This window comes from Streptomyces sp. NPDC002004 (assembly GCF_053593975.1).
Map to the genome: position 1 here is coordinate 156,620 of NZ_JBSFDP010000010.1, position 56,519 is coordinate 213,138.

At 70.7% G+C, this 56,519-nt stretch carries 54 protein-coding genes and 1 pseudogene (2 of these 55 running past the window's edge); 36 read left to right on the forward strand and 19 right to left on the reverse strand.

The window, feature by feature from the left end:
• The 21 genes from ACWCP6_RS18040 to ACWCP6_RS18140 all read left to right on the forward strand — a co-directional run.
• On the forward strand, positions 1 to 373 hold the end of the coding sequence (locus ACWCP6_RS18040) for a phage portal protein (RefSeq protein ID WP_450933429.1). The gene continues 857 nt to the left of window position 1, outside the view; the window shows 373 of its 1,230 coding nt (coding positions 858–1,230); its start codon lies beyond the left edge, outside the window; its stop codon occupies positions 371 to 373.
• Complete coding sequence (locus ACWCP6_RS18045; RefSeq protein WP_450933430.1) at positions 373 to 1,080, forward strand: HK97 family phage prohead protease; 708 nt, start codon at positions 373 to 375, stop codon at positions 1,078 to 1,080. The genes ACWCP6_RS18040 and ACWCP6_RS18045 overlap by 1 nt, the downstream gene beginning before the upstream one ends.
• Positions 1,081 to 1,226: 146 nt before the next feature.
• Positions 1,227 to 2,648: a phage major capsid protein gene (locus tag ACWCP6_RS18050; protein WP_450933431.1), complete on the forward strand. Its 1,422-nt coding sequence runs from the start codon at positions 1,227 to 1,229 to the stop codon at positions 2,646 to 2,648.
• Between the two features lie 66 nt (positions 2,649 to 2,714).
• Positions 2,715 to 3,056 (forward strand): hypothetical protein, encoded by a 342-nt coding sequence (locus tag ACWCP6_RS18055; protein ID WP_450933432.1) that lies wholly within the window; start codon positions 2,715 to 2,717, stop codon positions 3,054 to 3,056.
• Between the two features lie 14 nt (positions 3,057 to 3,070).
• The gene (locus tag ACWCP6_RS18060; protein WP_450933433.1) at positions 3,071 to 3,955 is read left to right on the forward strand and encodes a hypothetical protein; all 885 of its coding nucleotides are present in this window, start codon (positions 3,071 to 3,073) and stop codon (positions 3,953 to 3,955) included.
• Entirely contained in the window at positions 3,952 to 4,419 is a 468-nt protein-coding gene (locus ACWCP6_RS18065; protein WP_450933434.1) for a hypothetical protein, read from the forward strand. The genes ACWCP6_RS18060 and ACWCP6_RS18065 overlap by 4 nt, the downstream gene beginning before the upstream one ends.
• Before the next feature lie 10 nt (positions 4,420 to 4,429).
• Positions 4,430 to 4,606 (forward strand): hypothetical protein, encoded by a 177-nt coding sequence (locus tag ACWCP6_RS18070; protein WP_450933435.1) that lies wholly within the window; start codon positions 4,430 to 4,432, stop codon positions 4,604 to 4,606.
• Positions 4,599 to 5,561 carry a phage tail tube protein gene (locus ACWCP6_RS18075; RefSeq protein WP_450933436.1) on the forward strand — a complete coding sequence of 321 codons (963 nt, stop codon included), beginning with the start codon at positions 4,599 to 4,601 and terminating at the stop codon, positions 5,559 to 5,561. Before ACWCP6_RS18070 ends, ACWCP6_RS18075 begins: the two co-directional genes overlap by 8 nt.
• A 15-nt stretch (positions 5,562 to 5,576) precedes the next feature.
• Positions 5,577 to 6,020: a hypothetical protein gene (locus ACWCP6_RS18080; protein WP_450933437.1), complete on the forward strand. Its 444-nt coding sequence runs from the start codon at positions 5,577 to 5,579 to the stop codon at positions 6,018 to 6,020.
• Positions 5,936 to 6,223, forward strand: a complete 288-nt coding sequence (locus ACWCP6_RS18085) for a hypothetical protein (protein WP_450933438.1) — start codon at positions 5,936 to 5,938, stop codon at positions 6,221 to 6,223. Before ACWCP6_RS18080 ends, ACWCP6_RS18085 begins: the two co-directional genes overlap by 85 nt.
• The gene (locus ACWCP6_RS18090; RefSeq protein ID WP_450933439.1) at positions 6,216 to 6,689 is read left to right on the forward strand and encodes a hypothetical protein; all 474 of its coding nucleotides are present in this window, start codon (positions 6,216 to 6,218) and stop codon (positions 6,687 to 6,689) included. The genes ACWCP6_RS18085 and ACWCP6_RS18090 overlap by 8 nt, the downstream gene beginning before the upstream one ends.
• A 41-nt stretch (positions 6,690 to 6,730) precedes the next feature.
• Positions 6,731 to 10,078, forward strand: a complete 3,348-nt coding sequence (locus ACWCP6_RS18095; protein ID WP_450933440.1) for a phage tail tape measure protein — start codon at positions 6,731 to 6,733, stop codon at positions 10,076 to 10,078.
• 18 nt (positions 10,079 to 10,096) lie between these two features.
• On the forward strand, positions 10,097 to 13,045 hold the full coding sequence (locus ACWCP6_RS18100) for a hypothetical protein (RefSeq protein WP_450933441.1): 2,949 nt from the start codon (positions 10,097 to 10,099) through the stop codon (positions 13,043 to 13,045).
• 12 nt (positions 13,046 to 13,057) lie between these two features.
• Positions 13,058 to 13,618, forward strand: coding sequence for a hypothetical protein (locus ACWCP6_RS18105; RefSeq protein WP_450933442.1), 561 nt, complete (start codon positions 13,058 to 13,060; stop codon positions 13,616 to 13,618).
• Between the two features lie 10 nt (positions 13,619 to 13,628).
• Positions 13,629 to 13,865, forward strand: a complete 237-nt coding sequence (locus tag ACWCP6_RS18110) for a hypothetical protein (protein ID WP_450933443.1) — start codon at positions 13,629 to 13,631, stop codon at positions 13,863 to 13,865.
• Between the two features lie 2 nt (positions 13,866 to 13,867).
• Complete coding sequence (locus ACWCP6_RS18115) at positions 13,868 to 14,689, forward strand: hypothetical protein (RefSeq protein WP_450933444.1); 822 nt, start codon at positions 13,868 to 13,870, stop codon at positions 14,687 to 14,689.
• A gap of 42 nt (positions 14,690 to 14,731) precedes the next feature.
• Positions 14,732 to 14,953: a holin gene (locus ACWCP6_RS18120; protein WP_450933445.1), complete on the forward strand. Its 222-nt coding sequence runs from the start codon at positions 14,732 to 14,734 to the stop codon at positions 14,951 to 14,953.
• 16 nt (positions 14,954 to 14,969) lie between these two features.
• A complete protein-coding gene (locus ACWCP6_RS18125) occupies positions 14,970 to 15,263 on the forward strand; it encodes a hypothetical protein (RefSeq protein ID WP_450933446.1) in 294 nt (97 codons plus the stop codon).
• Positions 15,260 to 15,898: a collagen-like protein gene (locus ACWCP6_RS18130; RefSeq protein WP_450933447.1), complete on the forward strand. Its 639-nt coding sequence runs from the start codon at positions 15,260 to 15,262 to the stop codon at positions 15,896 to 15,898. The genes ACWCP6_RS18125 and ACWCP6_RS18130 overlap by 4 nt, the downstream gene beginning before the upstream one ends.
• Before the next feature lie 10 nt (positions 15,899 to 15,908).
• The gene (locus tag ACWCP6_RS18135; protein WP_450933448.1) at positions 15,909 to 17,987 is read left to right on the forward strand and encodes a glycine-rich domain-containing protein; all 2,079 of its coding nucleotides are present in this window, start codon (positions 15,909 to 15,911) and stop codon (positions 17,985 to 17,987) included.
• A gap of 9 nt (positions 17,988 to 17,996) precedes the next feature.
• A complete protein-coding gene (locus ACWCP6_RS18140) occupies positions 17,997 to 18,209 on the forward strand; it encodes a hypothetical protein (RefSeq protein WP_450933449.1) in 213 nt (70 codons plus the stop codon).
• A 67-nt stretch (positions 18,210 to 18,276) separates the two neighbouring features.
• On the opposite strand, the gene ACWCP6_RS18145 is transcribed toward ACWCP6_RS18140, so the two are convergent.
• On the reverse strand, positions 18,277 to 19,038 hold the full coding sequence (locus ACWCP6_RS18145; protein ID WP_450933450.1) for a helix-turn-helix domain-containing protein: 762 nt from the start codon (positions 19,036 to 19,038) through the stop codon (positions 18,277 to 18,279).
• Positions 19,039 to 19,337: 299 nt separating this feature from the next.
• Between ACWCP6_RS18145 and ACWCP6_RS18150 the strand changes: the two genes are divergently transcribed.
• The 3 genes from ACWCP6_RS18150 to ACWCP6_RS18160 all read left to right on the forward strand — a co-directional run bounded on the left by ACWCP6_RS18150 (position 19,338) and on the right by ACWCP6_RS18160 (position 21,301).
• Positions 19,338 to 19,544 carry a hypothetical protein gene (locus tag ACWCP6_RS18150; RefSeq protein ID WP_450933451.1) on the forward strand — a complete coding sequence of 69 codons (207 nt, stop codon included), beginning with the start codon at positions 19,338 to 19,340 and terminating at the stop codon, positions 19,542 to 19,544.
• Between the two features lie 70 nt (positions 19,545 to 19,614).
• Positions 19,615 to 20,736, forward strand: coding sequence for an adenosylhomocysteinase (locus ACWCP6_RS18155; protein ID WP_450933452.1), 1,122 nt, complete (start codon positions 19,615 to 19,617; stop codon positions 20,734 to 20,736).
• Positions 20,737 to 20,746: 10 nt separating this feature from the next.
• The gene (locus ACWCP6_RS18160; protein ID WP_450933453.1) at positions 20,747 to 21,301 is read left to right on the forward strand and encodes an NUDIX hydrolase; all 555 of its coding nucleotides are present in this window, start codon (positions 20,747 to 20,749) and stop codon (positions 21,299 to 21,301) included.
• 137 nt (positions 21,302 to 21,438) lie between these two features.
• On the opposite strand, the pseudogene ACWCP6_RS18165 reads toward ACWCP6_RS18160, so the two are convergent.
• A pseudogene (locus ACWCP6_RS18165) lies at positions 21,439 to 22,035 on the reverse strand (ATPase, T2SS/T4P/T4SS family); the annotation flags it as partial.
• The gene (gene ssd, locus ACWCP6_RS18170) at positions 22,032 to 23,150 is read right to left on the reverse strand and encodes a septum site-determining protein Ssd (protein WP_450933454.1); all 1,119 of its coding nucleotides are present in this window, start codon (positions 23,148 to 23,150) and stop codon (positions 22,032 to 22,034) included. The pseudogene ACWCP6_RS18165 and the gene ssd, both read right to left, overlap by 4 nt.
• Positions 23,151 to 23,789: 639 nt before the next feature.
• On the opposite strand from ssd, the gene ACWCP6_RS18175 reads away from it, so the two are divergent.
• Positions 23,790 to 24,623 (forward strand): HAD family hydrolase, encoded by an 834-nt coding sequence (locus ACWCP6_RS18175; RefSeq protein WP_450933455.1) that lies wholly within the window; start codon positions 23,790 to 23,792, stop codon positions 24,621 to 24,623.
• A 532-nt stretch (positions 24,624 to 25,155) separates the two neighbouring features.
• Here the strand turns inward: ACWCP6_RS18175 and ACWCP6_RS18180 are convergent.
• The gene (locus ACWCP6_RS18180) at positions 25,156 to 25,983 is read right to left on the reverse strand and encodes an oxidoreductase (protein WP_450933456.1); all 828 of its coding nucleotides are present in this window, start codon (positions 25,981 to 25,983) and stop codon (positions 25,156 to 25,158) included.
• A 101-nt stretch (positions 25,984 to 26,084) separates the two neighbouring features.
• On the opposite strand from ACWCP6_RS18180, the gene ACWCP6_RS18185 reads away from it, so the two are divergent.
• Positions 26,085 to 27,077, forward strand: coding sequence for an ATP-binding protein (locus tag ACWCP6_RS18185; RefSeq protein ID WP_450933457.1), 993 nt, complete (start codon positions 26,085 to 26,087; stop codon positions 27,075 to 27,077).
• Here the strand turns inward: ACWCP6_RS18185 and ACWCP6_RS18190 are convergent.
• Positions 27,055 to 28,332 (reverse strand): hypothetical protein, encoded by a 1,278-nt coding sequence (locus ACWCP6_RS18190; RefSeq protein ID WP_450933458.1) that lies wholly within the window; start codon positions 28,330 to 28,332, stop codon positions 27,055 to 27,057. The two genes, ACWCP6_RS18185 and ACWCP6_RS18190, sit on opposite strands and share 23 nt — an antisense overlap.
• Before the next feature lie 313 nt (positions 28,333 to 28,645).
• Between ACWCP6_RS18190 and ACWCP6_RS18195 the strand changes: the two genes are divergently transcribed.
• From ACWCP6_RS18195 to ACWCP6_RS18220, 6 genes are all read left to right on the forward strand, one after another.
• The gene (locus tag ACWCP6_RS18195) at positions 28,646 to 30,976 is read left to right on the forward strand and encodes a bifunctional SulP family inorganic anion transporter/carbonic anhydrase (protein WP_450933459.1); all 2,331 of its coding nucleotides are present in this window, start codon (positions 28,646 to 28,648) and stop codon (positions 30,974 to 30,976) included.
• A 122-nt stretch (positions 30,977 to 31,098) separates the two neighbouring features.
• Positions 31,099 to 33,099: an acetate--CoA ligase gene (gene acs, locus ACWCP6_RS18200; protein WP_450933460.1), complete on the forward strand. Its 2,001-nt coding sequence runs from the start codon at positions 31,099 to 31,101 to the stop codon at positions 33,097 to 33,099.
• A gap of 746 nt (positions 33,100 to 33,845) precedes the next feature.
• Positions 33,846 to 35,279 (forward strand): Na+/H+ antiporter NhaA, encoded by a 1,434-nt coding sequence (nhaA, locus tag ACWCP6_RS18205; RefSeq protein ID WP_450933461.1) that lies wholly within the window; start codon positions 33,846 to 33,848, stop codon positions 35,277 to 35,279.
• A 191-nt stretch (positions 35,280 to 35,470) separates the two neighbouring features.
• Positions 35,471 to 35,968: a phage holin family protein gene (locus tag ACWCP6_RS18210; RefSeq protein WP_450933462.1), complete on the forward strand. Its 498-nt coding sequence runs from the start codon at positions 35,471 to 35,473 to the stop codon at positions 35,966 to 35,968.
• On the forward strand, positions 35,965 to 36,903 hold the full coding sequence (locus tag ACWCP6_RS18215) for an alpha/beta fold hydrolase (RefSeq protein WP_450933463.1): 939 nt from the start codon (positions 35,965 to 35,967) through the stop codon (positions 36,901 to 36,903). Before ACWCP6_RS18210 ends, ACWCP6_RS18215 begins: the two co-directional genes overlap by 4 nt.
• A gap of 201 nt (positions 36,904 to 37,104) precedes the next feature.
• Positions 37,105 to 37,287, forward strand: a complete 183-nt coding sequence (locus ACWCP6_RS18220; RefSeq protein WP_450933464.1) for a hypothetical protein — start codon at positions 37,105 to 37,107, stop codon at positions 37,285 to 37,287.
• Positions 37,288 to 37,631: 344 nt separating this feature from the next.
• Here the strand turns inward: ACWCP6_RS18220 and ACWCP6_RS18225 are convergent, their stop codons facing one another.
• The 3 genes from ACWCP6_RS18225 to nth form a co-directional block, all read right to left on the reverse strand.
• A complete protein-coding gene (locus ACWCP6_RS18225) occupies positions 37,632 to 38,831 on the reverse strand; it encodes a MarP family serine protease (RefSeq protein WP_450933465.1) in 1,200 nt (399 codons plus the stop codon).
• 13 nt (positions 38,832 to 38,844) lie between these two features.
• Positions 38,845 to 39,540, reverse strand: coding sequence for an NUDIX hydrolase (locus ACWCP6_RS18230; RefSeq protein WP_450933466.1), 696 nt, complete (start codon positions 39,538 to 39,540; stop codon positions 38,845 to 38,847).
• A 217-nt stretch (positions 39,541 to 39,757) separates the two neighbouring features.
• The gene (gene nth / locus ACWCP6_RS18235) at positions 39,758 to 40,732 is read right to left on the reverse strand and encodes an endonuclease III (protein WP_450933467.1); all 975 of its coding nucleotides are present in this window, start codon (positions 40,730 to 40,732) and stop codon (positions 39,758 to 39,760) included.
• Positions 40,733 to 41,218: 486 nt separating this feature from the next.
• Here nth and ACWCP6_RS18240 point away from each other — a divergent pair, with 486 nt between their 5' ends.
• Complete coding sequence (locus tag ACWCP6_RS18240) at positions 41,219 to 41,893, forward strand: Crp/Fnr family transcriptional regulator (RefSeq protein ID WP_166630312.1); 675 nt, start codon at positions 41,219 to 41,221, stop codon at positions 41,891 to 41,893.
• 174 nt (positions 41,894 to 42,067) lie between these two features.
• Here the strand turns inward: ACWCP6_RS18240 and ACWCP6_RS18245 are convergent, their stop codons facing one another.
• From ACWCP6_RS18245 to ACWCP6_RS18260, 4 genes are all read right to left on the reverse strand, one after another.
• On the reverse strand, positions 42,068 to 42,898 hold the full coding sequence (locus tag ACWCP6_RS18245) for an MBL fold metallo-hydrolase (protein WP_450933468.1): 831 nt from the start codon (positions 42,896 to 42,898) through the stop codon (positions 42,068 to 42,070).
• A gap of 1 nt (position 42,899) precedes the next feature.
• Positions 42,900 to 43,787, reverse strand: coding sequence for an NUDIX hydrolase (locus ACWCP6_RS18250; protein WP_450933469.1), 888 nt, complete (start codon positions 43,785 to 43,787; stop codon positions 42,900 to 42,902).
• Between the two features lie 305 nt (positions 43,788 to 44,092).
• A complete protein-coding gene (locus ACWCP6_RS18255; protein WP_450933470.1) occupies positions 44,093 to 44,566 on the reverse strand; it encodes a RidA family protein in 474 nt (157 codons plus the stop codon).
• Complete coding sequence (locus tag ACWCP6_RS18260) at positions 44,563 to 44,724, reverse strand: DUF4177 domain-containing protein (protein WP_014178397.1); 162 nt, start codon at positions 44,722 to 44,724, stop codon at positions 44,563 to 44,565. The genes ACWCP6_RS18255 and ACWCP6_RS18260 overlap by 4 nt, the downstream gene beginning before the upstream one ends.
• 195 nt (positions 44,725 to 44,919) lie before the next feature.
• On the opposite strand from ACWCP6_RS18260, the gene ACWCP6_RS18265 reads away from it, so the two are divergent.
• Positions 44,920 to 45,900: an ArsA family ATPase gene (locus tag ACWCP6_RS18265; RefSeq protein ID WP_450933471.1), complete on the forward strand. Its 981-nt coding sequence runs from the start codon at positions 44,920 to 44,922 to the stop codon at positions 45,898 to 45,900.
• Positions 45,897 to 47,336 carry an ArsA family ATPase gene (locus ACWCP6_RS18270; protein ID WP_450933472.1) on the forward strand — a complete coding sequence of 480 codons (1,440 nt, stop codon included), beginning with the start codon at positions 45,897 to 45,899 and terminating at the stop codon, positions 47,334 to 47,336. Before ACWCP6_RS18265 ends, ACWCP6_RS18270 begins: the two co-directional genes overlap by 4 nt.
• Positions 47,337 to 47,674: 338 nt before the next feature.
• Here the strand turns inward: ACWCP6_RS18270 and ACWCP6_RS18275 are convergent, their stop codons facing one another.
• The gene (locus ACWCP6_RS18275) at positions 47,675 to 48,028 is read right to left on the reverse strand and encodes a WhiB family transcriptional regulator (protein ID WP_450933473.1); all 354 of its coding nucleotides are present in this window, start codon (positions 48,026 to 48,028) and stop codon (positions 47,675 to 47,677) included.
• Between the two features lie 531 nt (positions 48,029 to 48,559).
• Here ACWCP6_RS18275 and ACWCP6_RS18280 point away from each other — a divergent pair.
• Complete coding sequence (locus ACWCP6_RS18280; RefSeq protein ID WP_450933474.1) at positions 48,560 to 50,797, forward strand: transglycosylase domain-containing protein; 2,238 nt, start codon at positions 48,560 to 48,562, stop codon at positions 50,795 to 50,797.
• A gap of 154 nt (positions 50,798 to 50,951) precedes the next feature.
• Here ACWCP6_RS18280 and ACWCP6_RS18285 read toward each other — a convergent pair whose 3' ends face one another.
• The 6 genes from ACWCP6_RS18285 to ACWCP6_RS18310 all read right to left on the reverse strand — a co-directional run.
• The gene (locus tag ACWCP6_RS18285; RefSeq protein WP_450933475.1) at positions 50,952 to 51,746 is read right to left on the reverse strand and encodes a hypothetical protein; all 795 of its coding nucleotides are present in this window, start codon (positions 51,744 to 51,746) and stop codon (positions 50,952 to 50,954) included.
• A complete protein-coding gene (locus ACWCP6_RS18290; protein ID WP_450933476.1) occupies positions 51,739 to 52,491 on the reverse strand; it encodes an ABC transporter permease in 753 nt (250 codons plus the stop codon). The genes ACWCP6_RS18285 and ACWCP6_RS18290 overlap by 8 nt, the downstream gene beginning before the upstream one ends.
• A complete protein-coding gene (locus tag ACWCP6_RS18295) occupies positions 52,491 to 53,438 on the reverse strand; it encodes an ABC transporter ATP-binding protein (protein WP_450933477.1) in 948 nt (315 codons plus the stop codon). The genes ACWCP6_RS18290 and ACWCP6_RS18295 overlap by 1 nt, the downstream gene beginning before the upstream one ends.
• Positions 53,435 to 54,577, reverse strand: coding sequence for a hypothetical protein (locus tag ACWCP6_RS18300; protein WP_450933478.1), 1,143 nt, complete (start codon positions 54,575 to 54,577; stop codon positions 53,435 to 53,437). The genes ACWCP6_RS18295 and ACWCP6_RS18300 overlap by 4 nt, the downstream gene beginning before the upstream one ends.
• Before the next feature lie 78 nt (positions 54,578 to 54,655).
• Entirely contained in the window at positions 54,656 to 55,798 is a 1,143-nt protein-coding gene (locus ACWCP6_RS18305) for a glycosyltransferase (protein ID WP_450933479.1), read from the reverse strand.
• Positions 55,789 to 56,519 carry the 3' portion of a glycosyltransferase gene (locus ACWCP6_RS18310; RefSeq protein ID WP_450933480.1) on the reverse strand. Its footprint extends 316 nt past the window's final position, so 731 of the gene's 1,047 nt are visible here — the last part of the coding sequence; the start codon falls outside the window, past its right edge; the stop codon is at positions 55,789 to 55,791. Before ACWCP6_RS18310 ends, ACWCP6_RS18305 begins: the two co-directional genes overlap by 10 nt.

Sequence of the window (56,519 nt, forward strand, 5' to 3'; positions counted from 1 at the left end):
GCTCGGGCAGGTCGACCGCACCACCAGCTGGGGCACGGGCATCGAGCAGCAGGCCATCGGATTCCGCGTGTGGACCCTCGACGACTGGCTCGGCACCTTCGAGGACGCGTGGACAGCGATGCTGCCGCGCGGCCAGTCCGCCGTATTCGACACGACCAGCCTGGAGCGCACCGATACCGCTGGTCGCTGGACCTGGTACGCCACGGCTCGCACGATCGGCGGTCTGACGCGGAACGAGATCCGCGCCAAGGAGAACCTGCCTCCCGTCGAGGGCGGCGACGACATCGACGCGCCGCTGAACAGCGCTCACTCCGGCGACAGCCCGCAGCCGGAGCCACCTGCCGAGCCTCCCGCACCCGAGAAGGAGCCGTGATGGACCTTTCCGTTCGGGCCGAGCGGCCCGCCACCGTCGAGCGGCGCGCCCTGCCGTTCCGTGACGTCGAACTGCGCGCCAAGTCTGACGGCTCCGGCGGGGCCGTCCTCACGTTCACCGGCTATGCCTGCGTGACCGAGGTCGGTTACGAGATGGAGGATTGGCTGGGCCCGTACACCGAGGTGGTGCGGTCCGGTGCGTTCAAGAAGACCCTGAACGAGTCTGCCGACGTGCCGTTCCTCGTCAACCACTCCGGCCTGACACTCGCCCGCACCAAGTCCGGGACGCTGCGCCTGGCCGAGGACGACACCGGCCTGCACGCCGAGGCCGATCTCGACCCGGCGAGCCCGCATGTGCAGGCCCTGCGCTCGGCGATGGACCGCGGCGACGTCGACGAGATGTCGTTCGGCTTCTGGGTGACCCGCCAGCAGTGGTCTCCTGACTACGACCAGCGGGACATCCTCGAGGTGAACCTCAACAAGGGCGACGTCTCGATCGTCAACTACGGCGCCAACCCCAACACGGCCGGCGCCACGCTGAACTCCCGCGACCTGACCGCGCACCTGCAGCGGCTCTCCCCCACGGAACGCCGCGAGGTCTTCGACCGCCTCGCCGTCGAGTTCGCCACCGAGCCTCAGGCCGAGAGCGCGGCGGAAGCCCCCGCGAACAGCCTGTACGCGGCCCGCGCACGCGCGCTGGCCCTCTGACGCACCACCCGCCTGCTCATCGCGCCGGAGCCGCGCCGGCCGTCCACGCCGGACCCCTGCTGGGGCACCACCTGGGCGCCACCCGGACAACCACCCGAGGCCGCAGGCACGCCACCACCGATTCCGTCCGTAGAAGGGACAGCCCCATGTCCAGGGCACTCATCGAAGCCCTCATGCAGCGGCGTGCCGAGCGCAAGACCGAGCTCGACCAGCTGCTCGAGACCCCCACCAGCGAGAAGCGCAACCTGCACGACGACGAGCAGGAGCGGTTCGAGGCCATCGAGAAGGAGATCCGCGAGCTCGACGACCGGGTCAAGGAGCTCGACGAGCAGCAGACCCGCGACGACCAGGCCGCCGAGGTCACCAAGCGGTACAAGCTCAGCACGCCCGGCGAGGGCGTCACCGCCGAGCCGCTGACCTATCAGCGCGGCTCCAGCCACTCCTACTTCATCGACCTGGCGAACTCCACGCTGTTCAACAACGGCGAGGCCCGCGAGCGCCTGAACCGCCACGGTCGCGAGATGGACGTGGAGATGCCCAAGCGCGAGAAGCGGCGGGCGGAGCGCGCCGAGAAGGAACTGCGCGGCATCGACCGCGGCAGCGTCTTCGAGAAGCGGACCAATCCCAACCGCACCGACGGCCAGGGCGGCTACTTCGTGCCGCCGCTGTGGCTGGTCGACGAGTACATCGACCTGCCGCGCTTCGGCCGCACCTTCGCCAACAGCGTCCGCAACATGGACCTGCCGCAGGGTACGGACTCCGTGAACGTCCCCAAGGTCGCGACGGGTACGGCGACGGGCGTGCAGACCGCGGACGCTGGTTCCGTGACGTCCACGGACCTGACGGACACGTTCGTGTCCGCGCCGGTGCGCACGATCGCTGGTCAGCAGGACGTGGCGATTCAGCTGCTGGACCAGTCGCCGGTGGCGTTCGACGAGGTCGTGTTCGCCGACCTGATCGCCGACTACAACCAGAAGCTCGACACCCAGTGCCTGAGCGGCTCGGGTTCTTCCGGGCAGCTCAAGGGCGTGCTGAACGTGTCTGGCATCAACGCCGTCACGTACACGGACGCGTCGCCGACCCTGCCGGAGACCTACGCGCCGCTCATGCAGGCACTGAGCCTGTCCGCGAAGAACCGCAAGATGATGCCGACGGCGGTGTTCCTCACCCCGTCGCGCTGGTTCTGGATGGCGTCGCAGCTCGACTCGCAGAACCGGCCGTTCATCCTCCCGGAGACCAACGCCCCCTTCAATCCGCTGGCCCTGCAGACCGGCGGCGACGTCGAGGGCCCGGTCGGACGGGTGCTGAACTTCCCGCTCCTGGCCGACGGCAACATCCCGTCTAACCTGGGCGCCGGCACCAACGAGGACCGCATCATCGCCGCGCGGACCTCCGACCTGTACCTGTGGGAAGGCTCGATGCGCACCCGCGTGCTGCAGGAAGTCCTCTCCGGGACGCTGCAGGTCCGCTTCCAGGTCTACAACTACGCCGCGTTCATGCCCGACCGGCGCCCGGAGACCATCTCGGTCATCTCCGGTACGGGCCTGATTGCGCCGGCTGGCTTCTAGCCCCCGACTCCCGGCTCGCCGTCCGAGGGTGCGGCGGGCCGGGCCCTTCCTGGAAAGGAGTGTGCGATGCACGACCGCATCGCCGAACTGGCTGGGCTCCGCACCGAGCTGGCCATCTGCGAGAACGGGCCGCGTGAGTCGCGGCGGGACAAGACCGACGAGGTTCGCGCCGAGATCACGCGCGTGCGCGACGAGCTCGAGAACGAGGCGGAGAAGCTGGAGAAGCGCTCCGAAGACCTCGCCTCGAACGGGCAGGACGTTGCGGCCGCGGAAGCCGCAGCGGCTGCCCGGGGCATCCGGACCTCGCTCGGCGAGAACGACGACGCCGCGCCGGCCAAGGCCGCCCGCGGCAAGCAGCAGATCGGCAAGCGCACCGCCGCAGCCGCCAAGCCGCCCGAGCACACCTGACGGGAGGGGGCACGGTGCCGCTGATCTACTTCACCGGGCAGGACGTCCGGCTGTCCGAGCTGATCGTCGGCGACACCGGGGCCCCCGCTACCGGCACGCTGACCGTCACCCTGACCATCACCGACCCCAACGGGACCGTCACCACTCCCACCACCACCGCGGCGGGCGGCGGCCAGTACGTCGCCGTCGTCCCTGGCGTGGCACACGCCGGGATCTGGCTGTACCGGTGGCAGGCGTCCGGGACGGGCGTCGGGTACGTCTCCGAGGGCCAGTTCCAGGTGCGGGCCGCCGGCGGTACCCAGCTGGTCGACCTCGCCAGCGTCAAAGCGCACCTGAACATACCCACGGCTGACACGTCGAACGACGCCGAGCTGCAAGGGTTCATCCTGGCGGCCGGGGAACTGGCCCGTGACGTCGTCGGCCCGCTCCTGCCCGAGCAGCACACCGAATGGCATGACGGCGGCGCGACCACGATTCAGCTCGACTGGATGCCCGTCGCCTCCGTCACGTCGGTCACCGAGTACGTCGCGGCATCGTCCTGGAATCTCACCGAGCAACCGCTAGGCACCTCGACGGATGCCTACGGCTACACCGTCGACCTCGACCGGGGGCAGATCACCCGGCGCGCGACCGGCGGCGCGGTGTCCTTCCCTGACGGCACCAAGAACGTGCGCGTCGCCTACACCGCCGGTACGACCGGCCGGGTGCCCTGGACGGTCCGGCTCGGCGCGCTGGAGCTGATCCGGCACCTGTGGCAGCTCACCCAGCAGTCCGGCCGGCCGCGCTTCGGCAGCGCAGTCCTGGACGGCGAGGGCGGCGGTGTCCCGGTCGGGTTCGCGCTCCCGGCGCGCGTTCTGGAGCTGTGGCAGCCCTACAAACGCCCCCCGGGGATCGCATGAGTACGCCCATCGAGGACATCCCGTCCAGCAGCATCCCGGCAGCCCGGTCCTGGATACTCGCCGGCATTCAGGCCCAGCTCGCCACGTCCAAGGGTGTTCTGGTGTGCCTGGACGAGCCGGGGACCTACCAGCCTGACGAGATCGTCAGCGTCGGTGACGTCCACCAGCAGTACAGCCCGGAGAACGTAGTGGGTTCGGGCGGCGCGTACTGGCTGCGCGAGGACTACACGATCACGGTGATCGTCGACGTGTTCCGCGGCGGTGACGATCCGGCCGCCGTCTTCGCTCGGGCCCGGCAGCTCGCTGACGTGGTCGTCGCCGTCGTCCGCTCCGATCCCTCGCTGGGCGGTGCGGTGGACCGGGCCAAGCCCGCGAGCGTGCAGCACACCAGCGGCTGGACCGAGGACCACAAGGGCCGCCAGACCGTCATCGAGATCGGCATCGACTGCCTCAAGACCCTGTGAGGGGAGCGCTGTGCAGCTCACGTACACCGGCGACGAGGGCCGGTACTACCCCACGCTCGGCCTGGCCCCGGAGCCCGGCGAGTCCTACGACCTGCCCAAGGACCCGGGCGACGGCTACTGGGACGCCGTGAAGACCCAGGCGAAGAAGACCGGCGCCCGGTCGGAGAAGGAGGGCAGCGATGCCTAAGCCGTCCCATCTCGCGGTGCTCGGCGTGGCCAAGGAGACCACGCCTGGCACGGCGGTTGCGGCCACCAAGTGGGTGCCGTACAAGACGCTCACGCCGAAGGACGACATCAACCTCATCCAGGACACGGGCCAGCGCGGCGCCCCCGTGGATGTCTTCGGCCTATACGCCGGGCAGAAGGGCGCCGAGCTCGACCTCGGCGGCGATGTTTTCGCGGACACGATCGGCTGGCTCCTCGTCAGCCTGCTGCCGGATCTGACCACGACCGGCGCGAGCGCCCCGTTCACGCACGCGTTCTCCACGCTGTGCTCCGGCGATACCCAGCCTCCGTCGCAGACCTGGACGATCGCTGATCCGCTCAACACCTGGCAGTACCCCGGCGCCCAGTTCAGCGAGCTCGGGTTCAAGTGGAATGCCGACGGGCTGCTGGAGTGGTCGGCCAAGGCCACGACCTGGGCGTACTCGACGACGACCACGCCGACCCCGTCGTTCACGTCGGTCGCGCCAGTCGCGAACTGGGCGATCGCCTGCTCGATCGGCGGCTCGGCCACGTTCGTCCAGGACGGCGAGCTCACCATCAAGCGCGGCGTGACCGCAATCCGCGGCTCGGCCGGCACCCAGAATCCGTACCGCATCTGGTCCGGGGACGTGTCCGTCGAGGGCAAGGTCACGCTGGTGATGGAGAACACCACCCAGCGCACGGCTTTCCAGGCCGGCACCGTGCAGAGCTTCGACGTCTCCTATTCGCAGGGCGCCGGCGCCTCACAGAACGGCCTGCAACTGCACTGCACGCAGGTCGCCTTCACCGAGGGCACTCCGTCCTATGGCAAGGAGTACATCGAGCTCCCGGTCAGCTTCACGGCCATCGCGAACACCAGCGATGTCGGCGGGTCGGGCGGATACAGCCCGGTCAAGGCGACCCTCACCAACGCCATCGCGTCCGGCACCTACAAGTAGAAAGACCACACCCTCATGAGCATCAACCGACACCAGATGCCCGGCGATGGCTGGGTGGACCTGCGTGCCGTCGCGGACGTCTCCGAGCGTCTGCGGCGGCCCATCCGAGCCATCCAGATGCGCCTGGCTGCCAACCCTGCCTTCGAGGGGGTCATCCAGGCGGCCCAGAAGAAGGGCGTGGAGTCGCTCGACGACATCAGCGAGGCCGAGGCCGTCAAGATGGTCACCCAGATGGGCGATGCGGCCGATCTGATGGACGAGCTCAACGACCGCCTGATCATCTCCCGCGTGGCCGGCTGGTCCTACGGCGACGACGTCACCATGGACGCGCTGCAAGACCTGCCCGGCCCCGTCTACGACAAGCTCAAGGAGATGTGCGCCGAGGGCGCCCTGACGAACGGGCCGGACTTCTCCCCGTCGCAGGACCCGGCGTCCCCTACCGAGCCCTCTACCGCCTGAGGGCGGTCCTCGAGGGCAAATTCGACTACCGCACGGACCAGCTGCCCACCGAGCACTACCGGTTCTGGCAGCTGTGCAAGGTCGTCGGGCCGCCCGACTCCTGGATGGACCTCCCGGCCGAGCAACTCGACTGGGTCCTGGCCATCGACGGCGCTGTCGAGCAGGCGAAAGCGAACGTCCAGGAGGAGGCGTCCCGTGGCTGAAGGAATCACCGTCGTCGTGCGCGGCACGAAACGCGTCGAGGCCGACCTCACGCGCATGAGCAAACAAGTCGACGTCGCCACTCTGCGAGCCCTGAAGGCGACACAGGCCCTGGCGAAGAAGAGCATCCGGTCCGGGATGCGGGGGCGGCCACGGTGGGACCACCGCGGCGCGTCCCCGCGCACCGGCCCGGCCGTGAGCCTCAACCTGTCGCCGCACCACACGACCAAGGGCGGCGGGCCCGGACGGCTCACCGGCAAGCTCGTGCGGGGCGTCGGCGGCGTCCGGAAACCTAAGCCGCTGCCCGGCGGCGGCTTCCAGGGCGGCGTTGGTGTCGGCGGCGGCGTCCGCAACCTCTACAAGAAGAAGATCGAAGGCGAGTACCCCTACGTCCGGCCCGGGATTCGCAAGGCCGAACCGAAGATGGCCGCCGTCTGGCAGCTGCACTGGGGCCGCGCGATGCGCTGACCACTCCACACCGAGCCGAGCCTGAGGGAGGTGACTCCCTCATGGGCGGACTGCCTCCGGTGTTCATCGAGTTCCTGGGCCACTCCAAGGGCGTCAAGACGGCCATGGCGGACGTCAAGGCCGAGATGGCGGCCGCGGACGCCGAAGGAGCCGGCGCGTTCCGCAAGACGGGCATGCTCGGCAAGGCCGCGATCGCCGGTATCGGCATCGCCGCCGCCGGAGTGGCCGTGCACACGGTCAAGATGGCCGGCGATTTCCAGGTCCAGATGACCCGCGTGCGCACCGGCGCGGGCGAGGCCTCCCAGAACATGAAGATGGTCGGCCAGGGCGTCCTTTCCATGGCCGGGCAGGTCGGGCAGTCCACAGAAGAGCTCACCAAGGGCCTGTACACCACGGAGTCCGCGGGCTACCACGGCGCGGACGCCCTGAAGGTCCTGAAGACCGCCGCCATGGGTGCGAAGGTCGGCGCCGCGGAGCTCGGCACGACCACGGACGCCGTCACCACCGCGATGAACGCCTACAAGACCGGCGCGGGCGGTGCGACGCAGGTGATGAACGCGCTGATCGCGACTGAGGCCGAGGGCAAGACGAACCTGGAGGCCCTGGCCGGTTCCATGTCGTCGATCCTGCCGGTGTCCGCAGCCGCGCACGTCCGGCTGAACGAGGTCATGGGCGCCATGGCGACGATGACCGCGCAGGGTACCCCGGCGGCCGTCGCCGCCACCTATCTGCGGCAGACGATCGGCCAGCTGTCGAACCCGTCCGGCAAAGCCGCGCGGGAGATGCAGTCCCTGGGCCTGTCCGCGGTGAAGGTCGGCCAGAACCTCGGCAAGAACGGCCTGGCCTCGACGCTGACCATGCTGACCGACGCCATCCAGAAGAAGATGGGCCCGGCCGGCACGGTGCTCATCAAGCACCTGCAGAAGGCTGCCCACAACACCACCGCGTTCCAGAAGGAACTGGCGAACCTCCCGCCGGAGCAGCAGACCTATGTCGGTGCGCTCGCCACGATGGTCGGCGGCACTAAGTCCATGCAGGCGGCGCTGCAGCTGACCGGCCCGCACATGAAGGACTTCATCAAGAACACCAAGGGCATCGACGAGCACGTCAAGAAGGGCGGCAAGTCGGTTGAGGGCTGGGCGGACGTCCAGCACAACTTCAACCAGAAGATGGCCGAGGCCAAGGCGTCCGTGGAGTCGCTGGGCATTCAGATCGGCCAGCACCTCATGCCGGCCTTTCAGAAGATCGTCGGGGTCGTCTCCAAGGTCGTGTCCTGGATGGCGAAGCACCAGGGCGTCGCCAAGGCCCTCGCGGTCGTCATCGGTGTGGTGTTGGTGGCGGCGATCGCTGCGATGACGGCGGCCCTGTACGGGATGGCGGCTGCGGCCGCGGTCAATCCCGTCACGTGGATCGTGCTCGGTGTGATGGCGCTGATCGCCGCGATCGTCGCGCTGGCCATGCACTGGCGGCAGGTGTGGGGGTTCATCAAGCGGATTGCCACCGACGTGGGCCACGCCGTTGCCACCGCCTGGCATTGGGTCCGCGACCGCACCGTTCAGGCCTGGCACACGATCACCGCCTTCCTGAAGACCGTGTGGCACACGATCGGCGCGTTCTTCGCCGCTGGCTGGCACATGGTCGTCGATCCCGTCATCCGGGGCTGGCAGCGGGTCAAGGCCTTCACCACCGCGGTGTGGGGCGCCATGAAGGCCTACCTGCACGCGGCGTGGTCCGCCATCAAGGGCGTCGCGCAGGCCGTGTGGTCGGCCATCGTCAACGCGGTCGTCTCCCAGGTCGCCAACGTGGCCAAGCGCCTGACGAGCCTGTGGGACGGGATCTCGAACGTCGCGTCGTCGGTGTGGAACCACATCAAGAGCGCGGCGGCGTCGCTGTGGGCGTCCATCAAGTCCGCCATGATCAACCCGATCATCTCGGCCTGGCACACGATCACCAGCACCGTCGGCAAGATCGCCACCTCGATCAAGAACGGGCTACACAACGCGTGGAACGCCGTGAAGAACATCGGCTCCACGTTCCTGTCCATCGGCAAGAACATCGTCATGGGCATCATCCACGGCGTCGAGCATGCCGGCGGCGCCCTGTTCAGTTCGCTCAAGAACCTGGCTGGCAACGCCCTGAAGTCCGCCAAGTCGTTCCTGCACATCAACAGCCCGTCCTTGCTGTTCGCGGACCACGTCGGCCGGGGCATTTCCGAGGGCATCGCGAAAGGCGTGGACGACCACGCGCACCTTGCTCACACCTCGGTGCGAAACGTCGCCTCAGGCATGATCACCGCAGCCTCTGAGGTTCTGCAGATCAACAGCCCGTCGCGGAAATTCGCGGTAATCGGCGCCTACGTCGGCGCGGGCCTGGTGCAGGGCCTGACCGGGTCGACGGCCCGCGTGCAGTCCGCGGCGAACCGCATCGCCGGAATGCTCTACCGGCAGTTCGGCAGCTCTGGGCACCGGCACCTGCAGCAGCTGGTGCGCCGGGACGGCCAGCACCTGCTCCGGCTGGCCAAGCAGCGCGACAACATCACCACCCGTCTGAAGGCGGCGAACAAGAAGCTCGCCGACCTGCAGAAGGCCTGGAAGAAGACCCGCGACGAGGTCGCCAAGTCGGTGACGGAGAACGTCTCCGTCGTGACCCAGATGCCCGAAGGCGCGGTCGCACTCACCAGCCAGGACGTCGTGGCGAACATGCGGGCCCAGGTCCAGAAAGCCAAGAAGTTCGCCGCTGAGCTGACCGCGCTTCGTAAGAAGGGCCTGTCGGCCGACCTCATCCAGCAGATCGCCTCCGCAGGTGTGGACGAGGGCGGTGCCACTGCCGCGGCCCTGTCCACGGCCGACAAGTCCCAGATCACCGAGATCAACAAGCTCCAGAAGGGCGCCAAGTCGGCGGCCGGAGCCGTGGGCGCGGCGACAGCAGACGGCCTGTACAAGTCCGGCATCCAGTCCGCGAAGGGCCTGATCAAGGGACTGAAGTCACAGCGGAAGGCCATTGAGAAGGAGATGCTGCACATCGCGAAGGCGATGCGCGACGCGATCCGCAGGGCGCTGAAGATCCGGTCTCCCTCGCAGGTCTTCCACGAGATCGGCGGCTTCGTCACCCAGGGCCTCGCGAACGGCATCACCAAGGGCACCCGCACCGCGGCGGCTGCCGCCCAGGCGATGGCCGGGGCCGTGTCCACCGCCGGAATGCCCGCCGTGCCACGCCTGGCCGGAGCCCGGCAGCTGTCCTTCGCCGGGGCCGGGACCGGGGCGGCGTCAGTGGACATTCCGATCGTCGTGAAGCTCGACAGCGACGTGCTGTTCAAGGCGACACAACGCCGGGCCCTGCAGCACGAGCGCCGCAACACCTCCAACGGCCTGTCGGCCAAGTCCCGCTGAGCGAGAAGGGGGGCCGCTGTGACGGTTCCTGTCGGATTCCCCATCAACGACGTCCCCCTCCTCGCCACCTGGCCGCGCGTGCTCGTCCAGATCGCATGGAACGCGGGCGGCAACAGCACCGCCCCGAACCACTGGTACACCGTGGCCAAGCGGCTGCGGGGTAGCTGGAAGGCAACCCTGGCCGGGCGGCAGTACGAGCTCGACTCCGTCACGTCCGGGAGCCTGACGTTCTCGCTGGACAACCTGGACGGCGCGTTCGACCCCGACAACACGGCCAGCCCCTTCTACCCCTACGTGCTGCCCTACCGGCGGGCCCGCCTGGTGTGGCAGACCACGCCGTCGCAGAACCTGCTCTACAGCTGGGTCGCCGACGGCTCGCGCACCCTGTCCATGGCAGCGTCGACCGGCACCATCGGCGCTGTCTCCGGTCTGTCGCCGTCCCTGTCTGGGCTCACCACCGCCCAGACCTGGTCTCTGCCGAACGGCACAGCCTCGTTCGCCACGTTCGGCGTGACCGGCGCGACGCAGGACTGGACGCTGCTCGACTGCGACGGCACCACCGTCACCCCGGGCGCCGCGTACTCGTTCGGCGTCGAGGTGCAGCTCGCCGCGGGCGGCATGTCGAGCCTGAACATGCGGGCCCGGCTGTCCTGGTTCACCCTGACCGGGACCAGCATCAGCACCAACGTGTCGTCCACGGTCGGCATCACCACGTCCTGGACGCGACTCACGGTCTCCGGCACCGCGCCGGCTGGCGCCGCGTTCGCGGTCGTCTCGTTCTCCACGCAGGCCGCGACCACCGCGGCGACCACGATCCGGTCGACCGCGTGGCAGCTCGAGCAGGCCTCGGCCGCCACCAGCTGGACCAGCACAGGTTCCTGGTGGGAACTGTGGCAGGGCTTTGTGGAGCGCTGGCCCCAGTCCTACGAGAAGGGCGGCAAGTACGGGGAGGTCGCCGTCACCTGCGTCGACTCCCTCGCCCCGCTCTCGCAGCTGACCTTCCAGGAGACGATGCCCGCGTTCCTCGCCGGCATCGAGCCAGCCAGCCAGCAGTACGTCTTCGACCTCGCCACGCCCTCGGCGTCCCCGGACGTGCCCGGCGGCCAGGCCTTCCTGGCGACGGGCGGCACGCTGGCCGCGAACGGTGCGCTGGACATCGTCGGCCCGAACATCGTCACCGGTACCGAGATCAGCAGCGCAACCGACCTGGGCACGCTGTGGAACACGCCGGGCCCGGTCACCACACTGGTCAACAACCAGGCCTCGACGCTCGGCAACAACGCCGGCGCCACGGTCCTGCAGCCGTGGGACGGCACCGACCGGCAGATCCTGCCCAACGGCGGCTGGACCCGCATGATCTGCTTCAAGGCCAGCTCCACCCCGGGCACCGGCGGCCGGTTCAACCAGGCCGTCCTGTGGGGCGCCACCGCCCCGGGCTTCATCTCCGGCACCGGAGACAAGTCCGTCGCCCTCGGCGGCGTCTACCAGGACGGCACCTGCGTCCTGCAACTGCAGAACTCCTCCGGCACCGGGATCTACGTCTCGCACTTCGTGAACGTCTGCGACGGGGACTGGCACTGCCTGATCACCACGCTGTCCGCCGACGGCAAGACCGCCACGATCACCGTGGACGGCATCACCAGCACCTACGGCTCGGGCAGCAGCATGGGCTCGTCCACGTACACCGTCGACGCCATCGGTGCGCTGTTGACCACCAACGGCAGCGGCGAGAACACCCAGCCGTTCAACGGGGACATCGCCTACTTCGCGCAGTGGAACACGGCGCTGTCGTTCACGGAAGTCGGAGAGCTGTCACGCGGGTTCGCCCTCGGCTGGTCCGGCGACATGCCGTCTACTCGCGTCGCCCGCCTGCTCAGCCTCGCCCAGTTCCACCCGGGCAGCGCCGTCCCCTTCGCAGGGCTCGGCGCCATCCCCGGGCAGGGCTTGCTCGGCTCCGTCTCGCTGACCGGACGCACCGCCCTGGACGCCATCCAGTCATGCGCCGACAGCGACAACGGACAGTTCGTCGTCGACCGGTTCGGAAACCCGACCTTGTACGGGCACCTGTGGCGGTGGGTCCAGAACACGCCCATCGTGACGTTCGGCGAGAACACGGCCGGCAGCGAGGTCCCCTACGCGGACGACATCAAGTTCGAACAGGACCCCGCCCACCTGTACAACGACATCCAGATCACCATCGAGGGCGCCGCCGACGCGACCGATCAGACGTCGCTGCAGGAGGCCTCCGACACGGCCAGCCAGACGGCGTACTTCCCCCAGTCGCTGACTCGCACCATCAACCCGGCGACCGTGCAGACCGGCACGGACATGGCCGACTTCCTGCTCAGCCTCTACAAGGACCCGCACACCCGGGTCGGGCAGATCACCATCGACCTGGCCCACAGTCCCACCCTGCAGACCAAGCTCGCCGGGCTGAAATTCGCCGACCTCGTCCGTGTCATGCGCCGCCCGGCCCTGGCCCCAGCCAAGCAGTTCGACGGGTTCATCGAACAGATGGAATGGTCCGGCGACGACACCGGCCAGAACCTGCAGCTACGCCTGCAGATCTCCCCGGCGTCCCAGTACCGGTACTGGATCATCTCGGCGGCCTGGGCCGCCCTGTCATCGGGGATCGCGGCCGGCGTCAGCACCATCTCCGTCGGCCCGGTCAACAACTTCAACGGGGTCGCAGCCCAGTACGTGATCCCCGCGAACTACCAGATGACCCTCGGCTACGGCACCACGAACGCCGAGACCGTCACTGTCCAGTCCGTGCAGACCGTGTCCGCGGGCTACAGCACCGTGCAGCTCACCCTCGCCTCGCCAACGGCCAACGCCCACTCGAGCGGGGACCTGATCTGCACCCCGCTGCCCTTCAACACCACGTTGCCGCCGGGTGGCAGCTACCCGTCGTGCTTCGACGTGCCGTCCGTCTTCGGCGACACCAGCCCTCTCATCGGATTCTGACCGGAGGCCCTCGTGACCACGCGCCCCGCCCTCACCCAGGCCACCGCCGGCCTGCCCGCCTCCGCCGCCTGGTGGAAGGCCCAGGTCTACGACCCGCTGAACTACCTGTACGGGCAGCTGCCCCTCGAGGCCTACAAGACCAACGACACGACCACCACCAGCGCCACCATGGCCACCGACCCTGACCTGCAGGTCACCCTCGCCGCGAACTCCGTGTACCGCGTGGAGATCTACATGCACTACGCGGCCCTCGACGCTGCCCGGTTCAAGACCCAGTGGCTCGTCCCGGCGAGCGCGAGCGGCGTCCGCTCGTGCATCGGCCCCGACCAGGGCGTCATCCTCTCCAGCACCTCCGCGGGCGGCACCGGCCGCTGGGGCGTGCACGCCTACTCCACCACCGCCACCTACGGCACCCGCGACCACGCCACCAACCAGTGCGTGGCCATCGAGGAGTCCGTCATCACCACCACCACCGGCGGAACGCTCGCCCTCCAGTGGTGCCAGGCCACCGCCAACGCGACCGCCACCAAGCTCGCGGCCGGCTCGTACATCCGCGCCAAGCTGCTGTCCTGAGGAGCCCTCCATGGCAGACCTGCCGTACCCCTACCACCGCATCCAGGCCGAGGGCCCCGACGAGACCGGGTTCGCTCTCCTCGTCCACATCGAGGAAGGCGCCGGCGGCCCCCTGAGCGGCCAGACGACGCAGAGCGTCCTCGAGGACCTGTGCGCGCAGCTGCGCAGCGACCGCGACGACGTGACCACTTCGGTCACCCGCTACGAGATCACCACCACCAGCCTCGACGTGCAGCAGGGGAGTTAACCATGGGCACAGCAACACCTGACTGGCGCCGCGTCGTCGACCACGTGATGGCCGTCCCCGAGCGGATCTACGAGACGTGGACCAGCCTCCTGGGCTGGAACAACCACACCCAGTTCGGCCAGGAGTTCGGCTGGGACGGCGTCGCCTGGTGCGCCATCTTCGGCTGGGACATGTACCACGACCTGAACTTCGACTCGATCGTCCCCAAGACGGCCTCCGTCGCCAACTTCACCACCTGGGCCAAGCAGCGCGGCCAGTGGTCCGACTACCCGAGCGTGGGAGCCTGGGTGAACTTCGGCAACGGCGCCCACACCGAGATCGTCGTCGGTTTCGACGCCGACAACGTCTACACCAAGGGCGGCAACAGCATCCAGGCCGGAGCCTCCGACAATGGGCAGGGCAACGGCGTCTGGTCCCACAGCCACGACCGGCGCAGCAGCTACGTCACCGGCTACTTCGCCCCCCGGTACCCCGACAGCCAGTGCCCTCCGACCGCAGACCCCAAGGACCCGCGCGGCGGGAAGGCCGTCACATCCTGGCGCTGGACGGCGCAGCTGACGCCCCCACCGTTCCCCGGCCGCGGCAAGTTCACCCTCGGCGCCACGAACGATTCAGCCCTGCAACTGCAGACCTGGCTGCAGCGTGGCGGCTGGGGCCCCGCCTACCGCGTCGGCCCCTCCCGGACCATGACCCAGCTCGACCTGGACAAGGTCAAAGCTCTGCAGCAGCACTACCTCGCCGACCTCGGCCCCGCTGACGGGCTCACCGGGCCCAAGACCTGGCTGTACGCCTGGCAGGTCGCACACGGCCTCCGCAAAAAGTAGTCCGCCCCTCACGTCACCGACTGAACAGAACGGAGAAACCCCATGGCTGCTCCTGTTGAAGCGAAGGTGAAGGCGGCGACGACCGCAACCTTCCTCGTCTCCCTGCTCATCGCCGTGCTGAACGCCGTGGTCGCCGACGACAGCCTGCTCGGCCCGCTTCCACCCTGGCTCCAGGCGGTCGTCATCGCGGGTGTCCCGGCCGCGGTCACGTTCCTGTCCGGCTGGCAGGCCAAGCACACCCCGCGCGGCCCCGCTTCGCTCTAATACCTGGGAGGCACCGGTGGCCGATGAGCCGTCGAACTCCGAGCTATGGCGGCTCATCACCGACGTCCGCGCCGACATCTCCCAGCGCCTCGATCAATTGGTCCGCCGGGACGTGTACGACGCGCGGGAGTCGGCGCGCGACCGTGCCATGGAAGCCATCCAACGGGACGTGCAGGAGATCGAGAAGGAACGGGAGAAGGAAGCCGATCAGCGCGCGAGCGACCGGCGACTCATCTTCACGGCCCTCGTGGCTCCGGCCATCATGCTCGCCGTCATGATCTACCTGGCGTCTCAGGGGGTGAAGACGTGACCCCCGTACACCGACGTCGGCGCAGCGACATCGTGTTCCTGCTGGCTGCAGCCGTAGCCCTGGCCGGCGCGCTCTGGGTCGTCTTCACGCTCGAGACGCTGGCCGCGGAACTGCACACGGCGAATCAGGCGAGGGACGCCCTCGCCCGCCAGGTGCAGGGGCTCGGGCACAAGCCCGTCGCGGGGCCGCCGGGATCCCGCGGCGAGCCGGGCAAGAGCGTCGTCGGGCCCCGCGGGCCGAAGGGCGACCAGGGGGAACCCGGGCCGATCGGCCCTACCGGGCCGGTGGGGGCGTCCGGAGCGCGAGGTAAGGCCGGGAAGAACGGCAGCAACGGATCGAACGGTGTGGGCCAGACCGGTCCCACTGGCGCCGCAGGCAACAACGGGGCAGCCGGCCCGCCCGGCCCGCAAGGCGAGCCTGGGCCACAAGGGCCGCCGGGCAAGGACGGCGCCGACGGCAAAGACGGCCGCGACGGGACGGACGGGCAGAGCTGCCCCGACGGCTACTCGTGGCAGACACCGTCCTACGACCCCGACGCCAAGGTCTGCCGCAAGGACGGCGCCCCGCAGCCGGAGAAGAAGCAGGGCGGCCTGCTGTCGATGGGCCTCGACCCCCAACGCCGCCAATACCCGTGAGGAGGCCAGGATGCCCCTACCTGCAGGCGTAGAGACGGTCACCGTCACCAGCGGCCAGCCGCTGGCCCTGTTCGACGGCACGTGGATCCGAGGCCGTCTCACCTTTTACGGCCCGGACGTGGTCACCATCGCCAGCCAGCAACAGGGGCTCGGCGGTGGCGTCCCGGTCGACCTGGTCGACGGCCAGTTCTCCGTCCGCCTAGTCGCCACGGACGCCACCGGTATGTCTCCTTCCGGCTGGACATACAAGGTCGTCGCCGAGCTGGAGAACGCGCCGCACTGGACGCGGTACATCAGCCTGCCCAAGGCGTCACCGACGGTCGTTCTCGCCGCCGTGGTCGTCCCCGATCCGGTCGCTGGCAGCTACTCGACGCTCGTCGACGTGTCGGCCCTGGGCGACGCTGCCTTCCTCGACGTCGGCAGCACTGCGGGGACGGTGATGGCGGGCGACGACAATCGGATCGCAGGCGCCGCGCTGAAGGCGCAGAACCTCGCCGACCTGGCCAGCGCGTCTAGTGCGCGCACGAACCTCGGCCTCGGCAATGCGGCTACCCGGAACGTCGGCACGACGAGCGGAACCGTTGCGGCCGGCGACGACTCCCGCCTCGCCGACTCACGCAGCCCGTCCGGCGCGGCGGGCGGTGACCTGTCCGGCACGTACCCGGGACCCACCGTGGTGAAGGTGAACGGGGTTGCCGTCACCGGCACGCCGAGCGCCGGGCAGGTGCCCACGGCCACGTCGAGCACCGCGGCCACCTGGCAGACTCCGTCCGCTGTACCGGGCGCAGCCAGCAGCGTCACCGGCGAGACGACGTTCGGGCAGGCCTCGGCCGCTGGTTCCGCCAGCACCTATGCGCGCGGCGACCACACGCACGGCACCCCGACCCTGCCCGCGGCGTCGACATCGGTGGCTGGCGTCGTGCAGCTCGACGGCACCGCGGGCGACATTCAGGCTCTCGGCGCCCAGGCCGCCGGGTCGACCGGCAAGGCTGCTGATGCCGGGCACGTGCACCCGACCACGGGCCTCATGCCGCTGGCGGGCGGCACGATGACCGGCACCACCAACGCCACCCTCGGCGCCTCCGGCACCACCGCCGAGGCTTCCCTCGTCAGCGGCGACAGCTTCGACCGCTACAGGCGCTACGCCGACGGCAAGCAGGAGTGGGGATCCGGCGGCTCCGCTAGGGACACGAACCTGTACCGCGCATCGGCCGACACCCTCGCGACGGACGATTCCCTCGTCGTCGGAGGCAGCGTCACCGCGGGCGGCAACGTACTGGCGCGGACGCCGGACACCCAGGTGTTCACCTCGTCCGGCACCTGGACGATGCCGACAGGCGCCAAGAACGTCCTCATCCACCTCATCGCCGGCGGAGGCGGCGGAGGGTCGGGGCGCCGGGGCGTGGCGGGGTCGGTGCGTTGTGGCGGTGGCGGCGGGGCAGGCGCGGCAGCGTTTCACGCCACGTTCCAGGCGTCGGTGCTGTCGTCGAGCGTCTCAATCACCGTCGGCACCGGAGGCTCGGGCGGCGCTGCCCGCACTACGGACGACACCGACGGTGCAGCCGGATCCTCGGGCGGCGCGACCACGTTCGGCACGTATGCCCGTACCGGCTCCAGCGGCGGCGGCTCCGGCGGTACGGCCTCCAGCGGCACGGGCGGCGGCGGGGCCGTCGGCTCCACGGCCGGCGTATCGGGTGCCGCAGCATCCACGACCGGCGCCACGGGCGGCAATGGCAGCCCCGGCGTACTCGCGGCCGCGAGTGGCGCGGCAGGCGGCGGCATCACCTCCGGCAACACGGCCAGCAGCGGCGGCCAGGGCGGCGCCAACGGCGCCAGCAACGCTGGTCTCGCAGGCAGCGCGGGCGGATCCAATCCGACCTCGCCGGCCGACGTCGCAACAGGCTCGGGCCTTGCTGGTGGCGGTGGCGGTGGAGGCGCAGGGTCGACCACTGGGGCCGGGCAGACCGGTGCGGCTGGAGGCCTCTACGGCGGCGGTGGCGGGGGCGGCGGCGCCTCCGTCAACGGCAGCGCGAGCGGCGCCGGAGGCAACGGCGCCAACGGCATCGCGATCATCACCACCACTTTCTAGGAGGGGCACATGCCCGTCGAGTCGTATGTCGCGGTCAACGCGACCGACCCGAACGACAGGATCATCAAGCTAGGTCCACTGCTGTGGGACGGCGAATCCGAGTACAGCCCCGGTGACAACCTGCGGCTGCTGCTCACCGACACGGCCCTCGCGCAGGGCTACGCCTGGCCGCCGCCGGAGACCACGCCGCCCGACGACGGTACCGAGCAGCCCGGAGACTGACCCCAACCGACAGCGCCCCCTGCACGGCCTTCGCGGCTGTGCAGGGGGCGCTTCGTCGTGTCCGGGGTCAGACCTCCGGGCGGCGGTTGTACGCCTCGAGCGTCGCCTTGTTCGTCGACGCGTCCTGGAAAACGAGTTCCCACGGCCCGGTGTTCACGTCGAACTCCTTACCGAAGCCGACCCACTTACCGGTCATTCGGCGCCCAGTCGGCTCCACGAGCAGCTGGATCGCGCCGTGGTACCGGGCGCCGCGGTAGTAGCCCTCGACGGCGGTCTGCTCCGTCCAGGTTCCGGTAGCGACGTGCCCGTCGACTTCCAAGTCCATGGTCAGCGGCGAGTCCGACGAGCCAGGCAGACTCCGCACCGTCAGGCGGCTGCCGTGCTGCAGCACGACGACGTAGTGCAGGCCGGTGAACTTCGAGTCGCGGCCAGAGCTGAAGTACTCGTACCGCGACAGCCACACCCCGGAGTAGTTCCGGTGGGTGCCTTGCGGCTCGGGCTGCGGAGCCGCCGCCGCAGGGGCAATGCCATTCGCTGACGATTCGACGTCGTGCCCGCCATGGCCGTCGTCGGAGACGCGCGCCAGGGGCACCGTGACGGTGAAGCCGAGGGATTCCAGGGGCAGGCCGGTGACGGCCTCGAGGGCGCGGGCGTACACGGGGCGGGGGCTGACGGTGGCGCCGGATTCCCAGCGTTGTACGAGCCGCTTGTTCGCATCGTTCGGGACTCCCGCGCGGGCGCCGGCATCTCGGACGGCACGGGCGAAGTCGTCTTGGGACATGAGCAGGCCCATGCGGACTGCTCGCAGTGCGCTGTTCGGTGTGGCCATGCGGTCACGTTATCGCTCAACCGCCGGGAATGACACCGAAATGACGCCCCGTGTGTCGCCGATTTGACGTCTCCACTGACGCCGCGCAACTCACAGTGTCGGCGCCATCTTGAATCCGTGACGACTACAGGCAACGGCGGCACACACCCAGGCCTCACCATCACGGTCTACCGAGTCAACCCCCAGACCATGGCCCGCACTCGTCGCCGCACGCGCGTCCTCGAGCCAGCCGACAGCCCGGCGGAATCTCTCGTCTTTCCGCCGTGCGAGTGCCCGCGCTGCTCCAACAGGGGGAATCGATGAGCCCCATGTGGGACAACGAGCCCGAGCAGGCCGAGGGCATCTGCGTCGCCTGCGGCGTCTACACCGATGAGGCGATAGTCCGCTGGCTGCCCCGCATGTCCGGCCCCGACGTCCGTCTCGTCGTTCACGCAAAGGCCGACGACTGCGCGCCGCCCTCGCGCGTCAGCCCACTTCGGCTGGGCCGGCACGGCGCCAGCCCCTGAGTCCCCCGCCGGGATCGGCGGTCCCCGCGAATTGGAGCACCAACCCCCATACACCCTGGAAGGGGTAGGCATGGAAGCCTTCGAACGCGCTCGTCTCGACTCCTACTTCGGCCGCTTAGCTGCACAGTTCACCACCCCCGAACGACCCGCAGCGTTCCTGATCACGCACCTGCTGCCGGAGCGGCCGGCGTTCGTGAGGGCTGTGGCCAAGCAGACTGACCTGCGCGCCGTCCTGCCCAAGCCGAAGTCGATCCACGCGGCGGCGAAGCGCGAGGTCGAGCAGGTCGCCCAGTGCGATGCCCTGTCGCGCGACCTGTTCGAGAACACCGAGGCGGCTCTCGACTACGTCGAGGCACGGGCCGCAGGCGCCCCGGTCGTGCTGCTCGACGTCGGCGGGTATTTCGCGCCGACCCTGGACTCACTGTGCGACCGGTTCTCGGGCCGGATCCTCGGCGTCGTCGAGGACACCGAGAACGGCCACAAGCGGTACGCCAGCGCCGAGAAACTCCCCTGCCCGGTCGTGTCCGTCGCCCGGTCACCGCTGAAGGACCCCGAGGACTTCCTCGTCGGACAGTCAGTCGTGTTCTCCACTGAGGCGCTCATGCGCGGCCGCGGTGACATCATGCACGGCCGCCCCGCCCTGGTGATCGGGTTCGGCAAGCTCGGCTCCAGCATCGCCCGCCTGCTCCACGCCAAGGGCGTCCAGGTCACCGTGTACGACATCGACCCCGTCCGCCGCACACAGGCCCTCTCACAGGGCTTCACGGTCGCCCGTGACCGCGAGGCTGCCCTCACCGGCGCTGGGCTCGTCCTTTGCGCCACAGGCGCCGTCTCCCTGCGCGGCGAGGACTTCCCCCACCTGCGGAACGGGGCCTACGTCGCGACGGTCACCAGCAGCGAGGACGAGCTCGACCTCGCTGGGCTGCCCGACGTCTACACCCGCACCCCGAACGGCGACCACGTCACGCGGTACCAGACGACCGGGCACTACTTTTACCTGCTCAACGGCGGGAACGCCGTCAACTTCCTGCACGGAGCCTCCGTCGGCCCGTTCATCTACCTGGTGCAGGCGGAAATCCTCGCCGGAGTCCGGATGCTCGCCCGCGGTGACCTCGGATCCGGTATGCACGACGTCGACGCGCAGGACCGGGCCTTCATCGCATCAACCTGGCTCAACTACTTCAACCGGTAAGGGAGCGATCATGCCGATCACGGCGGACCACGTTAGGAAGACCCTCGACGAGTACCTTGACCTGCACCCGGAGGAGAAAGTCAGGCTCGCGCCCATCGCCGACGTTCTCGACCAGGCGGGCGACACGATTGCCTCACGGAAAGAGTTCCGCGGCCACGTCACCGCTGGCGCGGTCCTGCTGCGCCCCGACGGCCGCGTCCTCACGATCGAGCACCGCGCCCTTGAGAAGTGGCTGCTGCCCGGCGGACACGTCGAGCCGGAGGACGCCACGCTGCTCGCTGCCGCGCAGCGCGAGCTCGCGGAAGAGACCGGGATCGACGCCGGCCAGATCGAGCCGGCCGGGACGGCGCCGCTGGACATCGACGTGCACCCGATTCCGGCGAACCCCGCCAAGAACGAGCCCGCTCACCAGCACTTCGACTTCCGGTTCCTGTTCCGCACGACCGCCGACGCCGTCGAGCTGCAGGAGGAGGAGGTCACGGCGTACTCGTGGCAGCACGCCGACACGCTCACGGGCGAGCCCCTTCGTAACCGGGTGATGGCTGCCGTTGCGGCGACTGCCTGACAGATCGAGATCACAGAGAGCCCCGGCGGATCATCTGCCGGGGCTCTCCCATGCCCGGACGCCACAGCTCATGCGCCACATCGGCCCCTTCTGCACCAGCTACTACGAGTGACCGACCGCTAGTGGTGTTGTATCCACAAGTCGGGGTTCCCCGAGCCCGTACCGCCGCTGATGAGGAACGACAGCCGGGCCTCCACGAGCGCCCTCAGCACCCGGTCGCCGCCCGGCGGCACGGTGCCCGCCGTGACCAGTTCGGCGAGCGTGAACGCCCGGGGCCGTACGACCCGCAGGGACAGGCAGGTGGAGCCGACCGCGACGGGCGGCAGGACGGCGTGCAGCCGTGTGCCGTCCGGAAGTCGGGCGTCCACCCAGGGGCGGGCGTCGTCCAGCCGCCGCCCGGCGACGGCCGCGAGGCGCTGCGCCAGACGACGTACGGCGGTTGCGTCGGAAAAGACCACGTCGGTCAGTTCGAGGCCGCGACCGCGGTCGACCCACACCTGGTCCGGTGCCGGGACGAGCACGTCGGTCACCGAGGGGTCGGCGAGCAGGGGTTCCAGGGGGCCCGTGCCGACGAGTTCCGACCGCAGCCGTGCGGCCGTGCCGAGGACTTCGGCGTCGCCCAGCACCCTGCCCTGGGCGCGCAGTGCCTCCGCCACACGTGCCGGGGTGGGTTCCGAGCCGCTTTCGGCGAGCCACTGCCGCACACCGTCCAGCAGTCCGGGTCCGACGCTCATCGCACACCTCCGTCGACCGGCATCCGCTCCCAGAAGGCCGCGCAGAAGCGGGCGAGCGGTCCGCGCGGGTCGGCGCCCGGGGGAGCGCCGGCCTCCTGGGCCGCCACGAGGCCCGGCTCCGGCGGGACTTCGCCGACCAGGGGCAGGCCGAGGAGGCGTGCCGTCTCGTCGCCGCCGAGGCCGCCGAGTCCCTCGCGGCGCCCGGATGCGGCGCCGACGACGACCCGCAGGTCGGGCAGGACCATGGCGGCCGCCGACGCCACCCGGCCGGCCGCGGCGACGGCGCGCAGCTCGGCGGGCACCACCAGGAGACCCAGGTCGAGTTGGGCGAGGGCTTCCGCGGCGGTTTCGTCGAGCCTTCGCGGCAGGTCCACGACCACGACACCGCCCCTCCTCCGGGCTGCGGCGAGCACTGCCCGTACGGCCTCGGGTGCCACCGCCACCGTGTCGCCGCGGTCCCAGCTGAGGACGCGCAGCGCGTGCCGTTCGGGCAGTGACTCCTCCAGGGCGCCGCCGCCGACGCGCCCCCGGGACTCGGTGAACGCCGGCCAGCGCAGTCCGTCCACCGCTTCGGCGCCGAGCAGGACGTCGAGTCCGCCGCCCAGCGGATCCGCGTCGATGAGCATGGTGCGGCGCCCGGCGCGGGCCGAGGTGACCGCCAGCGCGCACGCCAGGGTGGAGGCCCCGGCCCCACCGCTCCCGCCGACCACCCCCACGGTGAACGCGGGGCGCCCCACGCCCTCGGCCACATCGGCGATGCGGTCGACGAGCCACTGCTCTCCGTCGGGCAGCAGCAGGACCTGCTCGGCGCCGATCTCGACGGCCCGCTGCCACACCCCGCCGTCGTCCTGGTCCCGTCCGACCAGGACGACTCCCTGCCGACGCGTGGCCCCGCGGACCCGCGGCGCGGCGTCGTCCCCGATGAGGACCAGCGGGGCCGACTCCCAGCTGCCGCGGCGCTCGGGCACGCCGTGATGCACCTCGGGCCGGGCGCCCGCCGCCGCGCACAGGCGCAGCAGGTCGTCGAGGAGAGCCACGTCCTCCGTGACGATCAGTGGTCCGGCGCGCCGTCCAGCGCTGGTGTCCGCCCGGTCGTGTGCGATGGTTCCCGCCACAGTCCTCGTCCCCCTTCGCTGCGCTCGTCGCGAGGCTCCCTGCGAGCCCGCGAATCCCGTCGCGAAGCCCCGGCCGGCCGCCCGCCGCAGGCGGAGGGGGGCACGGGGATGCGGCCGCCCGGCCGACCTCGATACGCGGGGTCGGCCGGTCGCCATACGAAGCGGCGATAAGAACCGGCCATACGGACCGGCACCCAAACGAACCGCTCATGAACTTCGTGTGCGGGATGCGCGGGAATGAGCGTGCAGCGATCCCGAAAATCGCGTGGATCTTGGTCGATAACTGTGGACAACTCAGCGGATGTGAATATCCCCTTCACCCATACCGGTGACATCCCAAAGACTTCCGCAGAGCGGCAGAGCGGTTACGGAGTGTGATGAAGCGAGCACATGAGCGCTGCACGCGGCTCGAGCCGCACCGGAGGCCCGGAGGGAGGGGAAGAAGAGGACGAAATGCATCCGGACATGCGACGACCCCCGCCGGGGGGGAGAGCGGGGGTCGTCCCCACGGCCGACTCGGGGGGGGAGGAGTCGGACCGGGTTAGCACGGTCGCGAACGATCCGTGACTTCCATGGTGTACCCGAGAGCCTTCTCAGGCAAACCCACGCGCCCCAGCTTACGCCGAATGGTGGGCCCCTATGCTCTGGCTCGTGGAAAACCACTCCTTGCCTCGCACAGCAGCCTTCTTTGACCTGGACAAGACGGTCATTGCGAAGTCGAGCACGCTCACCTTCAGCAAGTCCTTCTACCAAGGCGGACTGATCAACCGGAGGGCCGTACTGCGCACTGCGTATGCGCAGTTCGTCTTCCTCGCAGGCGGCGCCGACCACGATCAGATGGAGCGCATGCGCGCCTATCTGTCCGCACTCTGCCGCGGTTGGAACGTGCGCCAGGTGAAGGAGATCGTCGCCGAGACCCTGCACGACCTGATCGACCCGATCATCTACGACGAGGCGGCCTCGCTGATCGAGGAGCACCACACCGCCGGCCGGGACGTCGTGATCGTCTCGACGTCGGGCGCCGAGGTCGTCGAACCGATCGGCGAGCTGCTGGGCGCCGACCGCGTGGTCGCCACCCGAATGGTCGTCGGCGACGACGGCTGTTTCACGGGCGAGGTGGAGTACTACGCGTACGGCCCGACGAAGGCCGAGGCGGTCAGGGAGCTGGCTGCCTCCGAGGGGTACGACCTGTCCCGCTGCTACGCCTACAGCGACTCGGTGACCGACATCCCGATGCTCGAGTCCGTCGGACACCCCCATGCGGTCAACCCGGACCGCGCGCTGCGCCGCGAGGCCCTGGCGCGCGAGTGGCCCGTCCTCGACTTCCACCGCCCGGTACGCCTCAAGCAGCGGCTGCCCGCACTCTCCGTCCCGCCGCGCCCGGCCCTCGTCGCGATGGCGGCGGTGGGCGCCGCCGCGGCGACCGCGGGGCTGGTCTGGTTCGCGAACCGGCGCCGTACGTCGGCGACCTGAGCGCGGGGAATCCCGGGCGGGCTCCGCGATACCAACAGCACACCATTGTCCGCTTTGAGCCTAAAAGTAAAGAAGTGGGGCGCTCCACTTCCGCTTGCTCCGGGTCTGGAGTACAAAGAACTTAACGGCCCGCGAGACCAAGGACATCCGAGAGGATCACCTTCAACGCAACCACGGCCCCACGGACCGATGTATGAACACTAGGCACCCACGCGACGTCGACCCGTCGATTACGGGCCAGCTGCACCAGGTGACGGACAAAGCATCCGGCCTGATGAGCACATATCGAGGACGCATGGTAACCCGGTGAACATGCCAGCGGCGGTACGAGAATTCGTACCGCCGCAGTCCTTTTCACCCCTTGGATTCCGGCCGGATCGCCCTGCAGTCCTGACGGCACCGGGCAGGCTCGGACGGCCGCGCACCGGTGTACGCCCGCAATCGCTCACCCGATGTCGGACGGGTGCGAGCGGCGTACAGGAGTTCCGAGGCCGATGAGGCGGATGTGCCGGAGGTGCTCCCCCGCGTCCCCCTACGCCGCGCCGCGCTGCAGAGCCTCGCAGACCGCCGTCGACTCGCGGGCCCCCAGCTCGACCGACCGCGCACAGTGGGCGATCCATGCGGCCACCCCTTCGGGCGTGCCGGACGCGTAGGCCTCCAGGGCGCCCGCGTAGGCCGCACGACCCTGCTCGCCGTGGCCCACCTCGGCCGGGCAGACGGCCTTCGGGTCCAGGCCGCTGCCGACCAGGACGATGCGCTCGGCCGCACGGGCGACGAGGCCGTTGTGGGAGCCGAACGGGCGCAGCGCCATGAGCTCGCCATGGACCACGGCCGCCGTCACCAGCGCCGGGGCCGAGCTGCCCGCGATGATCAGCTGCGAGAGCCCTTCGAGGCGGCCCGCCACCTCGTCGGCGCCGGGCAGCGGCAGCTCGATGAGGGGTTCGTCCACGGGCTCGCCGTCCCTGCGCGGCCGGCCCACCCGGTCGGTGTTGTCGGCAGCCGCGACGAGGTGCAGCCGCGCCAGCACCCGCTGCGGCGACTGGCGCCAGATGGACAGCAGTTGACCCGCCTCGGCCGTCAGCCGCAGCGCGGCACCGACGATGCGCGCCTCGGCGTCCCCGCTGAAGTCGGTACGCCTGCGCACCTCCTCCAAGGCCCAGTCGGCGCCGGACAGCGCGGCGGAACCGCGCGCTCCGCGCAGCGCCGCCTCGGAGGTGATCGCATTGCTGCGGCGCCGCATGATCCGGTGCCCGTAGACCCGGTCCACTGCCTTGCGCACGGAGTCCACGGAATCGGCCACACCGGGGAGGGCCCCCAGTGCGGCAAGGGGGTCTTCGGCGGTCGCGCCTGTCGTACTCATGAGTACGACATTACGCACCACGGCGGCCCCACCCCACAAAGGAGTGGTCTTCTTCACGCCCACCGACGGATGAGACCCGCGTCACACTACGCTTTCTGAACATGAAAATTGCTTTCGTCGGGAAGGGCGGCAGCGGCAAGACCACCCTGTCCTCGCTCTTCATCCGCCACCTCGCCACCACGGGCGCCCCCGTCGTGGCCGTCGACGCCGACATCAACCAGCACCTGGGACCCGCGCTCGGACTCGACGAGGACGCCGCCGCCGCACTCCCCGCGATGGGTGCCCGGCTGCCGCTGATCAAGGACTATCTGCGCGGCTCCAACCCGCGCATCGGCTCCGCCGAGACGATGATCAAGACGACTCCGCCCGGCGAGGGGTCCCGGCTGCTGCGGGTGGGCGAGACCAATCCGGTGTACGAGGCGTGCGCGAGGACCGTGGAACTCGACGGCGGCACCGTGCGTTTGATGGTCACCGGCCCGTTCACCGAGGCCGACCTCGGCGTCTCCTGCTACCACTCCAAGACGGGCGCGGTGGAGCTGTGCCTGAATCACCTCGTCGACGGCCGGGACGAGTACGTCGTCGTCGACATGACCGCGGGCTCGGACTCCTTCGCGTCCGGCATGTTCACGCGCTTCGACATGACCTTCCTGGTGGCCGAGCCGACCCGCAAGGGCGTCTCCGTCTACCGGCAGTACAAGGAGTACGCACGGGACTTCGGCGTCGCCCTGAAGGTCGTCGGCAACAAGGTGCAGGGTCAGGACGACATCGACTTCCTGCGCCAGGAGGCGGGCGACGACCTCCTGGTGACCGTCGGGCACTCCGACTGGGTGCGCTCCATGGAGAAGGGCCGCCCGCCCCGTTTCGCGCTCCTCGAGGAGGCCAACCGCGAGGCCCTGCGCACCCTTCAGGGCGCCGCCGACGCGACGTACGAGCATCGGGACTGGGCGCGCTACACGCGCCAGATGGTGCACTTCCACCTCAAGAACGCACAGGGCTGGGCCAACGCGAAGACCGGTACCGACCTGGCCGCACAGGTCGACCCCGGATTTGTGCTGGCCGAGTCGGGCGAGGTCAGCGCCCCTCAGCCGGCTTGAGCGCCTGGGCGCCCGGTGCCCCCTTGGGCGCGGGGGCCGGCTCGGCGGACAGATAGGACGCCCAGCCGGCCTTCGGCGCCTGGCCGACGTCGAGCTTGCGCAGCTTGTCCAGCGTCCGGGGGTCCTGGGCGTCGAGCCAGTCGGCGAGCTGCCGGAAGGAGACACAGCGCACCTCGCGCTGGGTGCACACCTTCTCGATGGTCTCGTCGAGGGCACGCATGTACGTGCCGCCGTTCCAGGATTCGAAGTGGCTGCCGATGACCAGCGGCGCCCGGTTGCCGTCGTACGCGCGCTGGAACCCCTTGAGGAGCGAGTCGCGCATCTGGTCGCCCCAGTAGGCGTACAGGTCCGGGTCGCCCTGGCTCGCGGTGCCCGACTGGTTGGCCATGAAGTTGTAGTCCATGGAGACCGTCTCGTTGATCCGGCCCGGCGTCGGCACCATTTGCATGGACAGGTCCCAGAGGCCGTCCTTCCTGTCGGGCCAGACCTGGTTGTCGACGCCGCTCGTGTCGTACCGGAAACCCAGGTCCTCGGCCGCCTTCCGGAAGTTCTCCCCTCCTTCCAGGCACGGGGTGCGCCCGCCGATGAGCTCCTTGTCGTAGTCGAAGGGCAGCGGGGCCGCCGTTTTCATCCCCGTATTGGTCCGCCAGGTCTTCACGAACGACTTGGCCTGGCTGATCTCGCTCTTCCAGTCCTCCACGGACCAGGTGCCGACCCCGCCGTCCGAGCCGCAGAAGTGGCCGTTGAGGTGGGTGCCGATCTCGTTGCCCTCGAGCCAGGCGGCCCGGAGCTGATCGACGGTGTCCTTGATGCCCTGGAGGGTGTTGAAGCCGATCTCCGAGCTGCCGGGCGCGTGCTTCGGCGGGTCGTACAGGTCCCTCTTGTCCTCGGGCAGCAGATACAGGCCGCTGAGGAAGAACGTCATGGTCGCGTGGTTGTCCTTGGCCAGCTTGCGGAAGTGCGAGAACAGCTTCTGCTTGTCCTCCCCCGCACCGTCCCAGGAGAACACCACGAACTGCGGGGGCTTCTGACCCGGCTTCAGCTGCTCCGGACGCGGCAGGTGCGGCTGCCGCCCGGTGAACGCGGTGGATCCGTCGCCGATCAGGCGGATCGCCCCCTGCGGGGCCGGGGCACCCTTCACGGCGCCGGTGGCACCCGTACGGGCACCACCCGTGCCGCCCGAGCAGCCCGCGAGCGCCGCGGCGCAGGCAGCGGCAGCGGTGGCGGCCGCGGCGATCCTCTCGGTGGCGCCCATCATTGCCCACCTTCTTCCTTCGACTCAGCGAGCTCTTGCGGCATATACGGAGAAATGCCGACGGCGCCGCCAACCTCGCACGGAAGATCGAAGGAAAAAGTATGACAAGCCGATCAAATTATTTATTCATTCTTGCGAGTGAATGGATGCCCCATTTGCGAGGAAAATCCAGTCGAGAACTTTACTCTGCATTACGATTCATTTACTAAGAGTTGAGTTGTCCCGCCGCTGCACGCCGTGACCCACGGCCGCGACGCCCGGCACGACCGGGCCCCCTGTTCCGCGACCGCGCCGCCCGGAGGAGACGGGAAACATGCCAGCCTTCACGCCTACACGCACCGCCGGCCCGACCGGCACCGCACGCACCCACCAGCCCCACAGCCCGCCGCCGGGACGTCCACGCGGATCCCGGATCTCCGGCGCCGACCTGTCCGCATCGCTCGCCGTCTTCCTCATCGCACTGCCGCTCTCGCTCGGCATCGCCCTCGCCACCGGAGCCCCGCTCCAGGCAGGCCTCGTCGCCGCCGCCGTCGGCGGCCTGGTGGCCGGCCGGCTCGGCGGCTCACCCCTCCAGGTGACCGGACCCGCCGCCGGACTCACCGTCGTCACGGCCGACCTCATCCAGCGCTACGGCTGGCGCACGACCTGTGCCATCACCGTGCTGGCAGGCGTCGCCCAACTCGCCCTGGGCTGCCTGCGTGTGGCGCGCTCCGCGCTCGCCGTCAGTCCCGCCGTCGTGCACGGCATGCTCGCCGGCATCGGCGTCACGATCGCCGTCGCCCAGCTCCACATCGTGCTGGGCGGCTCCCCGCACAGTTCCGTCCCCGACGATCTCCGCGCCCTGCCCGCCCAGGTGGCCCACCCGCATCCGGCCGCGCTGTCGATGAGCGCGCTGACACTGGCACTGCTGCTGCTCTGGCCCCGGATCCCGGGCCGGGTCGGCACCTTCGCCCGGACCGTGCCCGCGGCGCTGGTCGCCGTGGCCGGAGCCACCGCCGCCGCCGCGCTCGCCGGACTCGACGTGCCGAGGGTGGACCTGCCGTCCTGGTCCAGCCACACCCTGGCCGGCCTTCCGGACGGCACGGCGCTCGGTATCGCGGCCGCCGTGCTCACCATCACGCTCGTGTGCAGCGTCCAGTCGCTCCTCGGCGCGGTCGCCGTGGACAAGATCGCCACCGGACGTGAGGACCTCCACGACCGCCCGATCCGCTCCGATCTCGACCGCGAACTACTCGGGCAGGGCGCCGCGAACATGCTGTCGGGCGCACTGGGCGGACTGCCCGTCGCCGGGGTCGCGGTGCGCAGTACGGCGAATGTGAAGGCCGGTGCCGTGAGCCGGAACTCCACGATGCTGCACGGCGTTTGGGTAGTAGCGGCCGCACTGCTGATGGTCCCCCTTCTGGAGCTGATTCCACTCGCCTCACTCGCCGCCCTCGTGATGGCGATCGGCATCCAGATGGTTTCCCTGCATCACATCCGCACGGTGACCCGCCACCGTGAGGTGCTGGTGTATGTGGTCACGACGGCGGGCGTGGTGTTCCTCGGCGTCCTGCCAGGCGTCGCCCTCGGGATCGCCGCCGCCGTCGCCGTCGCCCTGCACCGGCTCGCCCGTACCCGCATCACCCACGAGGAGAACCAGAAAGAGGGAGTGCACCATGTACGCGTAAGAGGACAGTTGACCTTCCTCGCCGTGCCCCGGCTGAGCAGGGCGCTGCACCACATCCCCTCGGGGGCGCGCACGGTGGTGGAGCTGGACGGATCGTTCATGGACCATGCCGCGTACGAGTCGCTTCAGGACTGGCGTACCGGGCATGTCGCCCGGGGCGGTTCGGTGGAGATCACCGGACGGGCCCGGCAGCGGGCGGCCACGACGCCCGCGGGCCGCAAGAACTCGTGCTGCCGGCCCTGGACGCCCTGGCGCAACCACCATTGCGACCGCCCCCGTGCAGCACCGTCCGGCGGACAGCCGAGCGGGCACCAGCTGGCCCGGGGCCTCGGTGTCTTCCAGCGCGACACGGCTCCTCTGATGCGTGACGAACTGGCCCGGCTTGCCCGGGAGGGACAGCGGCCCGCCCAGCTGTTCCTCACCTGTGCCGACTCCCGCCTGGTCACGTCGATGATCACGTCCAGTGGCCCGGGCGACCTGTTCGTCGTACGCAACGTGGGGAATCTGGTGCCGCTGCCGGGCGCGGAGAGCGGCGACGACTCGGTGGCCGCGGCCATCGAGTACGCGGTGGACGTGCTGGAGGTGCGGTCCATCACCGTGTGCGGGCACTCCGGGTGCGGGGCGATGCAGGCGCTGCTGAGCTCACCGCCCGACGGCGAGGGCGGGACACCGCTCTCACGGTGGTTGAGGCACGGGCTGCCGAGCCTGGAGCGGATGAAGGACGCGGACCGTCCACGGGCGGGGCTCACCGCCCGGGCGCCGGCGGACGCCGTGGAGCAGCTGTGCCTGACCAATGTGGTGCAGCAGCTGGAGCACCTGCGGGCTCACGCGTCGGTGGCACGGCGTCTGGCCGAGGGGTCGCTCGAACTGCACGGGATGTACTTCCACGTGGGGGAGGCGCAGGCGTATCTGCTGACGGAGGACCGGAAGGCGTTCGACCAGGTGACGGCGGCGGCCGGCGGGGGCCGCGGGGCGTGACCGTGGTGGGCCCGGGGTACCCGACCGCCCGGGCCCACCACCACCGCAACCCACGAACACAGAGAGGTCTAAACCAATTTCCCTGTCGGCTCTTGTCACCGGGGGCTTGTGTCTGGTGAGCTGTGGCGCGGGACACAACGGACACCCCGGGAAAGGGAGATGTCGTGAGCAACGAGAGCCTGGCCAACCTGCTCAAGGAAGAGCGCAGGTTTGCGCCACCCGCCGACCTGGCCGCGCACGCCAACGTCACCGCGGAGGCGTACGAACGGGCCAAGGCTGACAGGCTCGGCTTCTGGGCCGAGCAGGCCCGTCGGCTGACCTGGCACACCGAGCCGACCGAGACGCTGGACTGGTCGAATCCGCCGTTCGCGAAGTGGTTCGCCGACGGAAAACTCAACGTCGCGTACAACTGCGTGGACCGGCATGTCGAGGCGGGCCACGGCGACCGCATCGCGATCCACTTCGAGGGCGAGCCGGGCGACAGCCGGGCCCTCACCTACGCCGAGCTGAAGGACGAGGTCAGCCGGGCGGCCAACGCGCTGCTCGAACTCGGCGTCCGCGCGGGCGACCGGGTCGCGGTCTACATGCCGATGATCCCGGAGACCGCCGTCGCGATGCTGGCCTGCGCGCGGATCGGCGCCGCGCACTCGGTCGTTTTCGGCGGCTTCTCCGCGGACGCGCTCGCGACGCGGATCAAGGACGCCGACGCCAAGGTCGTCATCACCTCCGACGGCGGATACCGGCGCGGCAAGCCGTCCGCGCTCAAGCCCGCGGTCGACGAGGCGCTCGACCGCGTGGACAACGTCGATCACGTGCTCGTCGTGCGCCGCACGGGCCAGGAGGTCGCCTGGACCGAGGGCCGCGACGTGTGGTGGCACGAGGTCGTCGAGCGGCAGAGCACCGAGCACGCACCCGAGGCGTTCGACGCCGAGCAGCCGCTGTTCATCCTGTACACGTCCGGGACCACGGGTAAGCCGAAGGGGATCCTGCACACCTCCGGCGGCTACCTCACGCAGACGGCGTACACCCACCACGCGGTCTTCGACCTCAAGCCCGAGACCGACGTCTACTGGTGCACCGCCGACGTCGGCTGGGTCACGGGCCACTCGTACATCGTCTACGGGCCGCTGGCCAACGGCGCCACGCAGGTGATGTACGAGGGCACGCCGGACACCCCGCACCAGGGGCGGTTCTGGGAGATCGTGCAGAAGTACGGGGTCACGATCCTCTACACGGCGCCGACCGCCATCCGTACGTTCATGAAGTGGGGCGACGACATCCCCGCGAAGTTCGACCTCAGCAGCCTGCGGGTGCTGGGCTCGGTCGGCGAGCCGATCAACCCCGAGGCCTGGATCTGGTACCGCAAGCACATCGGCGCCGACACGACGCCGATCGTGGACACGTGGTGGCAGACCGAGACCGGCGCGATGATGATCTCGCCGCTGCCCGGGGTCACCGAGGCCAAGCCGGGGTCCGCGCAGCGGCCGTTGCCGGGCATCTCCGCGACCGTCGTCGACGACGAGGGCCGCGAGGTCCCGAACGGCGGCGGTGGCTACCTCGTGCTCACCGAGCCGTGGCCGTCCATGCTTCGCACCATCTGGGGCGACGACCAGCGGTTCCTCGACACGTACTGGTCACGCTTCGAGGGCAAGTACTTCGCCGGCGACGGTGCCAAGAAGGACGAGGACGGGGACATCTGGCTGCTCGGCCGCGTCGACGACGTGATGCTGGTGTCCGGGCACAACATCTCGACGACCGAGGTCGAGTCGGCCCTCGTGTCGCACCCGGCGGTCGCCGAGGCGGCCGTGGTCGGTGCGGCGGACGAGACGACCGGCCAGGCCATCGTGGCGTTCGTGATCCTGCGGGGATCGGCGGACGCCGAGGACGCCGGTCTCGTGGCCGCACTCCGGGACCACGTGGGCACCACGCTCGGACCGATCGCCAAGCCCAAGCGGATTCTGCCGGTGGCCGAGCTGCCGAAGACCCGCTCCGGGAAGATCATGCGGCGGCTGCTGCGTGACGTGGCCGAGAACCGGGAGCTCGGAGACGTCACCACGCTCACGGATTCGTCGGTCATGGAGCTGATCCAGTCCAAGCTCCCGGCCGCGCCCGCGGAGGACTGAGCCCCGCCTCATCCCACCCGCCTGTCGGTGTGGGGGTACGGTCTTCTGCCCCCACACCGACAGAAGCGGGCCGCCTCCGGAGCCCACGGGCCCTCCGCGCCTTGGGAGCCCTCGAGCCCCCGCGACGCCGGAGCCCTTGAGGCCTCCTTGCCCCCGCGACGCCGGAGCCCTTGAGGCCTCCTTGCTCCCGCGACGCCGGAGCCCTCAGGGCCTCCGCGCACCTGCGCCGTCTCGCCCCGGCGTCTCGGAGTCTCCCGCGCCTTCGAGGACCTGGGGTCTTCGCGTCTCAGTACCTCGAGGCCTCCCCCCTGAGCCCCGGCGCCCTCGCAGCCTCCGCACCTCCCCGCCCCGCGGCTCGAGGACTCCGTACCCCTCCACTCAGCGCCTCGGGGCTTTCGCCCCCAAGCCCCCCACTCCCCGAAGCCGGCCATCCGCCAACCGGGGAGGCCGGCCATTCCGCCAACCGGGCCAGAGTGTCCTCGCCCGAGGGTCTCCGTCGGCCATGACTGCGGGGGCACTCCGGGCGCAGCTCTCGCCGGGCCGCACCAGGCCCTGTGCACCTTTTCTTCGTGAACGCGAAGATCGTCGCGAACGCTGTGCGATCACCCGGTAGGCTGAATGTCTGGGTGTGCCGGGAAGTCTGGTCGGCAAATGGAGTCGCGGAGGAGTCAGCGACCCGTTTTTGAGGCTTGTACGTGCGGCCCGCCTTCGGGGCCGGACGTGCAAACGAACCGGAGGTCTTCGACGTGCCCGCGCCCACCACCAGCAGGTCCAGCGCCGGCCGCCGGAACGGCCGCAGCGTCTTCGGACGGCTGTCGCTCCCCGAGCGCACCTTCGTGGCGGACGCGCTGCGCGCCGAGACCGTCGGCGGTGTCCTGCTCCTCCTCGCCGCGATCGCCGCGCTGGTCTGGGCGAACACGCTGAGCGGCAGCTATGCGGCCGCCGGCCAGTTCCACTTCGGCCCCGCGGCCATCGGCCTGGATCTGTCGGTCCAGCACTGGGCCGCCGACGGGCTGCTCGCGATCTTCTTCTTCGTGGCCGGGATCGAGCTGAAGCGCGAGCTGGTCGCCGGCGATCTGCGCGACCCCAGGGCCGCCGCGCTCCCGGTGATCGCCGCGGTCTGCGGCATGGTCATGCCCGCCCTGGTCTACTTCCTCGTCAACCTCGCGGGCCACGGCTCGCCCGACGGCTGGGCCGTGCCCACGGCGACCGACATCGCCTTCGCCCTCGCCGTGCTCGCGGTCATCGGCACCTCGCTGCCCTCGGCGCTCCGGGCGTTCCTGCTGACCCTCGCGGTCGTCGACGACCTCTTCGCGATCATGATCATCGCGATCTTCTTCACCCACCGGCTGAACTTCGCCGCGCTCGGCGGCGCGGTCCTCGGTCTCGTCGTCTTCTGGCTGCTGCTCAGGAAGCGGGTGCGCGGCTGGTACGTCTACATCCCGCTGGCCCTGGTGATCTGGGGTCTGATGTACAACAGCGGCGTCCACGCCACGATCGCCGGTGTCGCGATGGGCCTGATGCTGCGGTGCACCAGGGAGGAGGGCGAGGAGCACTCCCCCGGCGAGCACATCGAGCACATCGTCCGGCCCGTCTCGGCGGGCCTCGCCGTCCCTCTGTTCGCACTGTTCAGCGCGGGTGTGGTGGTTTCCGGCGGCGCACTCGCCGACGTCTTCACCAGGCCCGAGACGCTCGGCGTGGTCCTCGGCCTGGTGGTCGGCAAAGCGGTCGGCATCTTCGGCGGTACCTGGCTCACGGCCCGCTTCACCAAGGCGTCCCTGTCCGAGGACCTGGCCTGGCCCGACGTCTTCGCCGTCGCGTCCCTCTCCGGAATCGGCTTCACCGTCTCGCTCCTCATCGGCGAGCTCGCCTTCACCGGGAACGCCACCCTCACCGACGAGGTCAAGGCCGCCGTCCTCATGGGCTCCCTCATAGCGGCCACCGTGTCCGGCGTCCTGCTCAAGCTCCGGGACCGCAAGTACCGCGCGCTGTGCGCGGAGGAGGAGCGCGACGAGGACCAGGACGGCGTCCCGGACATCTATGAGGAGGACAACCCCGCGTACCACCTGCGGATGGCGGAGATCTACGAGCGCAAGGCGGCCGAACACCGCAGGATCGCGGCCGACGTCAGCGCACGTACGACCTCCGAGGGAAGCGCCGGGGACCACAGTCCGGCATGATCTGACATCAGCGGCGCATACGGAACGGAAAGCAGCGTGTGCGCGGCGGACGACCGGCGCGCACGCGACGCACGTCCGCATACGCGCGCTCGGGCCCGTGCCCGCGAAAGCACGTATGCGACGCTCGTCCACGCCATGCCCACGAGGCACACGGGCACAAGCGCACAAGAAGAGAAGAGAGGGAGAACGCGATGACCGCACCCGACGGCCCCGTCGGCGCCGAACGCACCATCGGCCAGCTGGTCGCATCGGCGACCAGTGAGATGTCGGCGTTGGTGCACGACGAGATCGCGCTGGCCAAGGCCCAGCTGCGCCAGGACGTCAAGCGCGGTGCGGTCAGCGGCGGCGCCTTCACGGTCGCCGGCGCGGTGCTGATCTTCTCCCTGCCGATGCTGAGCTTCGCCCTCGCCTACGGCATCAACGCGTGGAGCGGCTGGCACCTGGCCGTGTGCTTCCTGCTCTCCTTCGCTGCGAACGTCCTCGTGGCGGGCCTGGCCGCCCTGATCGGTGTGGTCTTCGCGAAGAAGGCCAAGAAGGGCGGGGGCCCGCAGAAGGCCGTCGCCTCGGCCAAGGAGACCGCGGCGATCCTGCAGAACGCCAAACCGCACCCGCGGCCCACGGCTCCGGCCGACGCCCTGCCCGTCCGTGTCGGTGAGTCGGCCCCCGCTGTGGCACGCTCGTCTTCATGACCGACCCCGCCACCACCTCGCCCGGGGGTCCCTCGGCCGTCCGCATCGAGGGCCCCTGGACCCACCGCGACGTCGCCGCCAACGGCGCGCGCTTCCACATCGCGGAACTGGGCGACGGGCCGCTCGTGCTTCTGCTGCACGGCTTCCCGCAGTTCTGGTGGGCCTGGCGGCATCAGCTGGTCGCCCTCGCCGACGCCGGTTTCCGCGCGGTCGCGATGGACCTGCGCGGGGTCGGCGGCAGCGACCGCACGCCCCGGGGCTACGACCCGGCGAACCTCGCACTCGACATCACCGGAGTCGTACGCTCGCTCGGCGAACCGGACGCGGCGCTCGTCGGGCACGATCTGGGCGGCTATCTCGCCTGGACGGCCGCCGTAATGCGCCCCAAGCTCGTACGCCGCCTCGCGGTCGCCTCCATGCCGCACCCCCGGCGCTGGCGCTCGGCGATGCTGTCCGACGTCAAGCAGACCGCCGCCGGGTCCCACATCTGGAGCTTCCAGCGGCCGTGGCTGCCGGAGCGTCAACTCGTCGCGGACGAAGGCGCCCTGGTGGGCCGTCTGATCCGCGAATGGTCCGGGCCGCGGATGCCCGACGACGAGGCGGTGCAGGCCTACCGCCGGGCGATGTGCATCCCCTCGACCGCGCACTGCTCGATCGAGCCGTACCGGTGGATGGTCCGCTCGCTGGCCCGCCCCGACGGCTTCCAGTTCAACCGCCGGATGAAGCGGCCGGTGCGGGTGCCGACACTGCATCTGCACGGCTCGCTGGACCCGGTCATGCGCACGCGCAGCGCCGCGGGTTCCGGCGAGTACGTCGAAGCCCCGTACCGCTGGCGCCTCTTCGACGGCCTGGGGCACTTCCCGCACGAGGAGGACCCGGTGGCCTTCTCGACCGAGCTCATCAACTGGTTGAAGGATCCGGAACCTGACCGCTGATCAGCCCGGGTTGCGGTCAGCCGGCCGGTCACGGGACAGCCGTGGACCCGGCGTCCGACGGGCTCCGGCCGGTCGCCGACCGTGATGGCCGGTGAGCGGACGGGAACGACTGTCCTACGAACGGCCAATTGCCTGGCGCATAGGCCAATTGGACGCCGCGGAGGCGGTTACCGACCATGAGGCACGGGCAGACGTCGGGGTATGGGCTGGACGCACGACTACAGTGACGCAGCACGCAACCGCCGCTCGGCCGCGGCGCTGAGTTCCCACCGAAGGGGTGGCCCGCAGACGCAGGGCCCGGACGACCCCCGGCTGGGCATTCCCCACATCCTGCGCCGCAGGGCCCGCTGGGTCTCGGCCCGGCTGCGACACGTACGCGGCTGACGTCGACCTCTCGGACGTACCTCTTTTCCGGCGTACACCTTTCCGGACACGTGCTGTTGGCGCGCCCGCACGCGGGCGTGGGCACGCGGGGCGCGAGGCGGGCCAGGCCTCACCAGCCCTGGGCGGGCGTACGGACGCGACGCAGACGGCGCAGATCCGCAGACCGTGCGGATCCGGTGGGCCGCGCGGGGCGCACCGGACCTGCACCGTACGGGCGGTCTGGGCGACCCCGGTAGCCGCGTGGGCCTACGGCACGGTGGACCGGGCCGTACGCGCCCGGTCGTCCCACGGCACCGTGCCCGCGGAATCCGTGCCCGGGGCTCCAGGCGCGTCGTGCGGGCTTGCTACAGCGCGCATCCCTGGCTGTCGACCTGCTGGCTTGCCTTGAGCCCCGCCTCGATATCCGGGCGGACCTCGTCGGCGGTAAGGGCGTAGCCGGTCTGGGCGTCGTCGAGGGACTTGGCGAAGACCACGCCGTACACCTTGCCGTCGGGCGTGAGCAGCGGGCCGCCGGAGTTGCCCTGGCGCACGGTCGCGTAGAGCGAGTACACGTCACGGCGAACGGTGCCGCGGTGGTAGATGTCCGGGCCGTTGGCGGTGATCCGGCCGCGTACGCGCGCGGGGCGGACGTCGTACGAGCCGTTCTCCGGGAAGCCCGCGACGATCGCGCTGCTGCCGCTGCTGCCGTCCTGGGAGGTGAACTTCAGCGGCTTCACCTTCAGGTCCGGCACGTCGAGTACGGCGATGTCACGGCGCCAGTCGTAGAGGACGACCTTGGCGTCGTAGCGCCGTCCCTCGCCGCCGATCTGCACGGTGGGCTCGTCGACGCCGCCCACCACGTGCGCGTTGGTCATGACGCGGCGGTCGGAGAACACGAACCCGCTGCCTTCGAGGACCTTGCCGCAGCCCGTTGCGGTGCCGACGACCTTGACGATGGACCGCTGGGCGCGGGACGCGACGGGACTGTTGGCCAGCGCCGGGTTGGGGGGCTGGACCTCGTTGATGGGCTCGTTCGCGAACGGGGTGAAGACCTGCGGGAAGCCGTTCTGCGCGAGGACCGACGAGAAGTCGGCGAACCAGGTGTTGGCCTGGGTCGGAAGGGCGCGCGAGACACCGAGCAGGACCTTCGAGTTGCGCACCTCCTTGCCGAGGGTCGGCAGGGTGGTGCCCGCGAGTGCTGAGCCGATCAGCCAGGCGACCAGCAGCATCGCCACCACGTTGACGAGCGCGCCGCCGGTGGCGTCCAGGGCGCGCGCGGGGCTCCAGGTGATGTGCCGGCGCAGTTTGTTGCCCAGATGGGTGGTGAGCGCCTGGCCCACGGAGGCACAGATGATCACGACGACGACCGCGACGACCGCGGCCGTCGTGCTCACCGTGGCGTCGTTCGTGGCGTAGTCCCAGATCACCGGCAGGAGGTAGACGGCGACGAGGCCGCCGCCCAGGAAGCCGATCACCGACAGGATGCCGACGACGAAGCCCTGGCGATAGCCCACGATCGCGAACCACACGGCGGCGACGAGCAACAGGATGTCCAGCACGTTCACGGACGTCACCTTGTCATGACCGCCAGTCGAGTGGGACCTGCTTGGTGCGGTCCCATGGTCGCTCCCAGCCCGCGTAGTGCAGGATGCGGTCGATCACACCGGCCGTGAAACCCCAGACCAGGGCCGATTCGACCAGAAATGCCGGGCCCCGGTGGCCGCTCGGGTGCACCGTCGTCGCCCGGTTCGCCGGGTCAGTGAGATCCGCCACGGGAACCGTGAAGACCCGGGCCGTCTCGGCGGGGTCGACGACGCCTACGGGGCTCGGCGTGCGCCACCAGCCGAGCACGGGTGTGACCACGAACTCGCTCACCGGGATGTAGAGCTTCGGGAGCACGCCGAAGACCTGGACGCCGCGCGGATCGAGCCCGGTCTCCTCCTCGGCCTCGCGCAGCGCCGCGCGCAGCGGCCCCTCGGCCTTGGGGTCGCCGTCCTCCGGATCGAGGGCACCGCCCGGGAACGACGGCTGCCCGGCGTGCGAGCGCAGGGACCCGGCGCGCTCCATGAGGAGCAGCTCGGGACCGCGCTCGCCCTCGCCGAACAGGATCAGCACGGCCGACTGCCGGCCCGCGCCGTCCTCCGGCGGCAGGAAGCGGCTCAGCTGCGGCGGCTCCACCGTCTCCGCGGCGCGCACGACCGGGTCCAGCCACCCGGGCAGCCCTTCCGTGGTGACGGCCACCTGGCCGCCTTGGGTATTGCTGGCATGCGTCATGGGCACCCCCGTCCGTCAGGGCACAACGTACGAGGGCCCGCGGATCGTTCCGCCCGCACCGTGAAGGGTTCCGGGAGCCCCGTGTCGGGACGCGGAAGTCCCGTGGTGAGGCGAGGGAGACCCGGGGAGGGGCACGGGAGGCCGCGGGAGATGCGCGGGAGGCATGGGAGGCCGCGGGAACGGTGCAGGCGGCCCCGGGAAGGCCCCGGGAGCCCCGTCACAGGGCCCCCAGCGGAGCCGCGGGGATGCCGGGGTAGTCCGGCGGGGGCTTCAGCCGCTGGCCCGGCAGACCGCCCTTCTCGTACTTGAGCAGCTTCTTCGCCTTCTCCGGGTCCGTCTCGCCCTCCCCGTACGCGGGGCAGAGCGGGGCGATCGGGCAGGCGCCGCACGCGGGCTTGCGGGCGTGGCAGATCCGTCGGCCGTGGAAGATCACGCGGTGCGACAGCATCGTCCAGTCGCTCTTCGGGAAGAGCGCGCCGATCGCCGCCTCGACCTTGTCCGGGTCGGTCTCCTCGGTCCACTTCCAGCGGCGTACGAGTCGTCCGAAGTGGGTGTCGACCGTGATCCCGGGGACACCGAAGGCATTCCCGAGCACCACGAAGGCGGTCTTGCGGCCCACGCCCGGCAACTTGACCAAGTCGTCCAGCCGGCCCGGCACCTCGCCGCCGAACTCGTCCCGCAGCGCGGTGGCGAGGCCCATGATCGACTTGGTCTTGGCGCGGAAGAACCCGGTCGGCCGGATCAGCTCCTCGACCTCCTCGGGATTGGCCGCCGCCAGGTCCTCCGGGGTCGGGTACTTGGCGAAGAGCGCCGGGGTCGTCTGGTTCACCCTCAGGTCGGTGGTCTGCGCGGACAGCACGGTGGCCACGAGCAGCTGGAAGGGGTTCTCGAAGTCCAGCTCGGGGTGGGCGTACGGGTACACGTCGGCGAGTTCACGATTGATCCGGCGGGCCCGGCGCACCAGCGCCGTACGGGACTCGGGCTTGGCCGCCGCCCGCGCCGGGACGGCCGCGGCGGGGGCCGCCTTCTTGGCGGTGGCCTTCTCGGCAGTCACCCTCTTGGCAGCCGCCTTCTTCGGGGTGGCCTTCTTCGCGGTGGCCTTCTCAGCCGCAGTCTTGGTGGCAGCCGCGGCCGCGGTCTTCCCGGCGCCGGTCGTCCCCGCGGCGGCCTTCTTGGCCGCGGGCTTCCTCACCACGGCCTTCCTCACCACGGCCTCGCCCGCCGCGGCCCCCTCCGTGGAAGCCGCCTTCCGTCCGGCTTCCGCCGTCTTCGCGGACGCCGCCCGCTTCGAAGAGCCCGGCTCCTTCACGCCCCCAGCCTCCCTGCCGTCGCCGCATTCCGTGTCTGCCCTGCCGTCACCCTCACCGCCGACGCCGAAGATGTCTCTTTTGCCTGATTCGCTCTCTCGGCATCCGCCTGTTCGCCCACAGCGGAATTTCGGCGTACAACCACCTGCCCGGCCCCCTTGGCCTGTGCTCTCACCGGCGATTTGGACACCCGGCCAGCCTAAAGCCCGGCACCGACATCCGCCCCTGACCTCCGGGACGAGCCCCCAATTGGCCCCCTCCCGCACAGCATGCGGCGCGGGTGCGGCAGACTTGTGACTGATCACACTGTTTGGACCGTCCGGCAAAATGGGGAACACGGTCCCCTGAGCAGGTCGACAAGGAGAGAACTCGTGGACGACGTTCTGCGGCGCGCCCCGCTCTTCGCGGCGCTCGATGACGAGCAGGCCGCGGAGCTCCGCGCCTCCATGAGTGAGGTGACCCTCGCACGCGGCGACGCACTCTTCCACGAGGGCGACCCGGGCGACCGCCTCTACGTGGTCACCGAAGGCAAGGTGAAGCTCCATCGCACGTCCCCGGACGGACGCGAGAACATGCTGGCCGTCCTCGGCCCCGGCGAGCTCATCGGCGAGCTGTCGCTGTTCGACCCGGGTCCGCGCACGGCGACCGCCACCGCGCTGACCGAGGTCAAGCTGCTGGGCCTGGGCCACGGCGACCTCCAGCCGTGGCTGAATGCCCGCCCCGAGGTGGCCGCCGCACTGCTGCGCGCCGTAGCCCGGCGCCTGCGCAAGACCAACGACCAGATGTCCGACCTGGTGTTCTCGGACGTCCCCGGCCGCGTGGCCCGCGCCCTGCTCGACCTGTCGCGCCGCTTCGGCGTGCAGTCGGAGGAGGGCATCCATGTGGTGCACGACCTGACGCAGGAAGAGCTGGCCCAGCTGGTCGGCGCGTCCCGCGAGACGGTCAACAAGGCCCTTGCGGACTTCGCCCAGCGCGGCTGGCTCCGCCTCGAGGCCCGCGCCGTGATCCTGCTCGACGTGGAGCGTCTGGCGAAGCGCTCGCGCTGACCTCACGGCCGGTACGGCCTACGCCGTACTCACAGCCCGTACGCCGAGGGGGCCCGTCCCGGGAGGGAAGGGCCCCCTCGGCCATGTCCGGACCGCGCGCGTCCCCGGGCGGCGTCGCCGGTCACGCCGGGCTCGCCCGGCGTGACCGGCAGGGCACCCTGGATCAGAGCACCCCTAGATGAGGCCGTGCTCGCCCAGGTAGTCGAGCTGGGCGCGGACCGACAGCTCCGCGGCGGGCCACAGGGAGCGGTCCACGTCCGCGTACACGTGCGCGACGACGTCGGCGGGGTTGCGGTGGCCGTTCTCGACGGCCGTCTCGACCTGGGCGAGGCGGTTGGCACGGTGGGCGAGGTAGAAGTCGACGGCGCCCTGGGCGTCCTCCAGGACCGGGCCGTGGCCGGGCAGCACCGTGTGGACGCCGTCGTCGACGGTGAGCGAACGGAGCCTGCGCAGCGAGTCCAGGTAGTCGCCGAGCCGCCCGTCGGGGTGCGCGACGACGGTGGTGCCGCGCCCGAGGATCGTGTCGCCGGTGAGGACCGCGCGGTCGGCCGGCAGATGGAAGCACAGCGAGTCCCCGGTGTGCCCCGGCGTCGGTACGACGACCAGCTCCAGGCCGCCGACGCGGATGACGTCCCCCGCGGCCAGGCCCTCGTCGCCCAGGCGGAGGGCCGGGTCCAGGGCCCGGACCTTCGTCCGCGTCAGTTCGGCGAAGCGGGACGCGCCGTCGGCGTGGTCCGGGTGGCCGTGTGTGAGGAGCGTCAGTGCCACCCGCTTGCCGGCCTTCTCGGCCGTGGTGACGACGTTGTGCAGATGGACGTCGTCCAGCGGGCCCGGGTCGATCACGACGGCGAGGTCGGAGTCCGGTTCGGACACGATCCAGGTGTTGGTGCCGTCGAGGGTCATCGGGGAGGCGTTGGGCGCGAGGACGTTGACCGCGCGGGCGGTGGCGGGACCGGACAGGGCGCCGCCGCGCGGCTGGCCGGGAAGGGCGTCGGCGGTGGTCATCTCAGGCTCCCCCGGTCGGGCCGTTCGGGATGTGCTTGGTGAACTCGTCGTGGCCGGGCCAGCTGAGCACCAACTCGTCCCCCTCCATGTGCGCTTGGGCCAGCACCGGCGTCAGGTCGCGTACGGCGGCCGCGGCCAGTGTGTCGGCGGCGGATGCGTGACCGGCCAGCTGACGCAGGGTCGCAATGGTCGGCGGCATCATCAGCAGGTCGCCCTTGTCGTAACGGGCGGCCGCGTCCGCTGGGCGGATCCAGACCGTGCGGTCGGCCTCCGTGGAGGCGTTCCGGGTGCGCTGGCCCTGCGGAAGGGCGGCCACGAAGAACCACGTGTCGTACCGGCGGGGTTCGAACTCCGGCGTGATCCAGCGGGTCCAGGCTGCGAGCAGGTCCGAGCGCAGCACCAGACCGCGGCGTTCCAGGAACTCCCCGAAGGAGACGTCCCGGGCCACCAGCGCGGCGCGGTCGGCCTCCCAGTCGTCGGCGGTCGTGTCTCCGACCACGGTGTCCGGAGTCGGGCCGGCGAGCAGGACGCCCGCCTCCTCGTACGTCTCGCGGACGGCGGCGCAGACGATCGCCTGGGCGGCGGCCTCGTCCTCCACTCCCAGGCGCGCGGCCCACTCGCCGAGTGCGGGGCCCGCCCAGCGCGGATGCAGGTCGTGGTCGTGGTCCCGTGGGTCCACTCCACCGCCGGGGTAGGCGTAGGCGCCGCCGGCGAACGCCATCGTCGTACGCCTGCGGAGCATGTGGACGGCGGGACCCTCGGCGCCCGGCCCGTCCTTCAGGAGCATGACGGTTGCGGCGCGTCGCGGGGTGGACGGCGTGAGAGCGCCGTGCGCCAGCGCGCGGATGCGGTCGGGCCACTCCGGGGGGTACCACTGACCATTCGCCATGCTGCGGAGGGTAGTCGCTGACGCGCAGATGTTCGAGGCCAGCGCTGTGCGCCCTGCGGACAGGGGCAGACCGGCCGGCACCCCGGCGCCCTCCAGGCGGGGAGTCCCCGGGGCACCGCCGAGGCCCTCAAAGCGCGGAGCGGGAGGAACGCCGCGGCCCGCAGCGGGGAACGGCGCCCCGCGGCACCGCGGGCCGCTCACCGGGCCCGAACCCTCGACACCCCCACCGGCGAAAGGCGCCCCGCCCGAGCACCGCGGGCCGGGATGCGATCCGGACCCACGACGGGCAGAGGCGCCCCGCCGGATCAGCCTGCGGTGAGCTCGACCTGGATCTCGACCTCGACCGGCGCGTCCAGCGGAAGGACGGCGACGCCCACCGCGCTGCGGGCGTGCACGCCCTTGTCCCCGAGGACGGCACCCAGCAGCTCGCTTGCGCCGTTGACCACGCCGGGCTGCCCCGTGAAGTCGGAGGCCGACGCGACGAAGCCCACGACCTTGACCACACGGGCGATGCGGTCCAGGTCACCGGCAACCGACTTGACGGCGGCCAGCGCGTTCAGCGCGCAGGTCCGCGCCAGTTCCTTGGCCTCCTCCGCGGTGACCTCGGCCCCGACCTTGCCGGTCACCGGAAGCTTTCCGTCCACCATCGGCAGCTGCCCGGCGGTGTAGACGTACACGCCGGACTGGACGGCGGGCTGGTACGCGGCAAGCGGAGGCACGACCTCCGGCAGGGTCAGGCCGAGCTCCGCGAGCTTCGCTTCGACGACGCCGCCGCTCATGCCGCCTTCTCCCGCTTGAGGTAGGCCACCAGCTGCTCGGGGTTGTTCGGTCCCGGCACGACCTGGACGAGCTCCCAGCCGTCCTCGCCCCAGGTGTCCAGAATCTGCTTCGTGGCGTGCACCAGCAGCGGGACGGTCGCGTATTCCCATTTCGTCATGGGCCGACTGTATCCGCTGCCGCGGACGGCACCGTTCCCCCACTCCCACCTGCCTTCCCGCCCGCCGTTGCCCGGGTTCACCCGGGACTTTCCCCGATCCTGTCCCGGACGGTGTCCCGGAGCGGAACCCCGGCATCTCCCCGGGAACGGCAGCCTCCTGCGTAGTCGCCCGCGCCAGTGGTTAGGCTCGAATACGTGAGCAGGCTCCAGGTCGTCAGCGGCAAGGGCGGTACCGGCAAGACCACGGTCGCCGCTGCCCTCGCGCTGGCCCTCGCGACCGAGGGAAAGCGCACTCTCCTGGTGGAGGTGGAAGGCCGACAAGGCATCGCGCAGCTCTTCGAGACGGAGACGTTGCCGTACGAGGAGCGGAAGATCGCCGTGGCTCCCGGCGGCGGGGAGGTGTACGCACTCGCCATCGACCCCGAGCTGGCCCTGCTGGACTACCTCCAGATGTTCTACAAGCTCGGCGGCGCGGGCCGGGCCCTGAAGAAGCTCGGCGCCATCGACTTCGCCACGACGGTCGCGCCGGGCCTGCGCGACGTCCTCCTCACGGGGAAGGCCTGCGAGGCGGTCCGCCGGAAGGACAAACAGGGGCGGTTCGCGTACGACTACGTGGTGATGGACGCACCACCGACCGGCCGCGTCACCCGCTTCCTCAATGTGAACGACGAAGTGGCCGGGCTGGCGAAGATCGGCCCGATACACAATCAGGCACAGGCGGTCATGCGCGTCCTCAAGTCGGCGGAGACCGCCGTGCACTTGGTGACGCTCCTGGAGGAGATGCCGGTCCAGGAGACCGCGGACGGCATCGCCGAGCTGCACGGCGCCGGTCTCCCGGTGGGCCGTGTCATCGTGAACATGGTGCGTCCGGCCCTCCTCGACGGCACATCGCTGGACCGCGTACGCAACAGCGTGCCGCGCACGGCCCTCGCCAAGTCGCTGTCGTCCGCCGGGCTCGGCGGGGCCCGCAAGGGCGGTCTCGCGGAGCGCCTCGTGGATCCTCTGCTCGACCAGGCCGGCGAGTACGCGGAGCGGTACGCGCTGGAGCGGGAGCAGCGCGCGGTGCTGACCGGCCTGGGCCCACCGTTGCACGAACTGCCCTTCCTGTCCGAGGGGATGGATCTGGCCGGGCTGTACCGACTCGCCACCGAGCTGCGGGAACAGGGGATGTCATGACGCGCGAAGCGGCACCGGACTCCGACGACGCGCGCCCCCTGAAACCGGTGCGCGCGCTGGACATCGAGCCGTTGCTGGACGATCCGCGCACGCGGATCGTCGTGTGCTGCGGCTCGGGCGGGGTCGGCAAGACCACGACGGCGGCCGCGCTGGGGCTGCGGGCCGCCGAGCGCGGCCGCAAGGTCGTCGTCCTGACGATCGACCCGGCCCGCCGCCTGGCCCAGTCGATGGGCATCGACTCGCTGGACAACACACCGCGCCAGGTGAAGGACATCGACGCGTCAGCGGGCGGCGAGCTGTACGCGATGATGCTCGACATGAAGCGTACGTTCGACGAGATCGTCGAGGCGCACGCCGACCCGGACCGGGCCCGGGCGATCCTGGAGAACCCCTTCTACCAGTCCCTGTCGGCCGGTTTCGCCGGTACGCAGGAGTACATGGCGATGGAGAAGCTGGGCCAGCTGCGCGCCCGGGACGAGTGGGACCTGATCGTCGTCGACACACCGCCGTCGCGGTCGGCCCTGGACTTCCTGGACGCGCCCAAGCGGCTCGGCTCCTTCCTGGACGGCAAGCTGATCCGGGTGCTGATGGCGCCGGCGAAGGTGGGCGGCCGGGCGGGGATGAAGTTCCTCAACGTCGGCATGTCGATGATGACGGGCGCGCTGGGCAAGCTGCTCGGCGGACAACTGCTGCGGGACGTCCAGACGTTCGTGGCCGCGATGGACACGATGTTCGGCGGGTTCAGGACCCGGGCCGACGCGACGTACCGGCTGCTCCAGGCGCCCGGCACGGCGTTCCTCGTGGTGGCCGCCCCGGAGCGGGACGCACTGCGCGAGGCGGCGTACTTCGTGGAGCGGCTGGCCGCCGAGGACATGCCGCTCGCCGGTCTGGTGCTGAACCGGGTGCACGGCAGCGGCGCCGCGCAACTGTCGGCCGAGCGGGCGCTCGCCGCGGCGGAGTTCCTGGAGGCCGAGCCGACCGACGACGCGGAGGCCGGCGCGGCGGCGGCGGACGACGCGGAAACCGTGACCGCGGTGGACGGCGCCGAAGCCGAGGACTCCGGGTCCTCAGGAGTTTCCACGGATCCGGGGCTCTCCGGACACCGTGGGGAAAATCTTGACGAGCGCCGCATTGTGGATCAGGGCGCCGGGAAGCATGGACTGCGTACCCCTCCCGAGGCTCCCGGCTCCGTTTCCTCCACCGACGGCCCCGACCCACTGACGTCGGACCAGCTGACCGCAGGCCTTCTGCGGATGCACTCCGAGCGGATGCAACTGCTCGCACGCGAGCGGCGCACACGAGACCGTTTCACCGCACTCCACCCCGAGGTGGCCGTGACCGAGGTGGCCGCGCTGCCCGGGGATGTGCACGACCTCACAGGCCTGCGGGACATCGGTGACCGACTGGCGGCCGATGGCCCGGCCACGGCGTCGTAGCGGCGCACGCGTCCACGCCCCGACCCCTCGCGGGCCCCGCGCCTCCGCAAGCCCGGCACGTCCGCCGGCCCTGCACCTCTGCAGACCGCAGCACGTACGCAAGGCCGTGTACGTACGCAAGCCCTGAACGCCCGCAGACCGCGCACGTGTACGGAAGCCATGTACTGATGCGCGCTCGGCGCGTCCGGAAGCCCGGTGCGGGCAGGCTCGCGCCTGCCCCTCACACCCGGTACCGCCCCGTGCCGCACGACACCGCGAGGACCGCGGGCTGCCGCCCGGTGCGCCACTTCCGGGGCATGGCGGCGAAGAGCCCTGCCCCCTGAACCCGGCCGGGGCTGTCACCCCACGGCCGCGTACCTCCCGAACGCCTCCTCCGCCGCTTCGATGTCCTCGTCGACGGTCAGCAGACCCACTCCGCGCTCGTACTCCGTGCGCGCGGTCTCCAGCAGCCTGCGCCACGACGTGACGGTGGGCCGCCTGCGCAGCAGTGCGCGGCGCTCCCTCTCGGTCATACCGCCCCACACGCCGAACTCGACGCGGTTGTCCAGCGCGTCGGCCAGGCACTCGGTCCGCACCGGGCATCCGGTGCACACCGCCTTGGCCCTGTTCTGCGCTGCTCCTTGTACGAACAGTTCATCCGGATCGGTAGTGCGGCAGGCCGCCTGCGCACTCCAGTCGGTTACCCAGCCCATACCGGCGCCGTCCTCTCCCGAATCGAGGCTCCCCCACGGCGGCGGCGGCATATTCACCGCCGCCAGTTGAGGACGTTACGGAAGGTCTCCACAGCGCAACACCCCCTTCGGGCCCAATCTTGAATGGTCCGAACGGACTATGCGTACGCGGCAGATCACCCAACGGAGTGAGCTGAGGACATACGTGACTTATCCGGGTGAATCCGGACAGGCCAGGGGGAGTTCGGGTGGGTCAGAACGGGCGGGGGGTGACACATGTGGCGGATTCGGGCGGCGACACACGACCGCACTTCTGTGACAGTTGAGAGCAGCTTAGGCCAAGGCATATACGCCTGTCCGGCGATTCATCACGTAGGGCCGCAGGACCCGGTCGCCCGCGTCACCGGGCCGCCCGGACCACCCGTCCGGCCGCCCCGGAACCCGTCCGACGGCCCCGGATGTCACGACTCGGCATGCGAAGCATCCCGATGGAGCATCCGATGGGGCACCCGCTCTACCGGAACGCCGCGGACTACGGATTAGGCTGCACTCATGGCAAAGAAGCGCTCCGGCGGTGGTCTGTCGCCAACTCAGCAGGCCGCCAAGTTCCTCGGTGTCAGCGTGCTCGCGGGAGCCGTGCTGGCCGGAATCGCGATGCCCGCCGCGGGCGCGCTGGGTCTTGCGGCCAAGGGATCGGTCGAGGGGTTCGACGAGATTCCGGCGAATCTCAAGCGGCCGCCGTTGAGCCAGCGGACCAGCATCCTGGACAACCAGGGCGGACAGATCGCCACGGTCTACTCGCGCGACCGCACGGTGGTGCCGCTCAAGGACATCTCGCCGTACATGCAGAAGGCCATCGTCGCGATCGAGGACTCGCGCTTCTACCAGCACGGCGCGATCGACGCGAAGGGCATCCTGCGCGCGCTCAACCAGAACGCGCAGAGCGGCGGTGTCGCCCAGGGCGCCTCGACGCTCACGCAGCAGTACGTGAAGAACGTCTTCGTCGAGGAGGCCGGCGACGACCCGTCGAAGGTCGCCCAGGCCACGCAGCAGACACTCGGCCGCAAGATCCGCGAGCTGAAGTACGCCATCCAGGTCGAGAACAAACTGGGCAAGAAGGGCATTCTCGAGAACTACCTGAACATCACGTTCTTCGGTGAGCAGGCGTACGGCATCGAGGCGGCCTCGCAGCGCTACTTCTCGCACCCGGCCAAGGACCTCACCCTCGACGAGGCCGCGATGCTGGCCGGCATCGTCCAGTCACCGAGCCGCTACGACCCCGTCAACGACGAGGCGGAGGCCATCAAGCGCCGCAATGTCGTGCTCCAGCGCATGGCGGACGTGCACGACATCTCGCAGGAGGAGGCCGACAGGGCGAAGCAGAAGCCGCTCAAGCTGAAGGTCAGCAAGCCCAAGAACGGCTGCATCACCGCGGTCAAGGGCGCGGGCTTCTTCTGCGACTACGTCCGTGAGGTCTTCCTCAACGACGAGGCCTTCGGCAAGTCCCGCGAGGAGCGCGCCAAGGTCTGGAACCGGGGCGGCCTGACCATCCGCACCACCCTGGACCCGCGGGCACAGAAGTCGGTGCAGGCCTCGATAAAGGATCACGTCAACCAGGACGACAAGGTCGCCACGGCCGCGACGCTGGTCGAGCCGGGCACAGGGAAGATCCTGGCCATGGGCCAGTCCCGGCCGTACGGCTTCGGGAAGAACGAGACGCAGATCAACTACTCGGTCAACCACGCCATGGGCGGTTCGAACTACGGCTTCCCGACCGGTTCGACCTTCAAGCCGTTCCTCGCGGCGGCCGCGATCGAGCAGGGCACACCGCCGACGAAGTCGTATCCGGCGCCGTACAAGATGCCGTACCCCGCCACGGTGCAGCGGTGCAGCGGTACCTGGGTGAACGACGGGAACTACCAGGTCGAGAACGAGAACGAGGAGGAGAACGGGCCCTACGCGCTGAAGGAGGCGATGGCCAAGTCGGTCAACACCTACTTCGTGCAGATGCTCCAGGACGTCGGCATGTGCCCGGTGCGGCAGATGACCGACCGGCTGGGCATCCTCCAGGGCAACGGCACCAAGGTCCCCGAGGTGCCCTCCTCCCTCACCCTCGGCTCCACCGGTCTCTCGCCGCTGACCATGGCGAGCGCCTACGCCGCCTTCGCGGACCGCGGCAGGTACTGCACTCCGGTCGCCATCGAGTCGATCACCCGCATCAACGACAACGAGTCGCTGCCGGTGCCGAAGTCGACCTGCAGCCGGGCGATGTCCGAGAAGACCGCGGACACGGTCAACACCCTCCTCCAGGGCGTGATCGACTCCGGTACCGGTCAGCAGGCCGGTCTCACCGACCGTGACAACGCGGGCAAGACCGGTACGACGGACCAGCGCAAGAACGCGTGGTTCGTCGGCTACACGCCGAACCTCTCCGGCGCCGTCTGGGTGGGCAGCCCCACCCAGGGTGTGCAGATGGAGAACATCAGCATCGGCGGTGTCTACCACGACAAGGTGTACGGCGCCGACGTCCCGGGCCCGATCTGGAAGGACGCCATGACGGGCGCCCTCATGGGCAAGCCGACGCCCGGCTTCAACCTGATCGACATCCCGGACGGCGACAAGGACAAGAACAAGGGCAGGGACAAGGGCAACGACGAGGGGCCGGGCCGCGGCGGCACCAGCCCCTTCCCCGGTATCACCCTCCCGCCGTCCCTGATCGGCGGCACGGGCGCCGGCCCCGGCAACCCGGGCGGCCGCAACGGCCACGGAGGCGGCGGTCTGCGTCACTAGCCGCACGGACGGACATGCGGAAGGCGGGGCGCCCCCTGATCCAGGGGGCGCCCCGCCTTCCGTATGTCGCATCCGCCGTGGGCCGGTGGCTCACCGGTCACGGCCAGGCGGGGCCGGCCGCCGCCCCGCGCATCCGGGCGTATCCCGGCCGGCCTCAGCCGAGCAGCCGCGACAGCCGGCGGCCCGAGCGGCGGAAGGCCAGGGCCATCCCCGCGCAGCCGACCACTCCCCAGCCGAGCATCACCGCGAACTCCGCGAGCACGGATCCGACGGGCACACCGTGGCCCGCGAGGGCCGCGCGTACCGCGCTCAGACCGTGTCCCGCCGGAACCACGGCGGCGAGAAGACCGGCGGGCCCGTGCTCGGGCCGGGCCACGTTCACGCCCGCGAGCAGGAGCACCAGGATCGTGGTGCCGCCGGTCAGGTACATCCGGGTCTCCGGCCAGCGCAGGCTCACCCCGGCCAGCGTCAGCGCCAGGCTGTAGCCGCTCAGTGTGATGAGGGCCTGGATCGCCAGGACCAGCGGCAGCGCCGACCAGACCATCGGGAGGCCCACGAGGAGCGGGAGCAGCGCCAGCACCACACCGGAGGTCAGGAATCCGTCGGCGACCCAGTACAGACCGCGCGAGGCGATCACCAGAAACGGACTGCTGGAACTGATGACGATGAACTGGAGCGTTCCGCCCCGCCGTTCGCCGACACAGGACGAGACGACACCGAGGGCGCCGAGCGGCCCCAGGACCACCGCATTGCCCAGGGCGATCGCCTGCTCGGTGTGCACGGAGCCGACCAGCCGGCCGAGCGAGGCGAAGAACAGCACCTGGGAGACCAGACGCAGCAGCCAGCCGAAGAGCCAGGAACGCCAGGTGAACATCGCCCGGTAGTCCTGGAAGCTGCTGATCACCCCGAACCTCAGCCGGGTGAGGAACAGCGCGGCGCGGTCAGCCATGCAGGATCACCTTGCCGTCGCGTGCCCGGTGCAGGATGCGGCGCAGGACCGCGTAGCCGGTGGCCGCCTGGAGCGGTGCCAGGACCGCCAGGACGCACACCGCGGCGACGTCGGCACCGGTTCCGCCGACGGCGGCGCGCAGCGACCGTGCCCCCCACGAGAGGTAGAAGGCGTGGGCGGGCCACTGCAGCGGGGTGGGCAGTGAGCCCACCGGCAGGACGAGCCCGCCGAGCAGGTAGAAGGGGTACGTCATGGCGTTCTGCAGCGTCCTGGCACCGCGTACGACGACCAGCAGTCCGCTGATCGTGAGGGAGATCCCGGCGCTCCCGCACAGCACCAGCAGCAGGGTCAGGCAGGTGGCGACGGGGCTCGCGACCGTGATCGGGTAGCCGAAGCCGATGCGCCCGATCAGCAGGATCTCGGCGAACGCGGGCAGGCTCACCGCGGTGGTGGTCAGCACCCGCACCGCCAGCGCGTCGGCGTAGCGCCGGGGTGTGAACAGTCCGGCCTCCAGGGTGCCCTCCCAGCGGTCGTAGTCCACGGCGTCGGACGCGACGAAGACGGCCTGGGACCACATGCTCATCAGGAAGGCCGTGGTCGCGGCGGTGGTGGCCAGGCCCGGCCGGTGGTGTTCACGCAGGACCGAGAAGAACACCAGGGAGTACAGCGGGGTGATCACCAGCGGGCCGAGCAGGCGGGGCGAGCGCAGCAGCAACCACCACTGCGCGCGGAAGTAGGCGCCCATCACACCACCAGTTCCCGGTCCTCGATGACGCTGCGGTAGACCTCGCTCAGGCTGGGAGGGGTCACGGTCACATGGGAGGCGTGGGACCTCGCGAGGAGTCCCAGGACCTGGGTGGGCACGTCGGCTCCGGCGGCCTCGACGCGCAGGGAGCCCTCGTCGTCGCGTTCGGCGCTGCGGACGCCGGGTACGGCGCGGATGGTCACGGTGGTCGACTCGTCCACGCCGGCGGCGGTGATGACGTGGCACCGGCCCAGTTCGGTGAGGAGCGCCGCGGGCGATCCGATGCGCAGCAGCCGGCCGCGGTCGATCAGGGCCACCCGGGAGCAGAGCGCCTGGGCCTCGGGCATGTCGTGGGTGGCCAGCAGGACGGTGACCCCGGTCGACCGGAGTTCGCGCACCAGGGTGCGGAATCCGGCCCCGGCGTTGGGGTCCATCCCGGCGGTCGGCTCGTCGAGGACGATCAGCTCCGGCCGGTGCAGCAGGGCACGGGCCAGGTGGACCCGCTGGACCATGCCCCGGGAGAACGTCTCCAGGCGGTCGTCGGCCCGCCCGGACAGCCCCATCCGCTCGATGAGTTCCTCGCTGCGCCGTTTGGCGTCGGAGGAGGCGAGCCCCTGGAGGGCCGCCCAGTAGCGCAGGTTCTGGCGGGCGGTGAGCCTGCCGTACAGGCCGCGCTCGCCGCCGAGGACCAGGCCGACCCGGCGGCGCACCGGCTCGGGGTCCGTGGCCACGTCGTAGCCGAGGACGCGGGCGGTTCCCGAGCTGGGCAGCAGGAGGGTGGTGAGGATGCGGGACAGCGTGGTCTTGCCGGCGCCGTTGGGGCCGAGCAGCCCGACGACCTCGCCGCGCTCCACGTGGAGGCCGACGTCGTCGAGGGCCACCACCTCCTTGCCGCGCCGGGTCCGGAACCGTCGGGAGAGGTGCTGGACGTCGAGGGCGGCGGTCAACGGGCCCCCTCCCCGACGGCGGTGAGGGCGGCCTCGTACAGGTCGGGGTCGACGATCTCGCCGTCGACGAGCAGGAAGACGCCGACGGGTGTGCGCAGCAGGGTTCCGGCGGAGAACTCCTCGGTGACCGCTTCCGTCCCGGGCCGCGGCCTTTCGGCCTTCTCCAGGAGCATGCCGTGGACGGGCAGTCCGGCGGCAAGGCGTTCACGGATGGTGCCGGGCCGGTCCTGCGGGGCGGCTCCTGGCCGGTCCCCGGAGGCCCGTCCGTCGGGATCCCCCGCGGAGCGCCGCTCCTGTTCGGCCGGTACGAGGTCCCGCAGCGCCCGCGTCAGCTCCTGGGGAACGGCGGGTGCCAGCGCCCGGATCCCGGAGGCCGCCTCGCACAGCTCCAGCAGCTCCGGCGCCAGCCGGAAGCGGTCGGCGGCCCGGGCGATGTCGGCGCAGGGCGGCAGATCGGGTGAGGTGAGGACCACCGCCAGGTCGAGCATGTCCTTTGCGGTGAAGGGGCGTTGGAACCGCTCCTCGGCGAGGGCAAGCAGGTCGGTGTGGAACTGCTCGGGCGGGGTCTCGGCGCGCAGCGGAACCGTGTCCGGCTGCCCGGGGTAGGCGAACGTGGCGATCTCGACCTTGAGTTCGGGGTCGAGCATCGGGTCCTCGGAGGGCCAGCGCAGGGCGAGGGCGGTGTGCCGCCGCCCGGCGGCGTGGAGCACGGTGATGTCGATGCCGTCGACCGGCCGCGCGGCGAGCACCCGGGAGGCGGCCTGCCACAGCCGGGTCTCGTCGGGCACCACCACGTCGAGGTCGCCGAGCGGGCGCAGCACGCCCCGGGGGTAGCGGGCGGCCAGTGAGGGCCCCTTCAGCACCCGGGTGCCCGGGATGAGCGTGAGCTCGTCCGCGATGGCCTCGTACGTGGCCGCGCGGCGCCGCATCCGGTCGAGTTCCGCGAGGGAACCCGGCCCCATCGCGGCACCCGACAGCTGTGCCACGGAGAGCACCAGGGGCGGGAGGTGGCCGCGTACGGCACGGGCGTTGCGCAGCAGCACGATGGGCTCCCAGTGCCGCTCGATGCCGAGGAGCTCGTACAGCAGGTCGAGTGTGATCTCCACAGGCTCGGGGCGTGTGGTGGGCAGGGGGTCCAAGGTGCTTCCTTCTCCGGTCCGTTGGGGTGGCGGACGCCGTCGAGCGGGCCCGCGGAAGAGCGGTGGGCGCAGGGCGCGCTACCTGGCGCGCGGGGTACCCACGCGGCCGAGTTCGTCGAGTGGCCCGTGCCGCGGGGATGTCGTCGGCCTGGTGCGGGTCGCCGCCGGGTCCGCCGGGACACGTGGGGCGAGCCGCCCCGCCGCGTAGTGCGTGACGAAGCCGAGCCCGATGATCAGGTCGCGGACCGGTTTGACCACCAGGTACGCCGCCCGGTCGCGCAGCGGCGTACCGCGCAGCTCCCGCAGATGGGCGCAGGTGTTGAGGGCGACGGGCAGCAGCGCCCCGGCCGCGGCCCACGGGTGGACGGCCGCGCCCGCGAGGCAGGCCAGTGCCGCGGCCCAGGAGGCGAGGGCCCGCCAGGGCCGCCACCGGCACCGCTCCCAGAACGCCGATGCGTGCCGGGTCGCGCACCTGGCCATGCCCTTGCCCGAGTGCCACGACTTGCGCAGCAGGTCGGGCAGGTCGAGTTCGTCGTAGTGGTCCACTTCGAGGCGGCTGCGGAACTGGACGGCCCAGCCGTGGCGTCCGGCACGCAGCTGGAAGTCGACGTCCTCGAAGGCGGTACGCGCGAACACCGGTCCGGTGAGGCCGAGTTCCCGGGCCGCGGGCACGTTGACGATGATGTTGCCGCCCGCGCACAGGGCCTTCGGGTCGACCACCGCTTCGGGGGCGCCGGGCCGGGCGGCCAGGGCCAGTTTCCGCGAGGTGCGGGTCTCCAGCGCCCTCACCAGCGGCCCCACCCCGCTGGTGGGAGCCGGGTGGCGGGGCCCGAAGAACAGGGCCGTGGGCAGCGGGTCCGCGCATGCCGCGCGCGCCGCCGCGGTCCATCCCGGCAGGGGCACGCAGTCGTCGTCCAGGAACGCCACGAACCGGTACCGCGAGGCGCGTTCGACGAGGAACTGCCGTGCCTCTCCGATGCGCATGGCGCGCGGTGTCCGCATCACCTCCACGCCCCGGTCCCGGCACCGCGCGTCCAGGGCGCGGGCGGCGGGGGCGTCGGGCGCCCCGGTGTAGAGGACGACGACGTCCGCCGGCGGGGTCCCGTCCTCCCGCAGCGCCTCCAGCACGCGGGACAGGACCGGTTCGGGGATCGTGTGGGTGACCACGGCCACCAGCAGGTCGCCTCCCGGGCGCCGGTCGGCGCGGGCGTTCACCGGCATGTCCGGATCGTGGTGAGCAGCCGGTCGACGACCCGGCCGACGGTGTGGGCGCCCGCGGCCTCGATCGCCGCGGCGCTCGTGCGGCGCAGGCGTTCCTCGTCGAGCAGGAGGGCGACCGTCTCCTCCACGAAGCGGTCCTCGACGGCCGGGTCGGCGATGTCGCCGTCCACGAGGAGTCCGGTGACTCCGTGGTCGACGCGTTCACGCAACGCCGCGACGGCCGAGAGGACCGGGACCGTGCCGAGGGCGACGCATTCCAGCGCGCTGATGCAGCACATCTCCTCGTACGCGGTCGGGTACAGCATGACCTCGCTCTCGCGGATGATCTGCGCGTAGCGGCTGCGGGGCACCGGTCCGAGGCGGGTGACACCGTCCGTGGACGCGGCGAGCTCGGGGACCTCGCTCGCGGTCAGGGCCCCGGCCTGTTCCGGCGAGTACCCCCACAGTTCGTAGCCGCCGAGGACCATCAGGTGGGCCTGCGGGACCCGTTCGCGTATGCGGGGCCACAGGCGCAGCAGCCCGGCGAGGCCGCGGTAGGGCGCCGCCATGTGCACGCACTGGAAGCGGCGGCGTTCGACGCCGGCCGTGTCCGGCAGGGCGTGGCCGAGGTTGTCCACGTGGTAGCCGTACCGCGGGCTCAGCAGCGGTGCGTAGCGCTCACGCGCCGCGTACGAGCCGACGAGTGCCAGGTCGCAGGCCCCCGAAGCTTCCAGGGCCTCGA

Bases quoted from the DNA above. Each gene is read 5' to 3' on its own strand.
- ACWCP6_RS18045 (WP_450933430.1), top strand. From the start codon at position 373: ATGGACCTTTCCGTTCGGGCCGAGCGGCCCGCCACCGTCGAGCGGCGC.
- ACWCP6_RS18050 (WP_450933431.1), top strand. From the start codon at position 1,227: ATGTCCAGGGCACTCATCGAAGCCCTCATGCAGCGGCGTGCCGAGCGC.
- ACWCP6_RS18055 (WP_450933432.1), top strand. From the start codon at position 2,715: ATGCACGACCGCATCGCCGAACTGGCTGGGCTCCGCACCGAGCTGGCC.
- ACWCP6_RS18065 (WP_450933434.1), top strand. From the start codon at position 3,952: ATGAGTACGCCCATCGAGGACATCCCGTCCAGCAGCATCCCGGCAGCC.
- ACWCP6_RS18075 (WP_450933436.1), top strand. From the start codon at position 4,599: ATGCCTAAGCCGTCCCATCTCGCGGTGCTCGGCGTGGCCAAGGAGACC.
- ACWCP6_RS18080 (WP_450933437.1), top strand. From the start codon at position 5,577: ATGAGCATCAACCGACACCAGATGCCCGGCGATGGCTGGGTGGACCTG.
- ACWCP6_RS18095 (WP_450933440.1), top strand. From the start codon at position 6,731: ATGGGCGGACTGCCTCCGGTGTTCATCGAGTTCCTGGGCCACTCCAAG.
- ACWCP6_RS18110 (WP_450933443.1), top strand. From the start codon at position 13,629: ATGGCAGACCTGCCGTACCCCTACCACCGCATCCAGGCCGAGGGCCCC.
- ACWCP6_RS18115 (WP_450933444.1), top strand. From the start codon at position 13,868: ATGGGCACAGCAACACCTGACTGGCGCCGCGTCGTCGACCACGTGATG.
- ACWCP6_RS18120 (WP_450933445.1), top strand. From the start codon at position 14,732: ATGGCTGCTCCTGTTGAAGCGAAGGTGAAGGCGGCGACGACCGCAACC.
- ACWCP6_RS18135 (WP_450933448.1), top strand. From the start codon at position 15,909: ATGCCCCTACCTGCAGGCGTAGAGACGGTCACCGTCACCAGCGGCCAG.
- ACWCP6_RS18140 (WP_450933449.1), top strand. From the start codon at position 17,997: ATGCCCGTCGAGTCGTATGTCGCGGTCAACGCGACCGACCCGAACGAC.
- ACWCP6_RS18145 (WP_450933450.1), bottom strand. From the start codon at position 19,038: ATGGCCACACCGAACAGCGCACTGCGAGCAGTCCGCATGGGCCTGCTC.
- ACWCP6_RS18150 (WP_450933451.1), top strand. From the start codon at position 19,338: ATGAGCCCCATGTGGGACAACGAGCCCGAGCAGGCCGAGGGCATCTGC.
- ACWCP6_RS18155 (WP_450933452.1), top strand. From the start codon at position 19,615: ATGGAAGCCTTCGAACGCGCTCGTCTCGACTCCTACTTCGGCCGCTTA.
- ACWCP6_RS18160 (WP_450933453.1), top strand. From the start codon at position 20,747: ATGCCGATCACGGCGGACCACGTTAGGAAGACCCTCGACGAGTACCTT.
- ACWCP6_RS18175 (WP_450933455.1), top strand. From the start codon at position 23,790: ATGCTCTGGCTCGTGGAAAACCACTCCTTGCCTCGCACAGCAGCCTTC.
- ACWCP6_RS18180 (WP_450933456.1), bottom strand. From the start codon at position 25,983: ATGAGTACGACAGGCGCGACCGCCGAAGACCCCCTTGCCGCACTGGGG.
- ACWCP6_RS18185 (WP_450933457.1), top strand. From the start codon at position 26,085: ATGAAAATTGCTTTCGTCGGGAAGGGCGGCAGCGGCAAGACCACCCTG.
- ACWCP6_RS18190 (WP_450933458.1), bottom strand. From the start codon at position 28,332: ATGGGCGCCACCGAGAGGATCGCCGCGGCCGCCACCGCTGCCGCTGCC.
- ACWCP6_RS18195 (WP_450933459.1), top strand. From the start codon at position 28,646: ATGCCAGCCTTCACGCCTACACGCACCGCCGGCCCGACCGGCACCGCA.
- ACWCP6_RS18210 (WP_450933462.1), top strand. From the start codon at position 35,471: ATGACCGCACCCGACGGCCCCGTCGGCGCCGAACGCACCATCGGCCAG.
- ACWCP6_RS18215 (WP_450933463.1), top strand. From the start codon at position 35,965: ATGACCGACCCCGCCACCACCTCGCCCGGGGGTCCCTCGGCCGTCCGC.
- ACWCP6_RS18220 (WP_450933464.1), top strand. From the start codon at position 37,105: ATGGGCTGGACGCACGACTACAGTGACGCAGCACGCAACCGCCGCTCG.
- ACWCP6_RS18230 (WP_450933466.1), bottom strand. From the start codon at position 39,540: ATGACGCATGCCAGCAATACCCAAGGCGGCCAGGTGGCCGTCACCACG.
- ACWCP6_RS18245 (WP_450933468.1), bottom strand. From the start codon at position 42,898: ATGACCACCGCCGACGCCCTTCCCGGCCAGCCGCGCGGCGGCGCCCTG.
- ACWCP6_RS18250 (WP_450933469.1), bottom strand. From the start codon at position 43,787: ATGGCGAATGGTCAGTGGTACCCCCCGGAGTGGCCCGACCGCATCCGC.
- ACWCP6_RS18255 (WP_450933470.1), bottom strand. From the start codon at position 44,566: ATGAGCGGCGGCGTCGTCGAAGCGAAGCTCGCGGAGCTCGGCCTGACC.
- ACWCP6_RS18260 (WP_014178397.1), bottom strand. From the start codon at position 44,724: ATGACGAAATGGGAATACGCGACCGTCCCGCTGCTGGTGCACGCCACG.
- ACWCP6_RS18270 (WP_450933472.1), top strand. From the start codon at position 45,897: ATGACGCGCGAAGCGGCACCGGACTCCGACGACGCGCGCCCCCTGAAA.
- ACWCP6_RS18275 (WP_450933473.1), bottom strand. From the start codon at position 48,028: ATGGGCTGGGTAACCGACTGGAGTGCGCAGGCGGCCTGCCGCACTACC.
- ACWCP6_RS18280 (WP_450933474.1), top strand. From the start codon at position 48,560: ATGGCAAAGAAGCGCTCCGGCGGTGGTCTGTCGCCAACTCAGCAGGCC.
- ACWCP6_RS18285 (WP_450933475.1), bottom strand. From the start codon at position 51,746: ATGGCTGACCGCGCCGCGCTGTTCCTCACCCGGCTGAGGTTCGGGGTG.
- ACWCP6_RS18290 (WP_450933476.1), bottom strand. From the start codon at position 52,491: ATGGGCGCCTACTTCCGCGCGCAGTGGTGGTTGCTGCTGCGCTCGCCC.
- ACWCP6_RS18305 (WP_450933479.1), bottom strand. From the start codon at position 55,798: ATGCCGGTGAACGCCCGCGCCGACCGGCGCCCGGGAGGCGACCTGCTG.